At 55.4% G+C, this 57,671-nt stretch carries 49 protein-coding genes (2 of these 49 running past the window's edge); 20 read left to right on the forward strand and 29 right to left on the reverse strand.

The features are described 5' to 3' along the window. From TH25_RS09340 to TH25_RS09355, 4 genes are all read right to left on the reverse strand, one after another. A protein-coding gene (locus TH25_RS09340; protein WP_114088154.1) for a glycosyltransferase crosses the window boundary here: on the reverse strand, positions 1–1,012 show its 5' portion. 1,226 nt of this gene lie to the left of the window's left edge; the window shows 1,012 of its 2,238 coding nt (coding positions 1–1,012); it begins with the start codon at positions 1,010–1,012; the stop codon falls past the left edge of the window. Between the two features lie 76 nt (positions 1,013–1,088). Then, the gene (locus TH25_RS09345) at positions 1,089–1,937 is read right to left on the reverse strand and encodes a calcium-binding protein (RefSeq protein WP_114088155.1); all 849 of its coding nucleotides are present in this window, start codon (positions 1,935–1,937) and stop codon (positions 1,089–1,091) included. A 390-nt stretch (positions 1,938–2,327) separates the two neighbouring features. Beyond that, on the reverse strand, positions 2,328–3,710 hold the full coding sequence (locus TH25_RS09350; RefSeq protein ID WP_114088156.1) for an HlyD family type I secretion periplasmic adaptor subunit: 1,383 nt from the start codon (positions 3,708–3,710) through the stop codon (positions 2,328–2,330). Next, a complete protein-coding gene (locus TH25_RS09355; RefSeq protein WP_114088157.1) occupies positions 3,707–5,521 on the reverse strand; it encodes a type I secretion system permease/ATPase in 1,815 nt (604 codons plus the stop codon). Before TH25_RS09355 ends, TH25_RS09350 begins: the two co-directional genes overlap by 4 nt. A gap of 323 nt (positions 5,522–5,844) precedes the next feature. Here TH25_RS09355 and TH25_RS09360 point away from each other — a divergent pair, with 323 nt between their 5' ends. Together TH25_RS09360 and TH25_RS09365 are read left to right on the forward strand one after the other, a co-directional pair. Further along, a complete protein-coding gene (locus TH25_RS09360; protein WP_114088158.1) occupies positions 5,845–6,345 on the forward strand; it encodes a MarR family winged helix-turn-helix transcriptional regulator in 501 nt (166 codons plus the stop codon). Next, the gene (locus tag TH25_RS09365) at positions 6,342–7,547 is read left to right on the forward strand and encodes a glycosyltransferase family 4 protein (RefSeq protein ID WP_114088159.1); all 1,206 of its coding nucleotides are present in this window, start codon (positions 6,342–6,344) and stop codon (positions 7,545–7,547) included. The genes TH25_RS09360 and TH25_RS09365 overlap by 4 nt, the downstream gene beginning before the upstream one ends. Positions 7,548–7,564: 17 nt before the next feature. Here the strand turns inward: TH25_RS09365 and TH25_RS09370 are convergent, their stop codons facing one another. Further along, on the reverse strand, positions 7,565–8,074 hold the full coding sequence (locus tag TH25_RS09370) for a M67 family metallopeptidase (protein ID WP_147253004.1): 510 nt from the start codon (positions 8,072–8,074) through the stop codon (positions 7,565–7,567). A 30-nt stretch (positions 8,075–8,104) separates the two neighbouring features. Next, positions 8,105–8,506, reverse strand: a complete 402-nt coding sequence (locus TH25_RS09375; RefSeq protein ID WP_114088161.1) for a hypothetical protein — start codon at positions 8,504–8,506, stop codon at positions 8,105–8,107. A gap of 246 nt (positions 8,507–8,752) precedes the next feature. Here TH25_RS09375 and TH25_RS09380 point away from each other — a divergent pair, with 246 nt between their 5' ends. Both TH25_RS09380 and rpoH read left to right on the forward strand, forming a co-directional pair. Next, positions 8,753–9,751 carry an RluA family pseudouridine synthase gene (locus tag TH25_RS09380; protein WP_114088162.1) on the forward strand — a complete coding sequence of 333 codons (999 nt, stop codon included), beginning with the start codon at positions 8,753–8,755 and terminating at the stop codon, positions 9,749–9,751. Positions 9,752–9,860: 109 nt separating this feature from the next. Next, positions 9,861–10,718 (forward strand): RNA polymerase sigma factor RpoH, encoded by an 858-nt coding sequence (rpoH, locus tag TH25_RS09385; RefSeq protein WP_114088163.1) that lies wholly within the window; start codon positions 9,861–9,863, stop codon positions 10,716–10,718. A gap of 130 nt (positions 10,719–10,848) precedes the next feature. Here rpoH and TH25_RS09390 read toward each other — a convergent pair whose 3' ends face one another. The 7 genes from TH25_RS09390 to TH25_RS09420 form a co-directional block, all read right to left on the reverse strand. Continuing rightward, positions 10,849–11,343: a hypothetical protein gene (locus TH25_RS09390; RefSeq protein WP_181847515.1), complete on the reverse strand. Its 495-nt coding sequence runs from the start codon at positions 11,341–11,343 to the stop codon at positions 10,849–10,851. Between the two features lie 10 nt (positions 11,344–11,353). Further along, positions 11,354–13,480, reverse strand: coding sequence for a protein kinase family protein (locus TH25_RS09395; RefSeq protein WP_114088164.1), 2,127 nt, complete (start codon positions 13,478–13,480; stop codon positions 11,354–11,356). A 151-nt stretch (positions 13,481–13,631) separates the two neighbouring features. After that, the gene (locus TH25_RS09400; protein WP_114088165.1) at positions 13,632–14,927 is read right to left on the reverse strand and encodes an adenylosuccinate synthase; all 1,296 of its coding nucleotides are present in this window, start codon (positions 14,925–14,927) and stop codon (positions 13,632–13,634) included. Positions 14,928–14,975: 48 nt separating this feature from the next. After that, positions 14,976–16,142, reverse strand: coding sequence for an ATP phosphoribosyltransferase regulatory subunit (locus TH25_RS09405; protein WP_114088166.1), 1,167 nt, complete (start codon positions 16,140–16,142; stop codon positions 14,976–14,978). A gap of 155 nt (positions 16,143–16,297) precedes the next feature. Next, entirely contained in the window at positions 16,298–17,479 is a 1,182-nt protein-coding gene (locus tag TH25_RS09410) for a phosphoserine transaminase (RefSeq protein WP_220151373.1), read from the reverse strand. A 227-nt stretch (positions 17,480–17,706) separates the two neighbouring features. Further along, a complete protein-coding gene (locus TH25_RS09415) occupies positions 17,707–19,584 on the reverse strand; it encodes an SLC13 family permease (protein WP_114088167.1) in 1,878 nt (625 codons plus the stop codon). Positions 19,585–19,867: 283 nt separating this feature from the next. Then, positions 19,868–20,893, reverse strand: coding sequence for a LysR substrate-binding domain-containing protein (locus TH25_RS09420; RefSeq protein WP_114088168.1), 1,026 nt, complete (start codon positions 20,891–20,893; stop codon positions 19,868–19,870). Positions 20,894–21,024: 131 nt separating this feature from the next. On the opposite strand from TH25_RS09420, the gene TH25_RS09425 reads away from it, so the two are divergent. Next, complete coding sequence (locus TH25_RS09425) at positions 21,025–21,774, forward strand: SDR family NAD(P)-dependent oxidoreductase (protein ID WP_114088169.1); 750 nt, start codon at positions 21,025–21,027, stop codon at positions 21,772–21,774. Positions 21,775–21,905: 131 nt separating this feature from the next. After that, positions 21,906–22,589, forward strand: coding sequence for an SDR family NAD(P)-dependent oxidoreductase (locus TH25_RS09430; RefSeq protein ID WP_181847516.1), 684 nt, complete (start codon positions 21,906–21,908; stop codon positions 22,587–22,589). Positions 22,590–22,673: 84 nt separating this feature from the next. Here the strand turns inward: TH25_RS09430 and TH25_RS09435 are convergent, their stop codons facing one another. The 4 genes from TH25_RS09435 to TH25_RS09450 all read right to left on the reverse strand — a co-directional run bounded on the left by TH25_RS09435 (position 22,674) and on the right by TH25_RS09450 (position 26,349). After that, on the reverse strand, positions 22,674–23,489 hold the full coding sequence (locus TH25_RS09435; RefSeq protein WP_114088171.1) for a PhzF family phenazine biosynthesis protein: 816 nt from the start codon (positions 23,487–23,489) through the stop codon (positions 22,674–22,676). Between the two features lie 99 nt (positions 23,490–23,588). Further along, positions 23,589–24,971, reverse strand: a complete 1,383-nt coding sequence (locus tag TH25_RS09440; RefSeq protein WP_258549098.1) for a pyridoxal phosphate-dependent decarboxylase family protein — start codon at positions 24,969–24,971, stop codon at positions 23,589–23,591. Beyond that, positions 24,955–25,932 carry a threonine dehydratase gene (locus tag TH25_RS09445; RefSeq protein ID WP_114088173.1) on the reverse strand — a complete coding sequence of 326 codons (978 nt, stop codon included), beginning with the start codon at positions 25,930–25,932 and terminating at the stop codon, positions 24,955–24,957. Before TH25_RS09445 ends, TH25_RS09440 begins: the two co-directional genes overlap by 17 nt. 129 nt (positions 25,933–26,061) lie before the next feature. Beyond that, the gene (locus TH25_RS09450) at positions 26,062–26,349 is read right to left on the reverse strand and encodes a DUF1127 domain-containing protein (protein ID WP_114088174.1); all 288 of its coding nucleotides are present in this window, start codon (positions 26,347–26,349) and stop codon (positions 26,062–26,064) included. Between the two features lie 79 nt (positions 26,350–26,428). On the opposite strand from TH25_RS09450, the gene TH25_RS09455 reads away from it, so the two are divergent. Continuing rightward, entirely contained in the window at positions 26,429–27,988 is a 1,560-nt protein-coding gene (locus TH25_RS09455; protein WP_114088175.1) for an aminotransferase-like domain-containing protein, read from the forward strand. A gap of 137 nt (positions 27,989–28,125) precedes the next feature. Further along, complete coding sequence (locus TH25_RS09460; protein WP_147253005.1) at positions 28,126–28,455, forward strand: hypothetical protein; 330 nt, start codon at positions 28,126–28,128, stop codon at positions 28,453–28,455. Positions 28,456–28,506: 51 nt separating this feature from the next. On the opposite strand, the gene TH25_RS09465 is transcribed toward TH25_RS09460, so the two are convergent. After that, positions 28,507–29,469: a PaaX family transcriptional regulator gene (locus TH25_RS09465; RefSeq protein ID WP_114088177.1), complete on the reverse strand. Its 963-nt coding sequence runs from the start codon at positions 29,467–29,469 to the stop codon at positions 28,507–28,509. A gap of 259 nt (positions 29,470–29,728) precedes the next feature. Here TH25_RS09465 and TH25_RS09470 point away from each other — a divergent pair, with 259 nt between their 5' ends. Both TH25_RS09470 and TH25_RS09475 read left to right on the forward strand, forming a co-directional pair. Beyond that, positions 29,729–32,110: a Lon protease family protein gene (locus TH25_RS09470; protein ID WP_114088219.1), complete on the forward strand. Its 2,382-nt coding sequence runs from the start codon at positions 29,729–29,731 to the stop codon at positions 32,108–32,110. A 12-nt stretch (positions 32,111–32,122) separates the two neighbouring features. Continuing rightward, positions 32,123–33,190 (forward strand): SPOR domain-containing protein, encoded by a 1,068-nt coding sequence (locus TH25_RS09475; protein ID WP_114088178.1) that lies wholly within the window; start codon positions 32,123–32,125, stop codon positions 33,188–33,190. A gap of 29 nt (positions 33,191–33,219) precedes the next feature. On the opposite strand, the gene TH25_RS09480 is transcribed toward TH25_RS09475, so the two are convergent. Then, positions 33,220–33,543, reverse strand: coding sequence for a DUF5818 domain-containing protein (locus TH25_RS09480; RefSeq protein ID WP_114088179.1), 324 nt, complete (start codon positions 33,541–33,543; stop codon positions 33,220–33,222). Between the two features lie 156 nt (positions 33,544–33,699). On the opposite strand from TH25_RS09480, the gene TH25_RS09485 reads away from it, so the two are divergent. The 4 genes from TH25_RS09485 to TH25_RS09500 all read left to right on the forward strand — a co-directional run bounded on the left by TH25_RS09485 (position 33,700) and on the right by TH25_RS09500 (position 39,865). Beyond that, positions 33,700–34,395 carry a GGDEF domain-containing protein gene (locus TH25_RS09485; protein WP_114088180.1) on the forward strand — a complete coding sequence of 232 codons (696 nt, stop codon included), beginning with the start codon at positions 33,700–33,702 and terminating at the stop codon, positions 34,393–34,395. A 149-nt stretch (positions 34,396–34,544) separates the two neighbouring features. Then, on the forward strand, positions 34,545–36,518 hold the full coding sequence (locus tag TH25_RS09490) for an EAL domain-containing protein (RefSeq protein ID WP_258549099.1): 1,974 nt from the start codon (positions 34,545–34,547) through the stop codon (positions 36,516–36,518). Further along, on the forward strand, positions 36,515–38,497 hold the full coding sequence (locus TH25_RS09495) for a bifunctional diguanylate cyclase/phosphodiesterase (RefSeq protein ID WP_258549100.1): 1,983 nt from the start codon (positions 36,515–36,517) through the stop codon (positions 38,495–38,497). The genes TH25_RS09490 and TH25_RS09495 overlap by 4 nt, the downstream gene beginning before the upstream one ends. Before the next feature lie 12 nt (positions 38,498–38,509). After that, the gene (locus tag TH25_RS09500; protein WP_114088181.1) at positions 38,510–39,865 is read left to right on the forward strand and encodes a DUF2336 domain-containing protein; all 1,356 of its coding nucleotides are present in this window, start codon (positions 38,510–38,512) and stop codon (positions 39,863–39,865) included. Positions 39,866–39,889: 24 nt separating this feature from the next. Here TH25_RS09500 and TH25_RS09505 read toward each other — a convergent pair whose 3' ends face one another. Together TH25_RS09505 and TH25_RS09510 are read right to left on the reverse strand one after the other, a co-directional pair. Continuing rightward, complete coding sequence (locus TH25_RS09505; protein WP_114088182.1) at positions 39,890–40,381, reverse strand: GNAT family N-acetyltransferase; 492 nt, start codon at positions 40,379–40,381, stop codon at positions 39,890–39,892. Between the two features lie 19 nt (positions 40,382–40,400). Beyond that, a complete protein-coding gene (locus tag TH25_RS09510; protein ID WP_114088183.1) occupies positions 40,401–40,652 on the reverse strand; it encodes a sulfurtransferase TusA family protein in 252 nt (83 codons plus the stop codon). A gap of 138 nt (positions 40,653–40,790) precedes the next feature. Between TH25_RS09510 and TH25_RS09515 the strand changes: the two genes are divergently transcribed. The 3 genes from TH25_RS09515 (at position 40,791) to TH25_RS09525 (ending at position 43,251) form a co-directional block, all read left to right on the forward strand. After that, entirely contained in the window at positions 40,791–41,714 is a 924-nt protein-coding gene (locus TH25_RS09515; protein WP_114088184.1) for a sulfite exporter TauE/SafE family protein, read from the forward strand. Then, positions 41,714–42,538 (forward strand): TIGR02186 family protein, encoded by an 825-nt coding sequence (locus TH25_RS09520; RefSeq protein WP_258549101.1) that lies wholly within the window; start codon positions 41,714–41,716, stop codon positions 42,536–42,538. Before TH25_RS09515 ends, TH25_RS09520 begins: the two co-directional genes overlap by 1 nt. 212 nt (positions 42,539–42,750) lie before the next feature. Further along, positions 42,751–43,251 carry a universal stress protein gene (locus TH25_RS09525; RefSeq protein WP_114088185.1) on the forward strand — a complete coding sequence of 167 codons (501 nt, stop codon included), beginning with the start codon at positions 42,751–42,753 and terminating at the stop codon, positions 43,249–43,251. Positions 43,252–43,309: 58 nt separating this feature from the next. Here TH25_RS09525 and TH25_RS09530 read toward each other — a convergent pair whose 3' ends face one another. From TH25_RS09530 to TH25_RS09540, 3 genes are all read right to left on the reverse strand, one after another. Further along, the gene (locus TH25_RS09530) at positions 43,310–45,721 is read right to left on the reverse strand and encodes a tetratricopeptide repeat protein (RefSeq protein WP_114088223.1); all 2,412 of its coding nucleotides are present in this window, start codon (positions 45,719–45,721) and stop codon (positions 43,310–43,312) included. 120 nt (positions 45,722–45,841) lie between these two features. Continuing rightward, complete coding sequence (locus tag TH25_RS09535; RefSeq protein ID WP_114088186.1) at positions 45,842–46,771, reverse strand: type 2 periplasmic-binding domain-containing protein; 930 nt, start codon at positions 46,769–46,771, stop codon at positions 45,842–45,844. 215 nt (positions 46,772–46,986) lie between these two features. After that, positions 46,987–48,069, reverse strand: coding sequence for a saccharopine dehydrogenase family protein (locus TH25_RS09540; RefSeq protein WP_114088187.1), 1,083 nt, complete (start codon positions 48,067–48,069; stop codon positions 46,987–46,989). A 158-nt stretch (positions 48,070–48,227) separates the two neighbouring features. Between TH25_RS09540 and TH25_RS09545 the strand changes: the two genes are divergently transcribed. Together TH25_RS09545 and TH25_RS09550 are read left to right on the forward strand one after the other, a co-directional pair. Beyond that, positions 48,228–48,686, forward strand: coding sequence for an Lrp/AsnC family transcriptional regulator (locus tag TH25_RS09545; protein WP_114088188.1), 459 nt, complete (start codon positions 48,228–48,230; stop codon positions 48,684–48,686). A gap of 64 nt (positions 48,687–48,750) precedes the next feature. Continuing rightward, a complete protein-coding gene (locus tag TH25_RS09550) occupies positions 48,751–50,598 on the forward strand; it encodes an adenylate/guanylate cyclase domain-containing protein (protein ID WP_114088189.1) in 1,848 nt (615 codons plus the stop codon). Between the two features lie 138 nt (positions 50,599–50,736). On the opposite strand, the gene ykgO is transcribed toward TH25_RS09550, so the two are convergent. Together ykgO and TH25_RS09560 are read right to left on the reverse strand one after the other, a co-directional pair. Continuing rightward, positions 50,737–50,862: a type B 50S ribosomal protein L36 gene (gene ykgO / locus TH25_RS09555; protein WP_007090004.1), complete on the reverse strand. Its 126-nt coding sequence runs from the start codon at positions 50,860–50,862 to the stop codon at positions 50,737–50,739. A gap of 123 nt (positions 50,863–50,985) precedes the next feature. Further along, positions 50,986–51,966: a methyltransferase domain-containing protein gene (locus TH25_RS09560; protein ID WP_258549102.1), complete on the reverse strand. Its 981-nt coding sequence runs from the start codon at positions 51,964–51,966 to the stop codon at positions 50,986–50,988. 285 nt (positions 51,967–52,251) lie between these two features. Here TH25_RS09560 and TH25_RS09565 point away from each other — a divergent pair, with 285 nt between their 5' ends. Further along, positions 52,252–53,646, forward strand: coding sequence for a DnaJ domain-containing protein (locus tag TH25_RS09565; RefSeq protein WP_258549103.1), 1,395 nt, complete (start codon positions 52,252–52,254; stop codon positions 53,644–53,646). A 48-nt stretch (positions 53,647–53,694) separates the two neighbouring features. Here the strand turns inward: TH25_RS09565 and TH25_RS09570 are convergent, their stop codons facing one another. The 3 genes from TH25_RS09570 to TH25_RS09580 all read right to left on the reverse strand — a co-directional run. Next, entirely contained in the window at positions 53,695–55,152 is a 1,458-nt protein-coding gene (locus TH25_RS09570; RefSeq protein WP_114088190.1) for an aminoacyl-histidine dipeptidase, read from the reverse strand. 290 nt (positions 55,153–55,442) lie between these two features. Beyond that, a complete protein-coding gene (locus TH25_RS09575) occupies positions 55,443–57,134 on the reverse strand; it encodes a sensor domain-containing diguanylate cyclase (RefSeq protein WP_114088191.1) in 1,692 nt (563 codons plus the stop codon). 382 nt (positions 57,135–57,516) lie between these two features. After that, positions 57,517–57,671, reverse strand: partial view of a DUF3775 domain-containing protein gene (locus tag TH25_RS09580; RefSeq protein WP_114088192.1) — the 3' portion only. Its footprint extends 292 nt past the window's final position; only the last 155 of its 447 coding nucleotides appear in the window; its start codon lies off the right edge, out of view; it ends in the stop codon at positions 57,517–57,519.

A 57,671-nucleotide genomic window follows, 5' to 3' on the forward strand; every position in this document is an offset into this window, starting at 1 on the left:
CCACCCCGCCCACCATTTCAACCGGGTCACGGTACCAGCCCCCAATCAGGGTGCCGCGTGCCGTGGTCACGGCAAGGTCAACCTCGCCCGATGGCAGGCCACCACCACCGGTTACGCGCTGTGCGGAAAGCGGACAGCGCAACTGAAATTCAAGGGCGGCCTTGCGCGATGTGGCATCACCGCGCGCCAGGGCATCAATGGCATATTCGCGCAAATCGGCGTCGGCTTTGCCCTGTGCCAGCCACCAGCGCGACAAGGAAGGCAAATTTGCCTTGCCTTCAAGATGACGAATGGCAAGCGCACGGCTGCCGGTAATCACCAGATAGGCCCCGGCGTCCAGACCATTGCGATCGGCGATAAAAAATGTCTGTTTCGCCCCGTTCGGGGTTTCGCGGCCATGATGGGCCGTTTGCGGCAAACGCCAAAACCCGGTTGGCGACACCACATAGGTGGCTTCAATCCCGCCAAAGGCGATGGGCAGTGTGGTTGCGATCAGCATTTGCTGTTCGCTTAAACGGGCAACCGGCTGGGCACGCTGCGGGTCTTCGACAATCCGCGCCACCAAGCGGTTCAAAACCTGATTATAGCTGCGGCTGCGCCGCATGCGAAACATGCTGGCCCAGGCACCAAGCATGGCTGAAAGCAGGGACAAGCGCCCCGCTGGCGTCACATCATCCAGCAGCACATAGGCATCAATGGGGTCAAACTGCCCGTCGGGGTCAATGGTAATTTCTTCCTGCCGGCCCAGTGTGCCGGTCTCGGCCACCAGGGTAAGCGGGGTATCTTTGGGTTGGGGAATGACGCGTAAAAGCCGGGTTCCACCGCCCCCCAGCGGCAAACGCAAGGTTGCCTGCGGCGAAATTTTCTGCCCGTCACGTGCTTCGAGTTTGGGAACAGTCCACAAACGGGTCGGCAGGTTCCAGACCAGAATCAGCGTATCGGGGGTCAGTCGGCAGACCTCCGGCATATCGCCGGATAACGGACTGTCATCAGACGTGGCAAGTTCAAGCATTTGGGGCCTGTACCCTTACAAATGAAACGAAGGAAATGGGATGCCCGCAGCAGGGGCTGCGAACATCCCGGTCTCGTTACTGAACGTTGAAGAAGTGGTCCGGGTGATCCTGGACATCCTGTGCATCAACATTGTTAAGGGTGATGGAATCACCATTACCAAGGTCAATAACCGTGTTGGCACCATCCTGGGTTGCCCGCGCGGCAACATCATCGGCCGAGGAAATATCGGTGTCGTTAATGCCCTTGGAAATCGAGAGCATGTCTTCACCCACCTGGAAGTCGAGGACAACATCATTGCCACCCCCGCCAGAGAAGACAAAGTTATCCTGACCGGCACCGCCGACAAGAACATCGTCGCCAGCACCACCGTCGATGACATCGTTACCGGAACCGCCCATCATCAGGTCGTTACCGGCACCGCCATTCATCACATCATCGCCGGACCCGCCGAGCATGACGTCATTACCGTCACCCCCCTGCATCAGGTCATCGCCAGAACCACCCAGCATGATGTCGTCACCGGCACCGCCATACATAATGTCACTGCCAGAACCGCCCTGCATCAGATCGTTGCCATCGCCACCATCAAGCAGGTCATTGCCCTGACCACCTGTCAGCAGGTCGTCGCCAGCACCACCGAAAAGCTGGTCATCGCCATGTCCGCCAAACAGCATGTCATTGCCGCTATCGCCCAGCAATTGATCATCGCCCGACCCGCCAAACAAAAGATCGCGGCCGGCACCGCCAAGCAACACATCGTCGCCCGACCCGCCAAACAGGTGATCATCGCCTTCTTCGCCAAACAGAACATCATTCTGCCCGTGTCCGAACAGGGTATCGTCACCGCCGCGACCAAAAATCACATCGCTAAAGCGTGACCCGAGAAGCGTATCATCATATGCACCGCCTTCGAGAGTTGCCATCATATCCTCCTTGTTGTCCCATTTCGGGTTTCGGTGTGACTAGAGGCTGGCCGTTCCCTCAGGCTTATGCACGCCCGGAAACCGGCCACACACAAACCCTATATTCTTTTGCTTTCTTATAGGAAGTTATTATCAAGGTATTATTGTGGCGACATTATGTAGAGAGTAAATTTTTACATATTTTTACTTATATTCTTGTTTTTATTATTACGTTATATTTGATCTATATTTGATTTAAAATTTAAACCATTGCCAAACAAAAAAAGACCAGCCTTTGAAGGGCCGGTCTTCTTTGTTGGCTCAACAGCCAAAAAATCGCGTTATTACAGTTAGTTGAGGACATTTGGCAGGAATTCGCCCCTGCCCTAACCTGCACTTTGACAGCCTTGATCAATCCTCGCGGAAAGCGCGATCCATACTTTCAACAATCGGATCGAGCAGATAATCGATCGCGGTACGCGGTGTATTGAGCACCAGAATGTCGGCGGGCATCCCGGCCCGCAATTTGACATCGGGATGTTTGGCCAGTTCATTGGGGTCAATTTTGGCCCGTACAACATAATAGGATGAATCACGTTTCTCATCGACGGTCTGATCGGCATCGATATAACTGATCTTGGCCTTGATCGGAGCCAGACGGCGCTGGTTATAGGCCGTCAACCGTACTTGGGCATCGGCCCCCATATGCACCGCATCAATGTCGCGACGGTTAATCATCGCCTCAATTTCAAGCGGCTCCTGGTCCGGCACCACGTCCATAATCGGCTGGGCCGGGCTAATGACGCCACCGGGCGTTCTGATCTGGATATTACTGACAATACCATCCTGGGGGGATCGAATTTCCAGGCGGTTCAACACGTCATTTTTTGCCGTAATACGCTGATTGACATCATTTAACGCCAACTGGGTTTCCTGAATGGATTTGGCAATGTCGCTTTGCCATTCCATTTCAATGGATGCCAGTTCAATTTCGGCCCCGGCCTTTTGCTGTTCGGCGGCGGCGCGCTGGGCCTTGAACTCGCCCGCATCCCCAACCAGATCGCTCCAGTTATTTTCAATTTCCACAAGCTGGGTTCGCGTCGCATACCCCTTGGAGGCCAATTCACGCACGCCATCAAGCTGCTCTTTCACCAGTTTTTGCTGGTGGTCACGGGCCTTGATCTGGGAATCAAGCGCATCCGCCTCGGCGGAAAACTGCCTGATCTGCTTTTCCTGGGCGTCCCGCTTGGCGGTGTAAACCTCGTGGCGCTTGTCAAACAGGCGTTTTTCATCGTTCAGAATGTCGGCAACATAGGCTTCCTTTGACGACAACAGGGTATCGGGAAAGGTAATCACCTTATCGCCCTTCTGCTCGGCCCGCAGGCGGGCCAGCTTGGCTTGCAAGCCATATTTTTCACCGCGCAATTGCTCCAGCTCCGACTGGGTGCGCGTACCATCCAGCAAGGCCAGGGGCTGACCTGCACGCACATGTTCACCTTCATCGACCAGCAGCTTTTTTAGAATACCGCCTTCAAGATGATTAACCGTTTTCTTGCGCGAATCGACAATCACCGACCCCGATGCCACCGCCGCACTATCCAGCCGGGCATTAAAACCCCACAGCAAAAAGCCGCCAAATCCCACCAGGATAACCAGGGCACCCGTCATGATTGGCTTGCGCAGGCTTTGCTTGGAGGCCGCCCGTTCCTCGGCCAGGACTTCATGCCACACTGGTTGCGGGGCGTCGGGATTAATCACATCTCCGCGCTCGTCCAGATTGATGACACGGTTCATGCCGCACCTCCATTTTCCAGCTTGCCGCCATTGGCGACATATTTGCGATTAGAATCCGGCAGGGATTTCACATCTGTGCCCGGGTCGCTCAGGGCCTGGACCACGTCGGTCCGTTCGCCAAACTGTTTGACCCGACCTTCCTGCAGCACCAGCAATTTATGGGCATAGCGCATGATGGACTGGCGATGCGCAATCAGCACCACCATGGCCCCGTTTTCCGATGCCGCCCGAATGGCCCGGATCAGGGAGGCTTCACCTTCGGCATCCAGGTTGGCATTGGGTTCGTCAAGAACCAGCAAACGCGGCCAGCCATACAGGGCACGGGCCAGCGCAATGCGCTGTTTTTGCCCGCCCGACAGCGTATAACGGCCCGAGCCAATGGGCGTGTCATAACCCAGCGGCAAACGACCGATCATTTCATGGACACCCGCCGCACGGGCGGCATCAATCACCTTGCGCGGGTCGGCATCGCGCATACGGCCAATATTTTCACGAATGGTGCCATTTAACAGCGACACCGACTGGGGCAAATACCCCACCATGTCGCCAAACGACCCGCGTTCCCACAAATAGGTGCTGTGCCCATCCAGATAAACCCCGCCTGCCGTGGGTTTGGCCGCCCCGATCAGAACACGCGACAGCGTGGATTTCCCGGCCGCCGACGGGCCAATAATACCCAGAATTTCACCAGGATTGATGTCAAAGGAAATGCCCTTGAGAACCGGCACATTATTACCGGAAACCGCATAAACAAGGTTATCGACCACAAGCGGGCCTTCGCAACGCGGCGTTGGCGCCACCTCGCGTTCGGACTGGCGCTGTTCAAGAATGTCACGAATACGCCGCCACGCCGACAGGGCATTAACCCAACCCCGCCAGTCGCGGGTGACATTGTCAAACGGCAACAGCAAGCGCCCCATAATCACGGTACCGCCAATCATGGCCCCGGGCGATGTTTCACCCTTGATCACCAGGGCCGCCCCCATTGCCAGCACGCCAACCTGCAAACCATAACGCAGCGACCGGGTAAGGGAATACATGCCCTTGCCGCGTGCATTGGAAATATCAAGCAATTCGGTGGTGTGATGCTGGGCTGCACGCCAGCGCATGGCAAGGGCGGGCATCATGCCCATGCCTTCAATCGCTTCGGCATGGGGAATGGCCGAGCCAATATCGGCGATATTGCGCAAATTGGCATCACTGGCTTCCTTGGTAATCCGGCGCGATAAAAGATCGCCCAGCAAACTCAGGCCAATGAGCATGATCACGCCAATCACCCCCGCAAGGCCATAAAACGGATGCAGGGCAAACATCACACCCAGGAAAATCGGCGACCACAGGGCTTCTAGCGGCGCACCAATGGTATTGCCATTGATAAAGGTCCGAAGATCGGCCAGATCGCGCAAAACCTGGGTTCCCGGCGTCGATCCTTTCTCCATCGAAACACTCATGGCTGCGGCAATCGCAGGCAAGTTAAGACGCCGCAACAATGACTTTGCCATTTCCTGAAAAGTCATGGCGCGAATGAAATCCAGAATGCCATATAAAATAATGGCCCCCACCGCGATGATCAGCAAAAGCTTCAGGGTATCGATACTTTGACTGTTGATCACCCGGTCATGGACCTGCAACATAAACAGCGGCACGGTCAGTTGCAGGACATTGATAAACCCGCTGACGATCCCGGCCCAGGTCAGGCCACGGACGAACGTAAAACGGGCTTCGCGGATCAATGTGGGCGCATCAAGAGCGGGCCGTGTTTCCCGCCGCGCCGTCATCGTGCTTTTCGCACTTTTTGACCGAAATTGCATCCAATCTCATCCAATTTGCAAAAAGTCATAGTTTTTCCGCAATCTGCTCACATAGTTGCGAAATCATGATGCAATAAAATAAATCGAAATATGTCGATCTAATGTTCATGATGGGACAATGTAAAAACACAAATAAAAGAAGTATACCGAGTAAAGGAACTTGGAAATTACTTCAAAATTCTGAGCAAACTACAGGAAGGATTGGACAGATTGAAAATAGTTACAAAACAACGTCCTGTTATCTTCCTTAATTCTCTGGTCGCTATCGGTGCAAGCTGCATAACGGCCACTAAATCTTGGGACCAGATAACGGATCGAATGCCATGACCGTCACTCACCTTGAACTTGCAAACACTGTTGAACGAATCTATCGGCGATTTGCCGACCTTTTGCGCGTCGATCTGATCCGGCTGGGCAATGATGACATCAGTCCGGCCCAGGTGGCATTACTGTTTAATATCGGCGATGACGAACTCTCGGTTCGTGATTTGCTCGATCGGGGGCACTATATGGGCTCGAATGCGTCCTATAACCTCAAGCAGCTTGTGGAATCGGGCTATATTGAACGTCAGGTTATGGCCCGGGACCGACGTTCGGCCCGCATAAAACTGACCGAAAAAGGCCATGCCCTGTGCGATGCGTTGCGTGAGTTCCACGAGGAATATCACGAAGCCCTTGCCAATGGACGCGACGGCGAGGCAGAACTTGAAAATGCCCTGCACACCCTGCGTCGTCTGGAGGAATTCTGGACGCAAACCCTGCGATATGGGGGTGTTCCCGCATCCGCACCGATGATGGGCAACGAGGCACGCAATCGCCGATGAAAATTGTCTTTGTCCATCGTCGTGGGCCGGGACAATTTGTACATCTTGCCTGTCACCTGGCCAATGCCGGGTGGCAGGTATCGTTTCTGTGTGAAGGCATGAATGTCAGGTTGCCGGGCATTCGTGTCCTTACACACCGTTCGCCCGATGCCCTGCCCGCCCATGCCAGGCCGGCAAGCCCACCGGATTTGCACACCGAAATCGGCCATCAGGCAGCCGATACACTGGCAACCCTGATCGCCAAAGAAGGCAAACCCGACATCGTCTTTGGCCATATTGGCTGGGGCAGCATGATGTTTGCCCGCGATGTTCTGCCCGACAGGCCACTTTTGGGCTATTGCGAACATTTTTATCATGCAACTGGTCGCGATGTCGGCTTTGACCCGCAGGAACGGGTCTCGCTCAACCAGCGTAAACTGCTGCGCCTGCGCAATAGCAGCCAGCTTTTGACGCTGGAACAAATCGATGCTGGCATCAGCCCGACACAGTGGCAAAAATCCGCCTATCCCAAATTGTTGCGCGGCAAAATTGGCGTATGCCACGATGGTATCGACATGCAGCGATGCAAACCCGATGCAAATGTGAAATTCGCCCTGCCCGATGGGCGCGTGATTGACCGCAACACCCCGGTCATCACCTATGTGGCGCGCGACCTCGAACCTTATCGCGGGTTTCCCCAATTCATGCGAGCGGCGGCCAAAGTGGCCCGGTCCCATCCCGATGCCCTGTTTCTGGTGGCTGGCGGTGACGGGGTCAGCTATGGCGTGCCCGCCCCCGATGGCCGCCCGTGGCGCGAAATCATGATGGAGGAAACCGGCATCGACCCGTCACGCATTGTGTTTCTCGGGCAAATCCCGCATGAACAACTGGTTGCCCTGTTTCAAATCAGCCGGGCGCATGTCTATCTGACATTTCCCTTTGTTCTGTCCTGGTCGGTATTGGAAGCAATGGCGTGCGGCGCACTTGTGATTGGCTCGCGCACCGGCCCGGTGGAGGAAGTCATTTATCATGGCAAAAACGGCCTGCTGACCGATTTTTGGGACAGCGATGCCCTGGCCCACCAGATAGGCGATGTTCTGGATCATCCGCAGCGTTATGTTGCCTTGCGCCAGGCCGCCCGGCATATGGTAGCCAAACGATACGAGTTGGGGCACTGCCTTGCCCGCCAGACCGGCGCACTGGAACGCCTGGCGGCAGGTTAGCAGGAGTTGTCTCTGCCTCACACAACCCTGCACTGACAGGGCCGGAAACCACGCGGCCCTGCATCGCGATCATGCAGGGGGATACGCCGATACAGGGCCCAGTCCTTTACCCCTTCGGGCGTACTTCCGGCAATCAGCCATAAAAACCCGGCCTGCTCTGCCCGTTCAAGGTCGGTGCGCGATGGCAGGATGTTGCCGTTGGGATGCGAATGATAACAGCCGATAATCTCCTCGCCGCGATCCCGCACTGCGCGGTGGGTACGCAACAGCAACCCTGGATCAATTTCAAATGTCATGGCCGGGTCATCGGCGACATTACCCGAAACAACAATCCGCGAAATATTCATTTCACAGACTGTTTCATCGCTGTCCAGGCCGCCATCTGGCGCGTTTGTGCGGCCAATCAACAATCCGCAGCATTCCATCGGCCAGCTTTGCGCCGCATGATCCAGGATTTCATCAAGCACCTGTTGTGAAATGACGACCCGATCCACCATCATCACGATCACCACACCCTGCCAAATCACTTCACGGTTTTATACGAAAAGCCGCTGTGCTCAGTTTGGCTTCATCAGCAAAATCTGGCCCAGTACACTTTTGTCGATCATGGAAACAACCACGATGCGCGCGCCCTTTGGCCCGGTAAGATGCAAAAAGGCCCGATCACCATCAATCCGGAAGGACAGCAGCGTTTCATCCGCCGCCAGATCGACATTAATGGTGCCAAAAGGCGCATCAAGCGGATCTTCAATTTCATCATTATTGTCGTTTGCCGGGGCGGTATCGGTGTTGCCCGCGCCATCCGAAATCGGGGCCTGTGGTTCCAGACTGACGGTCTGGGTTGTTGAATTGCCTGCCTGTCGGGTGGCCTTGTCACGCTGCAAACCATAAACCACCAGCACAATGCCAATCAGAATCAACACCGCCATGACGGCCACAAGTATTTTTATAACGCGCATATTCGTCCTGCACCCCAAAGCAAAGCAACAACCTGCACCATACAGAAAGACTGTTCTTCAACCAAGGCATTCCCCGTATGATGTCCTGAATAAACACATATCACCCCGCAATGTTGGGCAATTGCAAATAACTGTTTTTTCGCTATGTTGCGCCAGCTCGACTGGCAAGCCTGTTGCAAGCTGCTAACATATTGCGCTTGTGGTTCTGCCACGCCTCCCGACCCTTAGTGATGAAATTGTTCTGCCATGTCCGATGCGACCCTTGATGAAGACAATCTGGTTTATGTCACCCGGTCCGAAGATGCCGGGGAACGTCTGGACCGGGTCCTGGCCCGCGCATGGCCGCAGGAATCACGCTCGCGGTTAAAAGCCCTGATCACCGACGGACATCTGACAATTGACGGTACCGTCAAAGACAGTGTGTCGGTCAAGGTGCGGGCCGGGCAAACCATGCTTCTGGAAATCCCGCCCGCCGAACCGGCGATCCCCGAAGCCGAAACCATTGCGCTTGATGTTTTATATGAAGATGACGACCTGCTGGTGATCAACAAACCGGCGGGCATGGTGGTGCACCCGGCAGCCGGCAATGAAAGCGGCACGCTGGTAAACGCCCTTTTGGCCCATTGCGGTGACAGTCTTTCGGGTATTGGCGGGGTTAAGCGCCCCGGCATTGTCCATCGCCTGGACAAGGACACCAGCGGGGCAATGGTGGTTGCCAAAAACGATATGGCACACCGCGCCCTTTCCCGGCTATTTGCCGAGGACAAGGAAAATATCGAGCGCACCTATGTTGCGATTGTGTGGGGCGTTCCCTCTCCGGCCGAGGGCAAAATCGCGGGAAATATCGGTCGCAGCCCGCGAAACCGCAAGAAAATGGCCGTTCTCACCACCGGGGGAAAACCAGCCCTTACCTACTATAAGGTGATAGAGAATCGGCCCGACTCCTTGGCATCTGTCGTCAAATGCAGGCTTGCAACGGGGCGTACACACCAAATACGGGTACACATGGCCCATATCGGGCACTCACTTGTATGTGATCCAGTTTACAGTAAATCTCGTCCGGTTAGGCACCTCTCCCCGTCCTCCCAGGCCGTTCTCGCCAATTTCGGGAAACAGGCGTTACATGCGCAAACCCTTGGTTTTGCTCACCCCAGGACAGGGGAATTCATCAGTTTCAAGGCCCCCCTTCCAGACGATCTCATAGCTATATATATGGCACTAAACCTATCCTTAAGTTTCATATGACGTATACTTTTCTCTTAAATTTATATTGACGCCTCCTAATACCTCTGTATACCTTGTCATCAGTGCTTGGGGTTCACGCACGATTTAATGATCGCATTGGGAGGCACCAATGAAACAAGGTAATGCAGCAGAATTGTCGATCTCGCCGGATGGTTTGACGGGCTACTTACAGCGTATCCGTCGCTACCCGATGTTGGCACCAGAGATCGAAACCGCCCTTGCGGAACGCTACCGGGATCACGAGGACGATAAGGCGGCAGAAAAACTGATCACCAGTCATCTGCGTCTGGTTGCAAAAATCGCGATGTCGTATCGTGGTTATGGCCTCCCGATCAACGAACTGATTTCCGAAGGCAATATCGGCCTTCTCCAGGCTGTCAAACGCTTTGACCCGGACAAGGGCTTTCGCCTGGCAACTTATGCCATGTGGTGGATCCGTGCCGCCATTCAGGAATATATCCTGCATTCCTGGTCGCTGGTAAAAATCGGCACGACGGCCTCACAGAAAAAGCTGTTCTTTAACCTGCGCAAACTGAAAAACCAGATGCAGGCCATTGAAGAAGGCGACATGACCCGCGAACAGGTCGAGGCCATTGCCGAGAAACTGAACGTGTCGGAAGACGATGTTGTCATGATGAACCGCCGCCTCTCCGGCCCGGATCACTCGCTGAATGCGGCAGTCCGGGTAGACGGCGAAGGCGAATGGCTGGACTGGCTTGAAAGCGACGAAGAAGACCAGGAAACCCGGATGGGACGCCGCCAGGAATTTGTTCAGCGCATGTCGATGCTCAAATCCGCGATGTCGGGCTTGAATGACCGTGAACGTGACATCCTGACACAGCGTCGCCTGTACGAAACGCCGGTGACACTTGAAAACCTGAGCATGACTTACGGCATTTCGCGCGAACGGATCCGCCAAATCGAAGTTCGCGCCTTTGAAAAAATCTGCCAGAAGATGCAGGGGTAACAGCATTCCAGCATGGCGGGCAGAAAGAACCCTGCAGTTTTGCCCGCGCGGAAGAACGGCCATTGGCCGTTCTTGCTGTTTATATGCGACCTGCTGCAAACGGCACCTGCCCTTTGCAAAACATCACGGTTTAGCGATGACCTTTTTCAATTTCGGAAATCAGGTTTTCGCCCCAGATCTTGACCAGTTCGCGCTGTTGTTCGCGAAGCTCCACTGTTCGCCGCTGGGCTGTCAGATTTAGTACATTGGCCACAATAGGCGGCATCGCCAGGTACATCAGCCATCCCAGCCCGGCCGCACCATACATGATCACCATCGTCATCGGATCAAGCAGTTGCTGGGTGGCAATCGACACACTTTGCCCGCCCTCATGCCAAAGCTCCATCACATAGGGGGCCACCCCGGAAAAATTCAGCCCGAAAACACACCGCGCAAGATAGCGCCCCTGATGGCGATCAAAGAAAAAGGCCAGCACGGACGGAAGCAAACCAACCACCAGTGTAATGAAGGTTGGCAAAGCAACCATAAACAGCAAAACGCCCATCACCAGAATGGCAAAGAACGATAGTCCGCCAGACTTTTTCGATTTCGCGCCTTTTGCTGCCTTGTCCTTGTTTTTTGCCATTACCTGCCCCTTACCACACCGTCATCATAAACAGGGCCGATACCGTCAGAAGCGCAATCATCGTCGAGGCAAATGATGCCACCTGGCGACCGATCTGCTCGGCCAGGATCATGCGGGCCGGGCCCGATGTTTCCAGATCAAAGACCTCGCTATCGGCGGCAGAATATTCTTCGACAGCGGAAATGAATTCGTCCTGATCCTTGCGCCGTTCCTTTTCATCATTGATCAGATTATAAAGCTCAACCAGATTGCCGCGTTTTGCCAGCTTGGGAATTTCCCGTTCCACCTTTTCACGCCGTTCGCGGCTATGAAAAACCTTTGTCGCCGGTTCCATCAAACGCGCCACCCACAGGCCAAGATGGGGCAGGCTGTCAGGTCCGTGACGCCATTGCACCAGGGCCAAAAGGCTGATGATCGACCGGCTGAATTCCACCTCATCCCCCGGATTTTGCAGCGCGGTTAATTGCGGTTCGGTATCATCCTGCAAGCGCACGGCAATAAAGGCGGCGATATGCCGGTCAACCGGCCAACTGCTGTGCGGGGTGACAGATGCCACCTTTTCCAGGGCCGGCAAAAGCTGGGCGATGTGAATGACATATTCATTTTCGACAAGCGGGCTGAGGCAATGCTGGTTTTTGACCAGCGCATACAGGCAGCGTTCATAACCATATCCCATGCTTTGCTGCTGCATGTAATAGCGCAGACCTTTGTAAACCTGCTGCTGGGACTGGATTTCAGGGCGAAAGCCGCTAATGCGCGAGAACCAGAAGGTCGGCAAATCACGCACCACGACTTCGGAAAAGGCCTGTGCCCCCTTGCCATGCTGCACATCATAAGACAGCATCGGCCCCAATCCGTCGAGCATCGCCGAAAAGCCCTTGTGCCGTACCGGCCCGTTGGGATCCAGAATGGCAATACCCCGCGATACCAGCACGTCTTCGGCGGTCCGTTTATCGCTGCCCGACCACGCCATTTGTCGCATGGCCTCGGACATGGCCTTGGACCGGTCGGCATCATTCATGCCACGGCGCAACCACACCTCGACCACACCATCGCGCAGGGGGGCAAGCGATGCCGCCCAATTATTAAAAATACCGTTGGCAAGGCCGCGCGCGGTATAATAATCGCGCCCGCCAATATTTTGCGCCCGGGCGGCCCGGCGTTCGGTATTGCCCTGCACCGGCTTGACCCGGCGGCCATCGAGCCAGTTATTCAGCTCTGTCAGGCCCCAGCGTTCCTCGTAATCATCACATAACATGCCCCGGATGGGTTCGATCAGGGTCAGGGGAAGTTTTTCCTGCGCGGCAAGTGTCTGAAACGAGCCCCGCGCCAGTTTCATATCGACAATTTCCTTGTCGGAAAACTTTGATAGCGGCGTATGACCAATCCCCAGGGCGGCAATGGTAATGCCCAGGGCATACATGTCATCCGACAGCGCCCCTGCCCCGCGCCCGGCAGGTTCGGCAAGCATCCGGTCAATCGGTTCATAAACAATGGGCTGGGCAAACCCCGCCGGACAGGACGCACAGTCCCCGGCAATAACGCTGGCGCGTTTTTCATCAGCGAAGAAAAGATTATCCGCCCGGATATTGCGATGGGCGAGATTTTTGTCTGATAAAACCGTTAAAATATTGATCAGCGGCACAATCACCGTCGATGGCAGATCATGCTCGTCAATAACGGCTTTTTTGCCCCCATCGGTAAAAACCTTGCTGCCACCCGGCTTGGCGTAAAAACAGACAATCGTGCTGCGATCAAGTGGCGGCCAATAAACAATATCGTAATCCAGCAGGTCCAATTGCCCACCGATACGAATCCCCGAAAGCACGCGCAACAGTTCCGATCGGGTAGGCAATGTCGGATCAGCGACAAGTGCAAAAATGGCGCCGTCATCCCGCTTGATGCCTTCGGCAACAAAGGCCTGTGACGGACCACTATCAAATTCAGGCAGCCTCAGATCGGGAAAAACCCGAAAATTGCCAACATCAACATGCCTGCCACCGCCGGTTCTGGGCGGCGGCGCATCTGACGACGGTGCTTTCTGGTCTGCCTGACCACGTCCCGCTTCATCATCTTCCAGGTCCATATCCGCCCCGGATGACGTATCGTCGGGCTGCATCTTTGCGTTATCAGCCATCGGACCCGCAATTTAAAAGTTCTTGAACACTTTAAACGATACTTCCCTTAACCGTTGCGGGCAAGACGTTATCGCCGAACGCGAAGAACCAGCCCCATACAAAAACCGCCCGGCAATGCGGGCGGTTTTCGCATCAATATCCGATGACGACTCAGGCACTGAACGGGTCGTGAACCAAAATGGTATCATCGCGTTCCGGGCTGGTGGACAACAACGCCACCGGGGCCTCGATCAACTCTTCGATCCGGCGGACATATTTGATCGCACTGGCAGGTAAATCGGCCCAGCTACGCGCGCCCATCGTGGTTTCCGACCAGCCGGGAATGGTTTCATAAACCGGTTTGGCCTTTGCTTGCAGGCGCTGATTGGCGGGCAGGTAATCGTAAATTTCGCCGTCAATGTCATAACCGGTGCAGATTTTGATTTCATCAAAACCGTCCAGCACATCAAGCTTGGTCAGCGCAATGCCGTGAATGCCATTGACCTTGACCGACTGGCGGACAAGGGCGGCATCAAACCAGCCACAACGCCGTTTGCGCCCCGTCACCACGCCAAATTCATGGCCGCGTTCGCCCAGGCGTTCGCCATCGGCATCAAACAGCTCTGACGGAAACGGTCCTTCGCCAACGCGGGTGGTGTATGCCTTGGTAATGCCCAGAACATAACCAACGCCCGACGGGCCAATACCCGAACCACCGGCAGCCGACCCCGAAATGGTGTTCGACGAAGTGACAAACGGGTACGTGCCGTGGTCAATATCAAGCATGGTGCCCTGCGCACCTTCAAACAGGATACGCTTGCCCGCTTCCTTGATCTGGTTAAGCGATTTCCAGACGGTATCGGAAAACGGCAGAATCTTGGGCGCGATTTCCTTAAGCTGTTCCAGCAATTCTGCCCCGTCCACTTCCGGCTGGCCCAGCCCACGCAAAAGCGCATTATGATGCGTCAAAAGGTTTTCCACCTTGGCGGCCAGCAATTCTTCATCCGCCAGATCACCAACACGAATGGCCCGGCGCCCCACACGGTCCTCATAAGCCGGGCCAATACCCCGGCCGGTGGTGCCGATTTTGTTATTGCCGGTTGCAGCAGCCTCGCGCGCCTTGTCCAGATTGCCATGCAAAGGCAGGATCAGGCAGGCATTTTCAGCAATACGCAGGTTTTCCGGCGTGATGGTCACACCCTGTTCCTGCAGGCGCGAAATTTCGGCCAGCAATGCCCACGGGTCAACCACAACGCCATTGCCAATGACTGACAATTTCCTGTCGCGCACAATACCCGATGGCAACAGGCTCAGTTTATAAACCTTGCCATCAATGACCAGCGTATGACCGGCATTGTGACCACCCTGAAAGCGAACGACAACATCGGCACGTTCCGAAAGCCAGTCAACGATCTTGCCTTTACCTTCGTCCCCCCACTGGGAACCGATCACGGCAACATTGGTCATCGCAAAACTCCTTGAGCGATAAAACACGGCCTTTTCTTGCGAAAAAGCCTACGCGTCCAGCGGTTCGACCCGCCCATCCAGATAAATAAAATCACAGCCCATCCGTGCCGCTTCCTTGCGGGCGGCATCGGCTGTTTTGGCTTCGGCCGCCCCTTCCAGGGCGGCAATGGTCACATGGCCTTCGCGGCGCAATTTGCGCGCCTCGTGCTGGGCCACCCCCAGCGGCAGGTAAACCCGCGGCGTTGCCGCCGGGCTTTCAAGCCCCCGCAACACCGTATCCATAAACAATGACATGCCCGTGGCAACTTCGCCACCGGCCCCTCCGGCCCGATAACGGCCACCACGGCCCAGTTCACCGCGCACATGCTTGCCAAAAATGGTAAAGCTGACACCCGTCTGATACCGGAAACCCGACATTTCCACCGGGTCCACCGTTAAGGCGGCATCCAGATCGGATGCCAAAATACGTTCGGCCACCTCGACCAGGCGATGCAAATCCTCCGATGCCCCCAGTGGCAGCTCCAGCCGTTTAAGGCGCGGCAAAGCGGTCGCTGCCGGGCCGGCGGCCTCCAGCAGAGTCACAAGCACATCCGTTACCGGGCCGTCTGCCGCCTTGATCGCGGCCACATCACGGCGCTCCAGCGCCTCGGTCAGTTTTTCGCGGTCATCCGGGGCAACGGAAAAGGCTTCAAACAGGCGCGATGGCAATGTTGGCAGGTTCAAATCAACCGACACATCGGGCAAGCCCACATTATCCAGCGCCTCAAGGGCCAGCAAAACAATTTCAGTATCCGCCGCCGCACTGGAAACACCAATCAGTTCCGCACCAACCTGGGCAAACTGGCGTTCGGGGCGCAATTGTGTGCCCTGAATGCGCAACACATCGCCGGAATAAGCCAGACGCAACGGGCGCGGATCATCCTTCAGGCGGGTCGCCGCAATACGCCCCACCTGCGGGGTCATATCCGAACGCACCCCCATCATGCGACGGGACACCGGGTCCATCAAACGAAAGGTTTGTTTGGCAAGTTCGGGGGATGCCCCTTCAAGCAGGCTTTCTTCAAATTCAACCAGCGGCGTTTTTACGCGGTCATAGCCAGCCAGGGCGAAACTCGCCATCAGCTTTTCGCGGATTTCCGCTTCCTGTGCAGCAACCACCGGCAGGACATCCTGCAAACCGGCGGGGAGAAGGGCTTTCCTGGCGAGTTCGGTCATATGTTCAGACTTTCCGGACTGTGCGTGCAAATTCGGGCAAGGTTTAAGGTTCGCATGCGTCCTGCCCTGTGCATCCGGTAGCGGTTACTACCGCGTTGTGGCGCACAGGGCAACGGAAAAACCGAAAAACGCAAATATTATCGCAATCCCCAAAGTCAGCCTTCGGTTATTTCGGCCTTGGCAACCCCGTAGGCCCAATCAAGCCACGGCAGCAAGGCACTGATATCGCTAGATTCTACGGTTGCACCGCCCCAAATCCGCAAACCGGGAGGGGCATCGCGGTAGCCGTTAATATCATAAGCCACGTTTTCGCTTTCCAGCAGTTTGGAAATACGTTTTGGCAAGGCAACCTGCACTTTTTCATCCTGTGCCAGCGCCCACGGATCAACAATTTTAATGCACATCGAGGTATTCGATGCCGTTTCCCGCTTTTCGGCCAAATCTGCCGCCCATGTGCTTTTGGCAAGCCATTCATCAAGCAAACGGCGATTTTCGCGAGTACGGGAGAGCAAACCGGCAAGACCACCGATTTCTTCGGCCCATTTCAGGGCATCAATTGCATCTTCGACCACCAGCATCGACGGCGTATTGATGGTTTCCCCCCGAAAAATACCATCAATCAGCTTGCCGCCTTTCGTCATGCGGAAAATTTTTGGCAACGGCCAGGCCGGAACATGGCTTTCAAGGCGTTCAACAGCACGCGGGCTCAGGATAATGACGCCGTGGCCGCCCTCGCCGCCCAGCACTTTTTGCCAGCTATAGGTAATGACATCAAGCTTGTGCCACGGCAGTTCCATCGCGAAAATGGCCGAGGTCGCATCGCAAAAGGTAAGGCCCTTGCGGTCATCGGCGATCCAGTCACCATTGGGAACCCGCACACCCGACGTCGTGCCATTCCAGGTAAAGACCACATCGCGGTCACAATCAACCTGGCTCAGGTCCGGCAATTTGCCGTAATCGGCTTCAAATACACGCACATCATCCAGCTTCAATTGCTTGAGGACATCCGTTACCCAGGTCGAGCCAAAGGTTTCCCAGGCCAGCATATCCACACCGCGCGCGCCCAGCATCGACCACAGCGCCATTTCAACCGCGCCGGTATCGGATGCGGGAACCACACCGACCAAATATCCGTCCGGCAGGTTTAAAAGATCATGTGTGCGATCAATTGCCTCTGCCAGCCGGGCCTTGCCCAGCGGAGATCGATGCGAACGCCCCAAAACCGCGGTCTCCAGTTTATCTGCGGACCAACCCGGGCGTTTTTTACACGGGCCCGACGAAAAATTGGCACTTGCAGGACGGTTGGCAGGTTTTGGAAAATCGGCAATATCGACCATAAGGCTGTTCCTGATCAGACAGAAAAACACCGCAGAACCGCGAGAAATCCGGCACATATTTGCGGCACATGGATAAGCAAAGCGCGATCCTATTGCCTTGGCGCTAAAAGTCAAACGCGTTCGGCGCAAGGGTTATTGCCGATTTGGGTATGCCCGCCCCGACACAACGAAAAAGCCGGTCGCAACATCGCAAACCGGCTTTTACTTTGGCTTTCATGAAAAACAAATCAGAAAGACAGGCCGTAATACCAGGGTGCAAACAGGCTGAACACGATCCATAACAACAGGATCAGCGGCGTGCCCGATTTAAGAAAGTCGACAAAGCGGTAATGCCCGGGCCCCATCACCAGAAGGTTGGTCTGATACCCGACCGGGGACGCAAAAGAACAGTTTGCCGCCATTACCACCGCAACGGCAAAAACATGCGGCGGCACACCAAGCTGCTGGGCCATGCCAATTCCAATGGGCGTAAACAGCACCGCACAGGCATTGTTCGACAACACATTGGTAAAGCCCGCGACCATCAGGAAAAACACCGACAAAATAACCGGTGCCGGTGCCCCATGCAGCGCGGAAAGCAGGACTTCCGCAACATAGGATGCCCCCCCCGTGGCCTGCAACGCGGTTCCCAGTGCCAGGGCGGCGGCCACCAGCAAAACGATTTTCCGGTCAATCGCGCGGGCTGCCTGGCGCATATTCAGCGCGCCCGAGGCAATCATGAGCCCCGCTCCGATGAAACTGGAAATCATGATCGGTACGACACCGGTCGCGGCAAGCGCAATGACGCCCAAAAAGATAAAGGCCGCCCGACGGGCATGAAACGGACGCGGCAACGCACGGGTGGACCATTCCAGCAACACAACATCGCGAATGGTCCGCAGCGCCTCCACATCCTCGGACCGGCCCTGAACCAGCAGCACATCACCGGCTTCCAGCCGGATTTCCGTCATCTGTGTGCGAATCATGCGCGAGCGGCGCTGAATGCCCAGCACAAGACACTTGTATTGATAGCGAAAACCGATCTGTTCCAGGTTAAAGCCAATCAGGCGTGACCCGGGCGGCAGCATCACCTCGGCCAGAAGCTGGCTGGACTTGGTTTCCGTATTGCCATTGCCCGGTTCTTCATGAACGGCCGCCGCCTCGGCATGAAGCAGCCCCGGGTCCTTTTGCAGCGCCTCGGTCAGGGCCTTGCGGGTGGCGGCAACCACCAGCACGTCACCGGGCTGTATTTCCATCTGTTCATCAAACGGCGGCAAATCGGCATGTTCACGCCGCACGATCATCTGGATTGTGACATTGGGCAGGTTTTTAAAAAAACCCGCAACCGGCTTGGTCCCGATCATTTTCGATGCCGGGCCAACCGTGATTTGGGCAATAAACTGTTTGCCACTGCCGTCAGGTTTGGTCAAACGGCTGCTCATGGAGGCCAGGGCCGGCAACAAACGCGGCGCAACCAGCAGCACATAGACGAAACCGGACAATGCCAGCACACCGCCCACCACCGTAAATTCAAAAAATTCCAGTGGCTCCATCCCCAGTTCGATCAGCGAACTGGACACCAAAAGGTTGGTAGACGACCCGATCAGCGTTGTCATGCCGCCCAGAATTGCGGCAAAGGACAGCGGAATCATCAGGGAACTGGGTGAACGTTGAATACGATCCGCCAGCGCCTGAATGATGGGAATAAAGATCACCACCACCGGCGTATTGTTCAGAAATGCCGACAGCAGCATGACGACAAACAGGCCAACAAATATCGCCAGCGAGGCATTTTTGCCCCCATGTTCCGTAATCAGCCCGGCGATGTAACTGACCCCGCCGGTCAGAACCAGCGCCTGCCCCACCACCAGCAGCGAAAGAACGGTCAGCAGCGCCGGGTTGGCAAAGCCCGACATGATGGTGTCGGGCCCCAAAATATTATCGCCATCGGCATTATTAAGCGGGAAAATATTAAAAAACAGCAGCAGAACGGCAATGATCGCCATTGACGTCATTTCAAGCGAGATGCGTTCCCAGCCGTAAAGCACGAGTGAACCCGCGACCAGCGCAAGCACAACCCACATCTGCAACGGTGTCGCACTACTGGCGACGACATTGTCTAGCACGTTGAATTTCCCCTGTCGCAAATCGCCTTATTACAACCCGAAACACGGGCCGTCCCCCGTCTTGCCGGGGGAATCTCATTTCTTAAATCACCCATACTTAGCCGAAAGCACCGCCATGCGGTCAATAAAAATCGCGCGACGATGATGTGGCAAATGACAAAAAAACACACCTGCTTTGCCAGCCGACAAAGGGCCCAACAATGACCGCAATCATTATCGCACCCTTTATGGAACGCTTAGGGTTACATGGATTTTGCGTTTTGTCTGCCTGCCATTTCAGGGGTTAGGCACTAACCGGTTGTTCAGGTTCGGCGGCAAAAGCACCCGCGATCACGCTCTTTTCCGCTGCCCCCTCTCCGCAAATATAATGCGGGCACAACCGTTCCAGGGCTTCATCACATTCCCACAGGGTGCGTTCACGCGCCCGTTCGGTTAAATGATCGATCAGGGCCCGCACGGCTGGTGGCAGGCCACGCCGCGCCTTGAACAGAATATGCACAATACCGCCAACCGCCCGCCATTCGGGCAGAACCTGCACCAAACGGCCCGCCTGAATGGCGTGATGGGTGCTGAAACGCGGCAACAGGGCAATGCCCTGCCCGCGCAGGGCGCACTGGCGAATCATCGATATATCGCTGGTCGCCAGACGCGGCGTAACATCAAGCATGCGCGTATCATCATTAGGGCCCACAAGCTGCCAGCGAATAGTGTCTGTATCCTCGCCCTTGATGCTCAGCGTCGGAAAGCGGTTGATGTCGTCCACGGTAAAATTGGGTCCCAGCTTTTTTATCAGCGCCGGGCTGGCAACCATCACCGCGTCGGCAAGCCCCAGGGTTTTAACAATCAATGTCGCGTCGGTATCCAACGAATCACGCACCCGAAACGCCACATCCACGCGGTCCTCGATCAAATCAACCCGGCGGTTGGTCGCCATAACCCGCAACTGCACCTTGGGATATTTTTCGCTAAAATCGGCCAGCACTTCGGCCAGTGCCGTTTCCAGCATCGCCGGGGGCACACTGATGCGCACAATCCCCTGCTCCACCCCTTTGGCCTCGGCCACAATGGCTTCGGCCTCTTCGGCTTCGCTTAAAATATTGGCACAGCGATCATAAAACGCCTGGCCCAGTTCCGTCACCCGGAAACGACGGCTGGATCGCTCAATCAGTTTGACACCCAGCCGGTCTTCAAGTTGTGCTACGCGCCGACTCAATTTTGACTTTGGCTGGTTCAGCGCGCGGCCAGCCGGAGCAAAACCGCCATGCGACACCACCTGCGCAAAGTAAAACAGATCATTCAAGTCCTGCATGACTGACCTCATTGTTCCATATACTGAACGCAGAGTGATACAAAAAGGGACTACTGTCCACGTCTTACAAAATCTAAATTTCGTTTCACCATCGATAAGTCGGTCTTTTTTGAAATTCAGCCGGAGCCACCATGACGAAACTTCTAAGCGGCAAAGTCGCCCTGATCACCGGGGGTGCTTTCGGGATTGGTGCCGCAACCGCGCGCATGCTTGCCGAACAGGGCGCAAACATTGCGATTGGCTATGTTTGCGACCGACAGGCCGCAAAGGAAATGATCGCGGAACTCCAGGCCCTGAAGGTCGAGGCGAAATCGTTTGAGGCCGATCCGGCCGATACCCTTCAGGTCAATGCGATGGTGCAAACCGCCGTGGCACATTTTGGCAGACTCGACATTCTGGTCAATGCCGCCTCCATTGCCGTCTGCGGCCAGGTGGACAATCCCGATGCCGACATGCAGGGCCTCAAACGCCAGCAGGCTGTCAATTTTTGCGCAACCGCCTCGACCATTCGTACCGCCGCACCATTGATGCGCGATGGCGGGCGCATCATTACGCTGGGCTCCTGTCTCAGTGCCCTTGCCGGTAGCTGCGGCCTGGCCGATTTTACCGCCACCCAGGCCGCAATGGTGGGCTTTACCAAGGGGGCCGCGCGCGACCTTGGTCCGCGCAATATCACGGTCAATGTCGTGCAGTCCGGTTTTGTTAATGACGAATTGCTCGACCCGCTGGCAAAATACCCCACCCCCTATAAAACCGCCGTGCCCCTGGGCCGCCCGGCCCTTCCCGAAGAGGTCGCCGCCGCCATTGCCTTTCTCGCCAGCCCGGCGGCATCCTATATTACGGGTACGGTTCTGAATGTGGATGGCGGCTACAGCGCCTGAAATCAGAATGCCCAAAGCCCAAATATCGTTCCAATTAATGAACGCTTGGTCGTGACATTGGGGTCTATGCCGACGCACCGGACGTTTCTATGGTTTATTCATATGATAAAAACCGCTTCTGGAGAACGGTCATGAATAACCCGATATATAACAAACCACTGACAGGCAAAATTGCTGTTGTCACCGACGGGCATTATGGAATCGGGGCATTAAGCGCCCAAACCCTGGCCGATCAGGGGGCCAACGTGATTATCAGCCATCCGGCAAATGCCTGGAATGCCGCCGGTATTGTCACCGGGCTGGAAGCCCGCGGGGTCAATGCCCGGGCCTATGCCATCAATTGCGACCACATTTCGGGTATCAAGGCCCTTGTCGCACAGGTCATCAAGGATTTTGGCCAGGTTGACATTCTTGTCACCAACACGGTCTCGTTTGTTTTGCAAGATGACGAACGCCTCTATAGCAAAGCCGCCATCGACGCGATTTCCCCGGTTATCCGTAATGGCGGACGCATCATCACCATTGGCAATATCGATCAAATATACCCTGCCAAGGCAGTCAGCACTGACAACACATCCTTATCGCTGAACGACCTGATCACCGATCGGGCAAAATCACTTTATCCGCGGCATGTGACGGTCAACCGCCTGCAATCGAACTTTCGGGATCGCCGCAATTTGGCGACCTCTTTCGAGAATAGCACGCTCATTGGCGAGCTTACCCGTGGCCTGTCCTTTCTGGCCGGGCCGGAGGCCGATTTCATCACCGGCACCACATTTAATTTTGACAGCCCCCATGCCCGTCATGCCGCATAACACACAACACCCCGCCAATAGCAAATATTGACGGGGTGTTTGACACACATTCACGACAGGACCACAGGCCATAAACCCACATAACTACGGCAGATAAATCTCGCCTTTCATATACAGTACCGCCCGGCCCTTCAGGTGCACGCGTTCGCCCTCAACCGTGCACTCAATAAAACCGCCCCGCGCCGATGCCTGATAGCCTATAAGGCTTGCCTTCCCGGTTTTACCCGCCCAATACGGTGCCACCACACAGTGCATATAACCTGTTACCGGGTCTTCATTAATACCAAGGGCCGGTAAAAAATACCGCGATACCATGTCGCAATCATCACTGTCCGAGGGGGCCGTTACAATCACCCCGCGATCAGCCAAAGCGCCAAGCGCCGACATATCGGGTTTCATATCGCGCACGGTTTTGTCGCTTTCGTAAACCAGCACATAATCGGTATCACGACTGACAACCTTGAACACCTCTTGCGGTTTCTCCTGCGACAACGCGGCAAGGATTGCGTCCGAGGCAGTGCCAGGCACAATGGGCTGCACCGGAAAATTGAGCACAATCGCCTCGCCATCACGCCGCGCGGTTAAAATGCCGCTTTTGCTTTGCAGGCGAATTTCATCCCCCGCAAACCCAAGCTGGTTAAAAATGGTAAAGGCACTGGCAAGTGTGGCATGACCACATAGTGGCACCTCGACGGTTGGCGTGAACCAGCGGATATGAAAATCGGCATCGCCATTTTCAACCGGAACAAAAAATGCCGTTTCCGACAAATTATTTTCCAGCGCAATCAATTGCATGGTTTCATCTGGCAACCATTGTTCCAGTGGCACCACCGCCGCCGGATTCCCGGCAAACAAATGGCTGGTAAAGGCATCAAGCTGATAAATTGGCAATGTTGTCATATTGCGCCTCACATTTTTCTAAGCCCGAATAAATGGGTTGTTTTTCCGGCCGCCAAAGCAATTTACATCTGTTCCGCGCCGGTTTTATCAAAACACGGATCACAAAACACTCTCGATCGCAGCCTTGATAATCTCAAGGTCATGATCCCGGGTGCGCCAGTTGCTGAATGCCGCACGAAAACCAAAACGGCCATTATAAATGGTCGGCGTCAGAAAGACTTTGCCAGTGGCATTAATGCGGTCCAACAGCGCACGATTGGCGTCATCATTCCCGCGACCACAAAACATCACCACATTCAGTTGCGGATCGCGCAACAACACCAGCCCGGCATGATCCGCCACCCAATGGGCCAGATCACGCGCCTGGTCACAGTTGCGCCGGATAATATCGGCAAAACCCGCCCGGCCATAAGCCTTGATCGCCATCCATAATGGCAGCGCGCGGAACCTGCGGGAATTTTCGACACCGCGATTGATGTAACTGTTTCCTTCAGCCTGTGTCTCAAGATAAGGCGCAAAGGCACGGAAACACTTTTCCAGAACGGAAATTTGCCGGGTCAGGAAAATGCCGCAATCATAGGGAACGTTCAGCCATTTATGCCCATCCGAGGTAATGGAATCCGCCCGTTCGATCCCCGCCAGCAAATGTGCCCGGCGTTCATCAAGGGCGGCAAACAGGCCAAAGGCCGCATCCACATGCAACCACGCCCCATAGGCGGCACATATATCGGCAATGGCCACCAGGTCATCAAAATCTGTCGCATTCACGGTCCCGGCACTGGCGATCACCATTTTTGCCTTCGAGGTGCTGCTTTCAAGTTTAGCCGCGAGGTCGCCAACGTGCATGGCCTCGGTGCCCGGTTCGGTGGCAACGCGGATAATGTTATTGCGCCCAACCCCGGCAACCGACAAATCCTTGATCATGCTGGCATGCGGGGTTGCGGAAAAAACTTCAAACGATGGCAGGGCAATGGCCCCGTCCGCATCAACATCGACACCAACCTGTTCACCGCACCATTGCCGGGCGGCCACAACGCCAAGAAGGTTTGATGCCGTGGCACCCGTGGTCAGAACACCATCAAACCGGCCGCGCGGCATACCGGCCAAATCGCAAATCCAGTTCAGAACCAGTTGTTCAACTGCGGCGGCAACGGTACCGTCCGGCCCGGTGGCGTTCTGGTCAATGGCACTGGCGATCCAGTCACCCGCAATCGAAGCAGGTGTTGCACCACCGGTAACAAATCCCAGATAACGCGGCCCTGTCGAGGTGGCAACGAAGGGGAGGATCTCGGTTTTCAGGGCATCAAGGGCCGCAACGGCACCATCACCGCGCGCCGGCAGTGGGGCTGCCGGATCAAAGGCGCTGGTATCAGCGCACACAACCATTGCATCGTCACCCGCCAGAAGATAATCGCGGGCGATATCCCCCGTCAGGGCAAAGATGTCACCAATTTCATCAAGGTCATCAAATTTCCGGTTCATTACGGTTACTTCCCAACAGAATTTCGGCATACATATCGCGGTCTATATTGGCACCGCTTAAAATAACGGCATTTTTCCTGCCAATGGCGCGCGCACGGTCGGCAATCACCCCGGCCAGGGCTGCGGCCCCTGCCCCTTCGGCCACATTATGGGTGGCACTGAAATAAAGCCGCATCGCCTGCATGATGTCATCATCGCTAACGGCAATAATATCAGCCGCCCCCTTTTTGATGATCTCAAACGAAGCCGGGTCCGGTTTGCGACAGGCAACGCCGTCGGCAAAGGTTTTGGCCGTGGCGGTTTCGTGTATTTCACCCCTTAAAAAGGACTGCTGCAGCGCATCGGCCCCTTTTGCCACCACACCAATAATTTCGGTTTTAAGGCCCAGGGCATCGCGCGCGGTAATCAGGCTGCAAATGCCCGACCCCATGCCAACGGGCACATAAACACGGTCCAGATTATCGACATCGCCAAACAGTTCCATCGCATAAGACGCTACACCGCGCACCAGTTCCGGGTGGAATGGCGGCACCATAATCAGGTCATCCTCAACCGCCTGTTGCCGGGCAAAATCGGCGGCATCCTGAAAATCGTCGCCCTGTTCGATAACATCAGCCCCGAGCGCACGCATCGCGGCGTTTTTCTCGCGCGAATTGCCATGCGGCACAATAATGGTCGCCCGCAACCCAAAAACACTGGCAGCAAACGCCAGGCTTTGGCCGTGATTGCCGCGTGTGGCACTGATGATGCCATTAACGACCTGCATCGATCGGGACAGGGACCGACAAAAGGTTAATCCGCCCCGCAGCTTGAAGGCGCCAAGCCGGGTGTGGTTTTCGTGCTTTACATAAATCGAAAGCCCGGTGGCACGTTCGATCAGGGGCCAACGTATGGTCGGGGTGGGTGCGACATATTCATGCACAAAATCGGCTGCTTCGCCAAGCTCGCGTGCTGTGAACATATTGTACCCTTTCTGTGATAATGTAACCCTGCACCCGTCCCGGACGGCGCGCTGCAAACAAACAATATTGTCCCCTTAATAGGGGGCGACCGGAACACGAGAGAGCAGAGTGTCCCGGTCGCAACGCGGTTAAAAACCGCGCGGGGGCGTATCCATATTTACCGGTGCGGAAACATAATGCTCCACATCAACCCGGCGCAGGCCTACATCGCGCAGCAACCTGTCATCAAGATGACGTATACTGTTGCGATCACGCGATTTCTTCTGCGCGGAGACCAGGAGTGAAAACAGACGGAAAACCGCTGTCTGCACAAAACCCTGGCGGGTTGCATTCGCATCCCCTGCGCTCTGGCCATGCTGCATATCAGCGTTTGCGAGAGTCGCAGGAAACCGGATTGTATCGTTACAATTCGTCATGTTTTCCTCCTGCTTCCAAATTGTATCGATTTCCTTTTGTCATTGACATTGTATCCATGTCAAACTAAACATTGTCACCATGACAATATGGATCCCCGACATCTCATCCGGAAGCGGCCCGGTTTACCGCCGTATCGCGCACGCCATTGGCGATGCTGTTGAAAAAGGGCAGTTACAGGCGGGGGACCGCCTGCCGACTCATCGAGACCTGGCCTATCATCTGGGTGTGACGGTAGGCACCGTCACGCGCGCCTATCGCGAGGCGGAGCGCCTCGGCCTTGCCATTGGGGAAGTGGGGCGGGGAACCTATGTCAGCGTACCGATGGATATTAATACGCCGCTTCTGCTGCCCGGCCATCCCGTGACCTTTGATGCAGACACAAAACAGCCTGAAACGAACGACATCGCCAGCATCCCCAGGCAGCAAATGACAAATGGTTCTGCGACATCGGCGGTAAACACCACACCGGTCAATTTCGGCACAGCGTATGTTTCCTTTACCAGCCAGCGTGAACCCCGCCATTATTATCCGGAACAGATCGAAGACGGGCCGATCAATTTTCGCATGAACTGCCCGCTTCCCCCCCGGGAAAGCCATATCAACCAGGTCTTGATCGATATTGCCCAAAGCGGCCCGATTGAAAGCCTGATCACCTATAAAACCGAATATGGCATGCCCCATCATCGCCAGGCCCTGGCGACAATGGCCGGGCGTTTTGGCCTGGATGACAACCCGGACCGTGTATTGCCAACCGCAGGCGTGCAACATGCCATGACCGTTGCCCTGATGACATTTATCCGTCCTGGCGACCTTGTTTTGTGCGAGGAACTGACCTACCCCAACCTTCGCAGCCTGGCGGCCATGATGCAGTTTCGCCTACGCGGCATTGCAATGGACGAAGAAGGCATTCTGCCCGACGTACTGGACAATTTGTGCCGGACACAATCCCCCCGCGTGATTTACCTGATGCCGACTTTGCACAACCCGCTTTGCAGCACCATGAGCCACGAACGCCGCATCGCGATTGCCGAAATACTGCGCAAACATAACCTGATTTTGATCGAAGATGGCATTTATGGTTTCCTCGATACCGCAGCCCCGCCACCGCTATCGTGTTTTGTGCCCGAACGGGCGGTATACCTGAACGGCATTTCAAAAAGTGTCGGTGGCGGCCTGCGCATCGGCTTCATTCACGCGCCGATCCAGTATATTGCCAAACTTGCCAGCGGCATTCGCACCACCTGCATGATGACGCCAGGCATTGGCCTGGAACTGGCGACACGCCTGATCAATGATGGTACGGTCGAACGATATGAAAACTGGCACCGCGAAGAGGCATCGCGCCGCCTGGGCATTATTCTTGGCAGCCTCAAAGGCTATGACGTGCGGTTTCACCCCACCAACTATCACATCTGGCTTGCCTTGCCCGACCATATCGAAACCAGCGAACTGGTTATGAATGCCGCCAATTCCGGCGTTATGCTGACAGCGGCACAACAATTTGCCGTTGGCGTCCCGCCGCGTGGATTGCGCCTGGCATTTGGCGCCGAACGCTCGACCGAACGCATTCATCACGGTGTGAATACGATTTTGCGGTTATTGCAAACCAGCGAATTCAGTGATGCCCATGTGATGTAATACACGTCGCACAACCACTTTTTATCAATTAAAAAGTGTACAATTAAAAAAATACCCGCAAATATTGCATTTCCCCTTTCAATGATGGAGAGATATGCGCGTTAACAAGCATAGCTATCATGATTGGGGCATATAAAATGCAAACAAACAGCGAAGACAGGGTTGCCGGTTATCCGACAACAGCAACAACTAAAACGCAACACGACGCCGATAACCATTGGCTGGAAAATCTGATAAAGGCGCTGGCCGCGCTTTTTCTTCTGGCATGCCTCGTCATGACGATTGCTGTTTGGCCACGTCACATGCCCTATGGGATGGGCGGGCAATACGGTGTCATGATGTATTTGCCCAGCCTGATGTTTGCCGTCGGTGGCCTGGTGCAATGGGCCTTTCTGATGGCAATTGCCTATGTCTTGCAATATTTGCGCAATATCGAACGCAACACGGCACAGGCCAAGGCAATCTGATCACCCGTTAAATACAGCGAAAGCGGCATATGACACATGCCGCTTTCAAATTTATGCGCCGGTTTCCGGCCCGCCCAGCCGGTCAAAAAACCAGGATGCCGGTTCGCCATATCCTGGCGAAGAATGAACGCTTTGGGAAAAAATCCGGGTCATAAACGGCTCGGACAGGGGCACCAATTGCCAATAAAGCCGCCTTATGACCGACTTGGCATGGCGACCGGCCCAATCCTCTGGCAATAATTCAGCCGGAAGGCCAGGATCACGCAGCACCACCTGTTTGAAACCGTGCATCAACACCATGCGCAAGGAAAAGGCAAGTTCCGGCGAACACAGGCGCGCCAGATCCAGTGACAATAACGGCTCGAACAAGGCCAGTTTTTGCAAGTATTGCTGCTGCAGCCCGGCCAGGTCCCAGGTTACAGCCACCATATCACGCAAGGATGCTGATTCTGCAATATCCTGGGTTTCCGCCCGAAGCGAAATTGCGAAAGGCGCCAGTCCGGTTTCGGTCAGGATTTGTCGCGTCAGGTCAATATTGATCCCCGGATGGACAAACACATTGCCCGCTACCGCACCAAACCCCCGCCAGGCCAGCAACCGGGCCACATTGCGGCGTTGCTCTGCCGTGGTGGCATGGTTATCAAAAACAATCTGCGTCCATTTACCATCCCATTGATCAACCGGGGCGGTATAAAACTGCCGACATCCAGGGTCGATCAGCCGCCAGCCTTCTTCTGTAACGCGATACAGCGCCTGGCGACCGATCCTGCTGGGTGCCAGCCAGCCATCACGCGACATGCGAAAAACGGCGGTCCGCAAGACACGTTCACTCACTCCGACGGGTGATAACAGCGCAATCAGATCGGCCAGCAAAACGGAATCGCCCCGCGGGCGCAAAACATCGCACAAAAAGGTGATAACAACCGTACGACTGCTTAAATCCAGCGCGGATCGTATATGTTCAAACTGTTGAAATGCCGGGTTTGATTTACGGTTCTTCACATGATCTTGCATAAAACCCAACCTGTAAGCGCCCCTGTCGTTTGCCCCGGTCGCGTCGCGCCAAATGGCCCGATTTCATGATACGGGTTTATCATTTTTCAACAATATCCGTATCATGAAATCGTCGATTTTCACGCGAAAAACAGTCGTGACCAAAATTCGCACAGGCAATGCTTGACCATCACACATGCTTGCTTCCAAAATCATTTTGCACCTGCGTTCTTTCATTCGGATCGGCGCGGGTTTCCGGGGCCCTTACAAAAGAGCGAACATGCCGATTTCCCGCCTTGATGCCGACGATTGCAGTTTTCCGCATTTCCGTATTCGCAGTCCGCAAAAGGACACAACACCCGAAATATTTGATTTCACGTCACATTTCCGCGCTGCAGAGGCCCTGAAATTTGGCCTCTCCATGTCGGAACCGGGCTTTAACGTCTTTGTGCTGGGCCTGGACCGTGCCGGTCGCATGACCGCAACACTGGATTATCTGAAAAAGGCAATGGCGGACCGCCCGGCCCCGCCCGACTGGGTTTATCTCAACAATTTTTCGCGCAGCAACCGCCCGCGCCCCTACAGCCTGGAACCCGGCACGGGCCGCAAGCTGGCCGATGCGATGGAAACCCTGATTTCGCATCTGCGCGAGGCCTTTGCCTCCGCCTTTAACGCCCCGGCACATCTAACGGAAACCCAGGCCCAAACCGAAGATGCCCGCCACCAAGTGCGCGACAAATTCGAGGCATTGCGCAATTTTGCCCGCGAACGCGGCCTGGATGTGCAGGAAAACGAAAAAGGCGTGATGATTGTTGCCATCGATGACGAGGGCGAACCCGTTGCGATGGATAAACTGCCCAAGGACCGACGCGATACCGCCGATGCCGTATTCGAGGAAGTCGCCGAGGAAGCCCGTAAAACCCTGATGGCAACCCGCGACCTCGAAGACCAGATTGGCGAAACCCTGGATGGTTTGCGCCGGTCTGCCGCCAGCGTGGTGTTAAAACCCCGTATCGAAAAACTGCGCGAACAATTTACCGCCCCGGGCCTGAAAGCATGGTTCGACGCCCTGGAAGCCGATATTCTCGATAATATCGATGCCTTTGAGGAACCCGATGACCAGCCATCAATTGACCCGGGCGATGGCAAAATGCCCGAAACGGTCGAGGATCGTTATGCCGTCAATTTGCTGATTGACCATGCCCGCGATAAACATCCCGATGTGGTGCTTGAACCCTCGCCCAATTACGACAATCTGTTCGGGCAAATCCAGTATCGGCCAATGGCCGGTGGCATGCACCCGCATTTCTCGCTGATCACGCCGGGGGCCCTGCACCGCGCCAATGGCGGTGTGCTGGTGCTGCGCGCCGAATCGCTTGTCGAACATGAGGAAAGCTGGAGCTACCTTAAGGCCGCCCTGCGCGACGGGGAAATCCGTATTGAAGAACGCCAGAAGGCAGGCCCACCCACGGCAGGTGCACCAGAACCCCGCGCCATTCCGCTGGATGTCAAAATTGTCATCGTTGGGGCGCCCAAATACTATTACACCTTCTTTTCGCTTGATGTGGATTTCCGCAACCATTTCCGCGTCAAGGCCGATATTGACCCGGACATGCCCGCCGTTGCCGCCAATGTCAAAACCTATACCGGACTTTTGACCCAATCGGTACAGGACCGTGTCGGTATTTCCATTGACACGGGGGCCATTCGCCAGCTTTTGGGCCAGGCATCGCGCTGGGCCGGGGAACGCGACAAACTTTCCGCCCAGATCGAAAGGGTCGAAGATGTCGCCATCGAAGCCGGTGCACTGGCCAAAACAGCCGGACGCACAACCATTCGTGCTGCCGATGTCAAACGCGCGATCGAGGAACGCCGCCACCGCAACAGCCGCCTGGAAGACCGATCCCACGAACGTGTTCAGCGCCGCGAAGTCCTGATTGACAGTTTTGGCAGCGTGATTGGCCAGGTCAATGCGCTGACCGTGCTGGATTATGGCGACCATGCCTTTGGTCTGCCTGCCCGTGTCACGGCCCGCAGCTATGTTGGCAATTTGGGTGTTCTCAATATCGAACGCATGGTGGATCTTTCCGGCCCGCTTCAGCAAAAATCGGTGATGACGATTGAGGGCTTTCTGAAATCGCGTTTCGCCCAGGAATTCCCGCTTTCTTTTGCCTGTTCTGTCACCTTCGAGCAAAATTACGGCGGCATCGAGGGGGATTCGGCCTCTCTGGCCGAACTCTGCGCCATCATTTCCGCCATCGCCCATGTGCCGATCAAACAGAATATCGGCGTCACCGGCTCCATGAACCAGTTTGGCGAAGCCCAGGTTGTGGGGGGAATTTCCCATAAAATCGAAGGCTTTTACCGCATTTGCGCCGATCAGGGTTTTACCGGCGACCAGGGTGTGATCGTGCCTGCCGCCAATGCGGAAAATATCATTCTGCGTGACGAGGTGGTCCAGGCAATCCGCCAGGGTAAATTCAATATCTGGACCATCGACAATATCAGCGATGCCATCGAAATCCTCACCGGCAAACCCTGTGGCGACCATGCCGATGGCGAGTACCCCAAGGACAGTGTGTTTGGGCTGGCACTGGAACGTTTACGCCGCAACGATGTATTGTTGCGCGAACGCCATGCTTACCCCGGCTGGTCGGAATAGCCCGGAATAGTCATGTCTGCTGCAATTACCTCCGCCCTCAAACCGGTTCCTGCCCCTGATCCTTCCAATTATCAGGGGCAGCCCCGCAAGCGCGTGCCATCTTTGGCCTCTGTGGCAATCATCTTCGGGGCGGTTCTGCTGGCGGCATCCGGTACGGCAAAGGCGCAAAATGCCGATCTGAACAGCAATGCCGATACGGTTGGCGGCATAGATGCCATCCCGACTGATCTACCCGGCAGTGCCCGCACAATCACCGGGCAACCTGCCGCACCTTCCGGGCCGCTGGATTTGCTGGAACTGGCAAAACAGCGCCGGCAAGCCTATCAGGCGCGCGCAGATATGCCGGACTCGCAAGCACAGGATTTTCCGCTTTCAAGCCAATATCGACACAGCGCGGGCAACAGGCAGGGAAAAGCAGGCACAAGACGCGTCGCGCCAAACCCCGATGTTATTCAAGCCTCGATTATGACATCCGAAACCGGAGCCTCGGAAACCAGCCCGGCCTGGACAAAAACACAACCGGTACAAAGCCAGCCACAAGCAAAACCACAGGGCAGCCTTGCCACCCCGGCAACAACGCCTGCACCTGGCATACGCCGAACCGGCAACCCGCTATTTGCTGCGCCCAAACCGGCCCCCAACGGGGCAACAACAAATTCCCTGCCCGATGCAGAAACAACCGGGGCTGACGCACCTGCCCCTGTTCCCACACAAACACAGCAACAACCCTCCCCTGCTCCTGCACCTGTGAAGGCCGCGCAACAACGCTCCATTGTCCCGCCTCCGTCCCCCGCAGGTACCGGTGCCGGTGCTCCGGCACTTTCAGCTAACGGAAATTATGCGGTTCAGCTCGGGGCATTTCGGTCGGCCATCGGGGCGGAAACCTATTGGGCGAGTTTTGCCATACGCTATCCGCAACTGGCAGAAACCTATCATCACTATCTGGGCACAGTGGATGTTGCAGGCAAAGGACAGCTTCACCGCCTGCGCATGGGCGGTTTTGCAAGCCTGGCGGCAGCCAAGGAAAAATGCCGCCAGCTTCAGGCCGACGGCATTGATTGTATTGGTTTATCCAAATAATACGCCCCATCGCGTATCATCCGTTTCCATCATTGCGTCTGTGTCTGTTTTGCCGGAGACAGCAAAGTAATTTTATCAACAATCAGGGTTGTCGCCTCGCGGCAGGTGGTCATCAGGGCGCTATGCCCCGTAACACGCACCAGATCGCCCGGACGAAATGACGTCGCCTTGTTGGCAAGTGCGTAAAGTGTGCCGTCAGTCGCGCGGAACGTCACACATTCCTGGCCCTGATCGGTGATTTCACCAGAAGTGGTGATGGTTTCGCGATCAAAGGTGCCACACGCTGCCAAAAAAAGAACCAGCGCCGAAGCACCCAGAATTTTTGTATATGTACGACCCAACCTGAAATTCATATGCACGTCTCCTTGACGTATTTTTCATCTAAAAGCCGCGATTAAAGATTTTCTTAAGACTCTTGTAACCGGCAACCTGATATTGATCACTTCTGATCGCATTATCTACCTGTTTCGCCGCCCCGTGTCATTGCAAGAAACGAGCGATGGATCAACATGAAGGATTTGGACCTTCCGCTTCTGCAATCGCTGATCAAAGCGGGACAAACGCGCCCGATGCCCGTTTCTGCCGACAATGCCGGGCTGGCTGACGAGCTTGTAACGCTTGTCACCCACATCCGTTCCCTGAAAGAACAGTTGGAACAATCCGAAAACAGGGTTCGCCAGCTTGAAAACATTGCCGAAACGGATGAACTGACCGGCCTTTTGAACCGGCGCGGATTTACCCGGCACTTAACCCACAACATCCAACACAATATTCTGCCCCTGGCACGGCTTTGTCTTGTCATTGCAGATCTGGACGGATTTAAACACACCAACGATCAATACGGGCACGCTGCGGGCGACACGGTTTTGTGCCATTTTGCCAGGCTGATCAAAAAACACCTGCCCCAAACCGGATTCGCCGCCCGCCTGGGGGGTGATGAATTTGCCATTGCCATATGGTCATCCGGCCCGGACGACACTGGACACTTCATACAAAAAATCAGCTTGTCGCTTACCAACAACCCGGTTTTGTGGCAACAGACCCACATTTACATTCAGGCCAGTTTTGGCATGGCAAAAGGCTGCGAACACGCCAGCCTGAAAGAGCTTTTGCACCATGCCGACCTTGAGATGTATCGGGAAAAACATCATCGCAGAAATTCAAAACCCGCAAACACCGGTGGTTTCCTGCCCCAAACCGGCTAAAACAGAACCACAAAATCCCTGCACAACCGGTATTTTTTCCGCTTTTTCTTCATTAAAGTCGAAATAGGCGCTATTTATACTATAGGCGATGTTCCATCGCACGGCGTACCCCTGTGCAACACTCACAAGAATAGCGTGGCAACTCCTGAATGACAGATCATTTCTCGGCAGAATTTGGCGAAACGGATCGCGACCTTCTGGCTGCAATGGCGTTTTGCTGGGCCGACATGCTGCTGGAAGTGGACGAAAACGGCCATGTCATTTTTGCTGCCGGTGCCATCAAAAGCCTGCTGGGCTGCACCCCGGAACGGCTGGTGGGCGAAGCGCTGGAACATCTTGTCGCACCGGCAGAACGTCCGCTACTGCGCGCCTACCTGCATGGTGATACCGGCGTAAAACGGCTCGAAGAGCTCGATATTAACCTTAAGGTGCCAGCAAATACAGATCCCGCCATACCGGGCACCCTGCCGGTATCCCTTAGCGGATATCTCATTTCGGACCCTGTTGCGCGCTATTTTCTGGCCATCCGCCATCGCCCGTCACGCCCGCGCGCCCGCCAGGGAATTGACCGCCTGATATTGCAGCAGGGTATTGCCGGGCGCACCCGTGCCTCGCGCAAAACAAACAAACCCGATAGTGACGAAAAAATTTCACCTGAAACGATCGCTTCGCGTTCGGCCACGGCCCGTCAGACAAAACCCGGCGACCCCGGTTATACGGACAATTCTGACAGCCATCACAAACACGCCATGATCGTCCTTGAAAACCTTGCCGCAGCGCGCAGTCGTGCCGAAACCAGAGCGGCAAACGAACTGGCGGCCATGATCCGCCAACGCCGGCGAACGGGTGATACCCATAATGACGTGCAAAATCCGGCGGGCATCCACGAACCCATGATCGAACTTGAACGTCGCATCGTTGCCTATGCCAGTGCGCTTCGCGGCAATGTCGGCGATCCGGCCTTCACCGCACGACACGCCAGTCAGGATGAACCTGAATATGATCGAAACACCTTTCCGATTGACGAAAACACACTGGCCGCCCTAAACGCCCTTGATACACTTGACGATACCGCCCTTTCTTCGTCCTTTGGCGCCCTTAATCCCGGCATTGGCACCGATAGCCCTGTGTTTGAAGGCCCCGATTACGAAGTCGCCCGGGCCGTTCATCATCAGCAAACCGTCGCAGGCGACATTTTTGCCACCAATCTGACCCGTGCGGTCGCCTATGCCCTTAACAGGCTGCATTCCAGGCGGGATCATCCGGGCGATGTCAGTGCCGAAAAACTGTCTGCCAGCCTGCCCGGACTGATCCAGGAAACCATGAAATCGGTACGTGCCTTTCGCGAAATCGTCAAAAACGGATCTTTTGGCATCGCGCTGCAGCCGATTGTCGGCCTTGCCGATGAGAAAATTCATCATTACGAGGCCCTTGCCCGTTTTACCGGCACCGAAGATACCCTGGCCATTGATCAAATCATCCATTTCGCCGAAGGGACGGGACTGATTACCGAATTTGACCTGGCGATGTGCCGCAAGGTTCTGGAATACATGTCATCGGGTTCCTGCCCGACCGGCATTCAAATTGCGATCAATCTGTCAGGGCATTCTCTTGAACAGGCCGGTTTTGATCTTTCCCTTTTGCAGGTTCTGGACGATTTCGCCATCTCCCCCGCCCTGGTTTATTTTGAAGTCACCGAAACCGCCCGCATCACCAATTTGTCGCAGGTGAACCAGACCCTTCAAAAACTGCGGCTGCGGGGCCATATGGTATGCTTGGATGATTTTGGAGCCGGGGCCGCGAATTTTGAATATCTTAGCGCGCTGGATGTCGATGTGATCAAATTTGATGGCCGCGCCATGCAAACAGCCCTTGCCACCCCCAAGGGCCGGGCTTTTTTAAAGGCAACAGCTTTGTTGTGCCGGGATCTGAAAATCCGCACCATTGCCGAAATGATCGACGACGTGCATACCTTCACCACCCTTCGTGAACTGGGAATCGATTTCGGACAGGGGTATCATTTCGGCTATCCGGAAAATATCGGCCCCATGCCCGAAAAACACGGTACTGAGGCTGGTTCTGACGCAATACATGCCGCTTCGCCCGCAGGAGACCGCCGATGATCTCGCGCCTGATTGACCGCATCAAAAAGTCACCAAACGACAAGGTCGCTGTCACCCGCGATAAAGCCAATATCGATGCCGAACTGGCCGATGCCGCACACGCAATCGGGCAGAACCCGTCCGAGACCGGTGCAAAATCAACCCCATCTGGCACATCAGTGCAAAACGGCAATAACAGCCAGAACACGTTGTCATCGATGGCAGAAGATGACGATGACCCGCACACCCGTCAAAGCAACCTTGGTCAGCGCCGCGAGGCCGCGATTAGCGGCACGCTCAATCATACCGATGCCAGCGATGTGGACCAAAGCGCGTTTCGCTTTGAGCTCAACCCCACAACAATGGCCCAGGCCGAAGCCCCGGTCATGGTCATGCGTGCCGATGGCACCCCGCTTTTTGCCAATAAAAACGCAATGGGCTTTGCCGATGGCATCCGTGAAGGGCTGTTTCCCGAAATTAACACGCTGATCGCCCACGCGCTGGAAACACCAGGCGGCGTTGTCCAGCTTCTGACCTTCGAGGTGCAGCGCGGCACGGCGACACTGGAACTGACCGCCCTGCCGATGCACGATGACCTGATTTTGCTGTTGCCGCGCGACGTTTCGATGGATCGCAATCTGCGTGAAGCCCTGATTGATTCGCGCCAGCGCTATCGCGACATTGTCGAGGTTTCATCGGCTTTTGCCTGGGAAACCGATGAAAGCGGAAAGTTTGTTTTTGTCTCGCCGCGCGGGGCAATGGATTATCAGGCCAAGGCCCTGTTGGGGCGCCTGCCGGTCGAATTCATGATTGAAAAAACCGACCAGGACGCCGAACAGGTGTTTCGCACCACCCGGGCCGTGCGCGACGTGCCGATATGGTTTTACCGGGCCAACGGCAGCAGCGCCTGCCTGTCGGTATCGGCTACCCCCATTATCAATCGTGCAGGGCAATGGTGCGGCGCACGCGGCCTGGCCCACGATATTACCGAACAGCGCCAGCACGAAACCGAAATTGCCAATGCGCGAAACCGTGACCGGCTGATTACCTATATCGTGCGCGCCATGCGCGATGAAATCGACCCGACCGAGGTATTGCGCAATGCCGCCACCGCAAGCTCCCGGGCACTTGCCTGTACGGCCTGTATCATTTTCCGGTCCGATTGCGATACCGAACACGGCGACATGAAAGATGTCGCCAGTACTGGTGAGGATATTCACAAAAAGGTTGCCGCCGAAATCCTGAGCCAGCTCCCGGCCGATACCGATAATCAGGAAACCGTGCAGGGCGATTACTGGATCAAGATTCGCCGGTGTCACTATCACCACCGGATCAACGGTGCCGTCGCCTTTTTGTTTGAGCGCGGAGACCCCCTGCCCAACGAAGGCGAACGCGCCATCATGGATGACGTGGCCGACCAGATCGGCATCGCCATCGAACAGGCCGATAATCACGACCGTATCGTTACATTGTCGCGGACCGACGGCATGACCGGCCTTTTGAACCGCCGGGCATTTTTTGACGAACTCAAACGGCGGTATGACCGGCTGTTAAAGCAGCCCGCCCCGGCGGCCCTGATGTATGTCGATATGGACAATTTCAAGCTGGTCAACGATATTCACGGGCACCAGCGCGGTGACGAAGCCATTTTGACTTTAAGCCGCATGTTGCAGGACAATACCCGGCCCGGTGATCTGGTGGCACGGTTGGGCGGGGACGAATTTGTTCTCTGGCTGGATAGGACCGACCGTTCCGCTGCCGAAAACCGCGCCAAAGACCTGATCGCAGCAAGCAGCAGCCTGCGGCAATTTTCAGGCCGCGAAGACCGGCCCCTGGGCATTTCACTGGGCATTGCCGTCCATGAAACCCATGAAACCGAAGCCATTGACGATCTGGTGCAACGTGCCGACGACACGATGTATCAGGTCAAAAAACACGGCAAGGGCAGCTACGCCATTGCCGAACCCGTCGGCCAGCATGCGCCGGCAAGAACAGACTAGGGAGCCTACCCGATGAAGGGTTTTTTGCAGCGTGTTTTCACGCGGCGCAAGGAAACGCCAATTTCGTATGAAGAAGCCAAGGACATGGCCGCCAGCCCCGCAGCAAATGTGCGCGGCACCCTTGCCCAGCGCCACGATACGCGCCCCGAAATCCTTTATTTTCTGGCCAGTGATGCCGACGCATCGGTACGCCGCCACGTTGCCGAAAACGAGGCCACACCGGTTCAGGCCGACCTGCTGTTAACCGATGACAAGGATGACGATGTTCGCGGCACACTGGCACAAAAAATTGCCAATCTTGCCGATGGCCTGACAGAAAACGAAACCGACAAACTCCGGCGCATGACCTATCAGGCGCTGGAAAAACTGGCGCGCGACCAGGCCATTCAGGTCCGTCAGGTCATTGCCGAAACCCTGAAAGAATTTGTTCACGCCCCCCAGCCGATTATCGCCAAACTGGCCCGCGACACCGAAACTGTCGTGTGCGGGCCGGTATTGCAATATTCCCCGGTCCTGAACGAAATGGACCTGCTGGAAATTATCGAAACCAATAATACGTCCGGCGCCCTGAGCTTTGTTTCCCAGCGCCGCAACCTGAGCGAGCGACTGTCCGATGCCATTGCCGCATCAACCGATAACGACGCCATTTCCCATCTTCTGGGCAACCGTTCCGCGCAGATCCGCGAAGAAACCCTTGATCAGCTTATTGATCGCGCACCCGATATTGAACAATGGCATGAACCCCTGGTCAAAAGACCCGGTCTTGGCGGGTCCGCTGCGGGCAAACTGGCACGCTTTGTCGCCCAAAACCTGATTTCGGTTCTGGAACGGCGCAAAGACCTGAAAGAAGACCAGCTTGCCCTGGTGCGCAAAGTTGTCGAACGACGGATCGAAGCCGGTGACTTTGCCGAACCTCCCGCCAAAGACGAAAAATCAACGGGCAAAAAGGCAACGGACAAAAAGGGTGCCGAACCGGATGAAGACCAGTCTGGCATGACCCAGGACGAAGCCTTTCAAATGGCGACCGACCTGCACGCCAAGGGCAAACTGACCGACGCCCGCATTGCCACCGCCATGACGGAAAATGACATCAAATTTGCCCGTGCCGCCCTTGCCGTTCGCGCCGGAATCCCGCCCGAAGCCGTGACAAAGGTCCTTAATACGCATTCGGCCAAAGGCGTTGTATCATTGGCCTGGAAGGCCGGGCTGCCTGCCGATCTTGCCGTTAAAATACAGGTCAAGCTGGGCCATGTCCCGCCGGGACAGGCCCTTAACCCGCGTTCGGGCAATAGCTATCCCCTTAGCGAGGATGACATGCTCTGGCAGCTTGAATTTTTCACCGGCATGGCGACCGTCGGGCTCCGTTAATCACGTGCCCGGCCCTGAAAATCTTCAGGCTGCAATTTTCGATGCCGGGCGCCGCATGGAAATATGGGGGATGCCGTCCTCGTCAAACGGTACTCCTTCCTGGACAAAACCAAGAGATCCATAAAACTTTTCCAGGTGATGCTGGGCATTCAGAAAAATGCCAAGCCCGGCAAACTGTTCATCACAGGCCAGGATCGACTGTTTCATAATCTCCCGGCCAACCCCCTGCCCGCGCAATTCTGCCGATGTAACAACACGGCCAATGGCCGGGTCATTCCCCTGCTGGCTGTGCTGGGGGTCAATCCCGGCGGGGACAATACGGGTCGCCGCCACCACCTTGTCATTTATCATGCCCAGCACATGTACGGAGAGCGGGTCCAGACCATCAATTTCCGGGAATATACAATTCTGTTCGATGATAAAAATCTGCTGGCGCAGCATCAAAAGGTCATGCAACTGATGCAGCGACATGTCATCAAACGTCCCGCACCACCAGGTAATATCCTGTGAATTCATTGTTTCTTGTCCTGTTCCGTTATTTCTGGCGATGTTCGATGTGGTAGACAAAAACATCCCCTTCGACAACCGACGACAGCAGAATGTTACCTGTCATGTCACAAAACGCCTTCATATCCGCAACCGATCCCGGGTCGGTTGCCATAACCTTGATGACGCCCCCTTGCGGAACATCGCGCAACGCCTTTTTGGTTTTTAAAACCGGCATCGGGCACATCAGCCCGCGCGCATCAAGAACCAGCGCAAAAGGTTCACCGGCCGAAGATGTCATGGCTTTTCCTTCAACTTTATAATCTGCACATCAATCACGACAAATGACGTCATCGATGATTTGGCGATTGTTGCATTTGCACAATATGTTAGACTGACCACAAATAATCAATCAAACGCTCACGCCTGTGCTGCCGCAATGCAAATCTATCTGCCTATTGCCGAGATGTCGGTAAATGTTCTGCTTATTCTGGGTCTCGGCGGCGGTGTCGGATTTGTGTCCGGACTGTTCGGCGTGGGGGGTGGTTTTTTAATCACACCACTTTTGATCTTTTTTGGCATTCCGCCTGCGGTTTCGGTGGCAACGGCTGCCAATCAGATCGTCGCCTCCTCGCTTTCCGGGGTGATTGTGCATTGGCGACGCGGCAATGTGGATGTCAAAATGGGGCTGGTCCTGCTGGTGGGCGGCCTTGTTGGCTCGTCCTCCGGTGTCGGCGTTTTTGCCTGGCTGCGCTCTCTGGGGCAAATCGATCTGGTCATTTCGCTCTGTTATGTCGTTTTTCTCGGCACCATCGGCGGCATGATGATGATCGAGGCCTCGCGCGCCATTTTTCGTACCCGGCGCAAGGGCGGTGCGGTAAGACGCACCAAAAAGCACCAGCATGGCTTTTTTCACCGCCTGCCCCTCAAAGTCCGGTTTTATCGTTCCGGGCTTTATGTCAGTGCGCTTCTGCCGCTTCTGGTTGGTTTTTTTGTCGGTCTGCTGACGGCATTGATGGGGGTTGGTGGCGGTTTTGTCATGGTTCCGGCCATGATTTATATCCTCGGCATGCCCACCAGTGTCGTGATCGGCACCTCGCTGTTTCAAATCATTTTTGTCTCGGCCAACGTCACCATCCTGCAATCCATTCAGACCCATACGGTGGATATTGCCCTGGCCTTGCTGCTGGTGGCCGGGGCGGTTGTCGGCGCACAATTTGGCGCGCGTTTTGGCGCGCGCATCAAGGCAGAATATCTGCGCGCCGGGCTGGCGGCGCTGGTGCTGGCCGTGTGTATCAAACTTGCCCTTGATCTTGTCATTACCCCCAACGATCTTTTCTCTGTCGCGCCGGGGAACCTGTAATGATGAAGACCCGCCAAATGCCCGGTTCGTCGTTTTTCAATATTGCGACCAACCGGGAAACCATCCCCGATACCGCCCGCCTGCCTTTTTTGCTGGCCTGCCTGCTGATCTTTGCCTGGGTCGCATGGCACGTCAAACCGGCCAAGGCCGACCCGCTGGTGGTGGATCTGTCAAATCATCTGGTGGCAATCAGCACCGGTTTTACCGGTACGGATGTCCTGTTGTTTGGCGCGATTGAAAACAAGGGAGACGTGGTCATCACGGTCCGCGGGCCGGAACGCGACATGGTGGTGCGCCGCAAGGAACGCAAACTGGGCATTTGGGTCAACAGCCAAAGTGCATATTTGCGCAATGTGCCGACCTATTATGCCACGGCGGCAAGCCGCCCCATCGAACTGATTGCCAATGACAGGCTGTTTGCCTCCTATCATATCGGGCTGGAAAACCAGAATTTTGTCACCACGATGGAAGGCGATGATACCGACGACAGCCTGTATCGCGATGCCCTGCTGCGCAACATGGAATATGTCGGGCTGTATAATGACAAACCCTCGAAAATCAGCTTCCTGTCAAACCAGCTCTTTCGCACCGACATTCATTTCCCGGCCAACACACCCACCGGCACCTATGTGATCGATGTTTACCTGATCCGCGATGGCCGGATTGTCAGCATCAAAAGCACCCCGCTTGTGGTGTCAAAAACCGGTGTCAGCGCGGAAGTGTATGATTTTGCCCATCGTTATTCGGCCCTGTATGGCATTATTGCCGTCATTATTGCCGGTTTTGCCGGCTGGCTTGCCAGCGTTATTTTCCGCAAGAACTAACACATTGTTGGGCGCAGCACAGGTTGCAAAACACCCGTCATGATTGCGTAAATCGCAATTTTTGCAGGTCGCCATGCAGCATTGCGTGCAAAAATGGCTTGGATATAGGCCGTCAGATGCGGCACAATTTAAAAAACACACATCACATGACAGCTCGCACGGGCACCCGTGCCGCATAACGGCTGTATCAATCTTTACAGGGCAGGAACCACATGAACACCAACAATGATGACCGGGAACTGCTGAGTTCAAACAACCGAACATTTCTGGTGGTCGTCGATGACAGCGACGAAATGACCAAGGCCCTGCGCTATGCCTGCCGCCGTGCGCAACATACAGGGGGCCGGGTTGCATTGCTCAGTGTGATCGAACCCGCCGAATTCCAGCACTGGATGGCAGTTGGCGACCTGATGCAGGAAGAAGCCCGCGAAAACGCCGAAAACCGGATTAACGAACTGGCCGGATATGTTCATGAACAAACCGGTTTCATGCCGCTTTTGTTCATTCGCGAGGGCCGCATCAAGGACGAACTTCTGTCGGTACTCGAAGAAGAACAGATTTCCATTCTGGTGCTGGCCGCCAGTGCCAATAACGAAGGCCCCGGCCCCTTAATTACGGCCCTGACCAAAAGCGACGTAGTGGGCCAGTTGCGCCTGCCGCTTACCATCGTGCCAGCGGCCCTGTCGGACGCCGATATAGACGCCCTTAGCTGATCCACTGTTCGATCTGACTGACAATCCGGCGTATTGTAAAACGGCCTGATGACAAAAGTCAGGCCGTTTGCTGTTCCAGAAAATCCATATAGGCATTAAAGGATTCCCGCTGCCCAAACAGCACATGTGACCGGGAGCGAATGGCCTGGGCAATTACCGAACGGCGGCGTTTGTCGGTTGCCAGTGTCAGGGCGGTTTCAACATAATCGGCCGAATTATAGGCCACACAGTCAAAAACCGAGATTTGCCGATAACAGGTATGGCTGCGCCGGGTGCGGGCCTCCTTGCCCGGCAATGTCACCAGCGGTACGCCCAGCCCCAAACAGTCAAAACCCAGCATCGCATCATTCCAGGCAGGGCTTTCCAGCACCACATCCACCGCGCCCAAAAGCGACAGCATCTCTGCCCGGTTGCGCACATTGACAAACCGCATCCGCCCCGCAACATCGCCATGACTGATGGCAAATCGCCGCCCCCATGCCGCGTCCCAGGCATCCCGCGCCGGAGCAATCAATAACAGTTCCGCCGTTTCATCCAGACGCAGAATTTCGGCAATCAGCGGGTCAAAATCCGCACTGAGCACGTCAAGCGGCTGCGGGCACAAATAACTGTTGCGGTCTTCATCGATGCGCCATTGGCGTTGCAAATCGCGGGTGGTATTTTCGGGCACATTGGGGGCTTCGCCATTCACAAACAGGCCCGGCAGGCGCACCAGTGTTTCACTATATCGGCTTTCCCCGCCTGCGGCTTCCCAGTCATCGGCAACAAAATGATAATCGATGTTTGAAAGCCCGGTTGTCGCCGCAATCCCGCCCCCGGCCACCTGCAACGGGGCCAGCCGCCAGCTTGCCAGCAACATGGTATAGGCATCGGCCTGGGCATCGACATAATGCAGCACATCAAATTCAAGGCCGGTAATCACGCGCGCGGAATGTTTCGGATCCAGCGGCAGGCGCACCACCAGATCGGCATTGGCATCGATGCGCGATGTTATATCATCCTCGCCCAAAGGCGGGCGCACCACGGTAATATCAAACCGGTCCCGGTCCAGGGCAGCGACAAAACCGGCAATCCAGCGGCCAATGCCGTTATTGCACATATTGGCCGATACAATGCCCAGCCGCACCTTGCGCCCCTTGGTCGAGGTCACATCCCCGAGCGACGGCACATCGGCATCGGCGGCAAGCTGCTCCCAATAGCGGCCAACGGCGCGCAACTGGTCATCCCCCTGGGGGCGAAGGGCTGCCCGCCACACCGGCGGGAACCGGGTTAATGTCACCGGGTCTATCCGGCCAGGAACCGGTACCGCGCCATGTTCATCGCCCGATAAAATGGCATCTTCGACAATATCGCGAACGACTTCATCGTTCTGGGCGTTAATATCGACCGGAACTGGCGAAAATAGAAGCCGCCGCGCCGTACGAAACAGGGTTGCATCCTCACCATTGCGAATTTTGCGATCAATGGTCTTTTGCAAAACCTCGTGCGCCATTTCGGCATCGGTCTGCTCGGACAATTCAACAGCCAGGCGGAAAACCGCATCATCGCCGCCCCCGGCACCAATGGCTGCACCAAACCGCTCAACGGCCTCGTTATGACGGCCTGAAAGGCTTAATCCCTCGCCCATCATCAGCAACAATTCCGGGTCTTCGGGGTAACGGCGCACTAGCGGTTCAAGGGCGGCAATGGCTTCGGTGCCCTGCCCGGTACGCAAATTCAGCAAGGCCAGAGTACGGCGGGCAATTTCGGCATCGGGGTCCAGGGCCAGAACCTGGCGCAAACAATGCAGCGCCCCGGCAAACTGCCCCAGGCGAAACAGTGCCTCGCCATAGGCGGTCAGGGCCTTTTTATGGCCTGGCGACAGGCGCAAGGCCCGCATCAGGGCATCACTGGCCGCAACCGTGCGCCCCTGATCAAGCAAAATCTGCCCCAGCAACACCAGCGCCATCACGATGTCATCGCGCAAAGACAGGGCGTGGCGGCATTCGGCCTCCGCCTGTGTCAAATCGCCGCAATCGCGCAGGCAGGCAGCATAATTGGCGTGGATATCGGCACTGTCGGGCGCAAGCGCCAACGCGGTTTCATAATTTTCCCGCGCATGGTCAAGGTCTCCAAGGTCGCGATAGGTATTGGCAAGGTTACAATAAAGGGCCGCCGAGTCCGGGCACAGGCGAATCGCCCGCTTGAACGCGCCAATGGCATCGCGATTTTTCCCGGCAGCCTTCAGGGCGCGGGCATGGTCATGCTGGATCTCGGCATTGCTGGCATCGGCAATTGCGGCACGGCCCATGCGTTCGGCGGCAATGTCAAACCGCCCCTGCTTTAACGCCACCAAACCGGCCAGATGCATGGGTTCAACCGCCTGCGGATAGGCAAGCGTCAACATGCGGCAGGCATCCTCGGCCTCCGCGAAATGACCGGCCTCGAACAAATCAAGGGCCGAATAAAACATCTCACCCAGGTCAGACAACGAATTTTCAACCATGCGATCAGAACGTATTTCGATATTCATGCGCGAACAATAACGACCAAGCGTTAACAAACCACGCAAATCAGGCAGGCACAATCAAACAGATGGTTGCAGGGCAGATCAACGATGATCTTTGCGCAGCTCAAGAATACCGTTTTGTGAAATACCAGCCTCAGCCGCGTTTAAAACTTTCCAGTTTTCCGTGGCGGGATTAATCAACCCGCCCTGCCGCAAACATTGCGCCAGCACCCCGTTTTCACGCAAAACCCTTAAACCACGATTCACCGCCGCTATAATTTCACTGGCCCGCGCATCCCTGGTCGATACCATAAAACGCTGCGATGCAGGCAAGGCCATCTTTACCCCCGGCACAGGCAGCAGCTTTTGCCCGTCCAGTTCGCGCATCATGCCGGGCTGCGGTGAAAATTCCAGCAGGGTAAAATCGACGCGGCCCTCACCAATCAGATGATACATCTGTGTTGTTGTACTGGCCGAAAAGACATAGGCCGGATTAATATTTTGCAATATCAACCAGTCCAGTCGCCAATTGGGGTTGGTTGTGGCCGTTAAATTGCGAAGGTCATCCAAACTACGAACATTTCGCAGCAATGCATTATCCACCCGCCCATAAATCCCCTTAAACAGTTCGCCAGACCGTATAAAGGCGTCGCTTTTCAAAACCCGGTCATTATGATCCATGTTGAAATCCCAGTCGGCCTTTATCGTCGCCAAACCGGTTTCGACCATAACCCTGCTGCGGGCGGAATTGGGCGATGCAATACCGATAACCCTGATATCCATGCCACCCGCTTTCAGGGCCTCGCGCAAGATCACATAATTGGTCAGTGAATTATTGCCATTATTGGGGCTTTTGCAGCCATCACAAAATCCGCCTGGATGCGGATCACGATAACATTGCTGAACATCACCAAGATCAATCGCGCGCACCGGCATAATCAGCGGGGCATCGGCCAGCGCATCATCGGCCCTGCCCCATACAAGCAACGCCAGTGCAACCGCAAGAATTTTACCACGGCCAGTGTTTAGCATCTGCAACACCGCATTTCCTCTCCCCTGAACCTGACGGCCGAATCAGAATTATATTTATTCATTTAGTATATGCGATACTGCACTTTTGCAGGGGATGGAAAATAACGCCGCCTGAAAAATTACAAAAACGAGCCTGCGTCAGGCAGACCCGTTTCCATTTCCCAAAAATGCCCTGTTCCCGGTTTTGAAAATACCGGACGAAATATCAGGAACCGTCAGGACTCATGCCGGTAATAGCGGCCAAACCGGTTGTCCAGAAAATCCTGCAGGGCAACCTGTTCCTGCTGAATATATCCCTTGCCCGGCAAGGTGCCGGTCAGAACCATATCCATCACCGCACACAGACCAGCCGACGTGGTGACCTGAATCGCCGACCAATCCCGCGGGCCGATGCGGGTGCCGTGCACCTTGCGAATGAAGTTTTCTTCACACAAATAACCATCGCGCTCGCCCACGGCATCGGCGAAAATCACGATCACGTCCTGGCTGGTGACCGGCAGTGACTTTTCAAAAATATCCTTCATCAGTTCAGGCCGCTGGCCCAGGGCCAAATCCTCGATCAGGATTTTCAGAATTTCCTGATGGCCGGGATAGCGCACGGTTTTATAATCCAGGCTGTCTACCTTGCCTTCCAGCATGTCACACAGCGCACCCACGCCGCCCGATGTATTGAAGGCTTCATATTCCGTGCCATCAATGGTGAAACGTTCATATCCTTCAAGCGGCAGCACCTCAATGCGTTTGCCCTTATGGATCGCTTCACACGGGTTCAAATATTCATTGATCAAACCATCGGTTGACCAGGTCAGGTTATATTTCAAACGGTTGGTCGGGTTTTGCGGCAGGGCACCCACCCGCAGGCGCAGGCTACGCACCTTGTCAAACCGTTTAAACAGGTCATGCGCGGCAATGGAAATAAAGCCCGGTGCCAAACCACATTGCGGCACAAAGGCCCCATCGGCACCCTTGGAGATTTCGCGAATGGCGCGGGTGGTTTCAACATCCTCGGTCACGTCAAAATAGGAGGCCCCTATATCGCGTGCAACACGGGCAATCGCGACATTCAAATAAAACGGGCAAGTGGAAAGAATGGCATCATGGCCGCGCGCCACATCGCGCAGGGCGGCCTCGTCGGTCACATCGACCGTCACCAGGGTGGCGGCATTGTCCGGTGCGCATACTTCCAGCATCTTGCCGTTGGAATCGGCCAGTGTCACCGCATAATCACCACTTTCACGGAGCATAACCGAAACAATACGCCCAATTTTGCCCGCACCCAGAACAAGTACTTTTTTCATTGCCATCTCCCGATAAAATATGCCGCCTGATACAGCGGTCATGGATTGTGGGTTTGAATAATTTCAATCTTTCAATGCTCTGCCTCTGGACTGCCGGAAACAACCCGGCAATACTGTGGAAACGTCACAATTAACCATCATTTTCATGGGTATTTCCGTTGAAACGACAGCTAGATGACATTGACCGTCGCCTGATTGCCCGCCTGCAACAGGATGCCCGCCTGCCCACCGCCGCCCTGGCCCGTGATGTGGGCCTGTCGCGCAGTGCCGTGCAGGAGCGCCTCGAAAGATTGCAAAAAAGCCAGGTTATCCGGGGTTATTCGGTTATTTTGGGCGACGGGGCAAGTCCGCGCCTGTTGGCCGAGGTCATGATCCAGGTTGAACCGCAAAAATCCGCCGGTGTGGTGGCGGCCCTGCAAAAAATTACCGGCTGCATCCGCTGCCTGGCGATTTCCGGGGAATTTGACCTGATCGCCGAAATTTGCGCCGACACCCCCGAAGAACTGGACGCGCTTCTGGACCGTATCGGTACGCTGGCGGGAATCAAGCGCACATCAAGCTCGATCATTCTTTCAACAAAGTTTGATCGCCGCCCGTCCCCCCAACCATTTTCCTAGAATTTCCAGGTCACTGGACTTACTCTAACAATTCCCATCCCGTATCTGCCAGGGCCAGTCAGACTTGAAAACCAAACGGCGCTATTCTGTTCTCACCGTACTGCTTGCCAGCTTTCTTACAACCAGTATTGGCGGTGTTGGTGTTGCCCTGTATTTGGGGCTGGGCGCAGCCTATGAAAATACCCGCAATCTGTGGGTTCTGGTGGCGGACAATGAACTGGTTTCATTGCAGCGCGCCATGAGCGAACGCATGGACAATGTGGGCGCACGGGCCAACTGGGTTGCACAACAGGTATCGCAAGGTCGCCTGGACCCCGATTTCAATCTGGGCTGGGACAATACGATGCGCGCCCTTGCTGCTGATCAGATGGATGTGATGGCCTATGGCCTGATCAATGGCGAACGGGAATTTATCGGATACAACCCGGCCGATATGTCGGAAATCCGCCATACCCTTTCTGCCGACAACATGATGATATCCGAAATTTCGCAATTGCGCGGCCCGAGCAACAACCGCACCAGCTTTCCCCGCTGGGATCCGTTTTTCAAACAACCCGTCATTGCCGACTGGATCCCCCTGTTTCGCGACGGCCATTATCTGGGCATTTTTGTCCAATATCTGTCCCTGTCCAACCTGTCGCACAGCCTGGTGCGCGGGCGCGAAAATGCGCCGGGCGTACCCTTTATCCTCGTGGCGGGGAACCGGGTTCTGGCCCACCCCATGCTGCAAAGCTGGGGCAATCATGTTGCCAACGCACTGGTCCATGACAGCCGCGAAATACAGCGCAGCCCAATTCCCCTGCCCCGCACGGTTGATATTGGTGATCCGGTTCTGGCCAATCTCGGGCAATCGGAAAAGCTTGATTATCCTGCCTATAACAAGGGCACCACCACCAGCAATGTCCAGCTTTCCGGGTTAAATCTGAACGGGAAATACTCCGTCATCGTCACCCGGCAAATTGATGACACGCCTTTTTCACCCCTGATCATGGGTCTTCATTTTGAAGAAAGCCTGTTTGATGCCGAATTTGACCGCCTGGTTCTGACGGCGATTCTGGGTGGCGTCGTTCTGCTGCTCTCCATCATTCTCGCCGTCGTCGTGTCACGCCATTTCACCCGGCCGATCCGCCGTTTTGCCACCGCCGCGCGCAGCCTGGAATCGGGCCATCTCGATGTGATCCCCAGCCTGGCGGGCAGTCGTATTCGCGAATATGACGATGCCGCACGGTCCTTTAACCACATGATCATGGCCCTGCGCGACCGTGAACGCATCAGCAGCCTGTTTGGCAAATTCCTGCCGCCGTCCATTGCCAGGGAACTACTGGCATCGGGCACCGATTCCGGTGTATTGCCGCCCCAGCAACGCGATGCAACCGTGTTGTTTGTTGATATTGTCGGCTTTACCACCCTGTGCGAGCAACTGGACCCCGCCCGCATCGTTGCCATGCTCAATGCCTATTTTGATACCGTTACCGACATCATCGAACAGCATGGCGGTATTATTACCCAGTTTCAGGGCGATGCGGTATTGGCGGTTTACAATGCCTTTGATGATTTAAATCATCACGCCGATGCCGCCCTTGATACCGCCATCGACATTCAGAAGGCTGTTCAAAGCCGCCAGTTTGACGGGCAAACAATATCGTGCCGCTGCGGCATCAATACCGGGCGCATGATTGCGGGCAATGTTGGTGCAACCGACCGGCTGTCCTTTACCGTGCACGGCGATGCGGTCAACAGTGCCTCGCGGCTTGAAGCCGAAAACAAGCACTTTGGCACCAAAATCCTGCTCAGCGACAGCACACGCAACAGTCTGGCAAACCCGGCCCGCGTGACCATCGCCGGGGATGTCCTGTTGCGCGGTCGCAGCCAGTCCACCGCCGTTTATACCGTTCCCAACGCGCCTGACTGACAAGCACCGCACATCCGTCACTGGTACGACAATGGCAGGCTGATGCCTGATGCCTCCCCAACACACCCAAAACACAAAACGCCACCATCACAAGGATAGTGGCGTTTTGTAAAACCTGGTTTCAGGTCCGAAAGGGAATTAACCCTGACGTGCCTTGAAACGGGGGTTCTTTTTATTAATGACATATACGCGGCCACGGCGGCGCACGATACGGCAGCCTTTTTCCCGCAGCTTCGCGGATTTCAACGAGTTCCGGATCTTCATAACAGTAAACCTTAGAAACTTGGCCCTATTGGGAGCCGGGAAAATAGAAGTCGCCCCAGTCCCTGTCAACACTTAAAACGCAATAATTTTACCTTTTAGCGTTAACCAGGCGGTGTCAATGCGTTAGTCGTGCGTTGCGTAGAACCGATAATAGGCCAGTTCACCATTTTCAAGCATTTTTACCCGGTTCATCCACATTTCCATGTCTTCTTCGAGAAAAGCGATGAAATCGGGGTCCAAACCACTGGTTTGAAGCTCGCTGACCAGTGTCATCCAGGCGGTTTTGATTTGATGGACATGCAATTCGGTCTCGTCTTTGGCAATTCGGATGTCAAATCGCAGCTTGCCAAGAATCTCTTTATAGCGGTCCGCCGTCCACGGATAGGGCTTTTCCTCTTCGGTTGCCATCCATTTTCGATAATTTTCCGAGGATTCGCTGGCTTTTCCCGTTACCACATAATCGGTAATCAGCAACTGCCCCTGTTCACGCAGCGATTCGGTCAGCTTCAACAGGAAGGTATCCTTCTTGTTGACCGTAAACATCTCGCCAAACGAATAGACAACGTTGAAATATTTTTTGCGAAAATCCGGTGCCAGCGGGTCATATTGCTGAACCGGCACCTTTTTTTGCGCCCCGGCCGCAACCGAACGCTCCATGCCCAACAGGGCCAGTTCCCCGTCACGCTCCATTGCCGTGACCCACACCCCGAATTTATCGGCGAGAATACGGGCCGTTGCCCCGATACGCGCGCCAATTTCAATGCAGCTCATGGTCTCGTCAAGGGCCAGGGGCTTTGCCAGTTCCAGGGCATATTCATGTCCGCCCGGTTTCATGATGCCACGATCAAACAGCTTGCCATACAGCTTCAGGCGTTCTGGCGGCCACCGACCGGCCTCGTCATCCAGGTCCAGTTCGCCCTCATCCTCGGGGACCGGGCGCGACGCCAGCACCAGCATCCGTTGAAGCCAGCGGCGATAATCGTTTAATTGCTGTTCAAACAGATAATATTCCGCCGGATCGTCATATCCCTCCCAGCGGGCGCGCAACCGTTTGCGAAACGGCACCGAAATCGCCTCGGCGGCAAGGGTGCCATCAGGCGACATCTGATCTTCCATATATGGATTGGTATCCGATGATTTTCGTTGCCAGAACTTCAACTTCAATGAAACCGCCCATATGCGTTTATCTGTTGGCGTGCAAACCTGCCGGTTATCATCCCCGATCCCTGCCACAAGGTAAAGAATGAAACATTTTCCATTTATATATAACGGCGATGACGCATCTGCCACCGGCGCGTATCGGGAAATCACAAACAAATGTGGCGCAAACCGCCCTAATATTTCACAATGTGGCAGCCAACCGGGCAAAGTTGCCTGACAGGCCAATTTATGGCGGGATATTCCGCTGGCCTGACCGACCAAAGAGATGCCAAAAACCGCATGAGTCACGACCCCCTATCCATCTATTATCGCCAGCTTGGGATCAAGCCGGGGGCCAGCGAAAAAGAAATCAAGCTGGCTTATCGAAAACTGGCCTTTGAATACCACCCGGACCGCAATGCGGACCCGGATGCGGAAGAACGCTTCAAGGACGTGACCGAGGCCTATGAAATTCTGGCCGGGATTCGCAAACGGCCTGCCGGCCGCTCTGCCAATAGTGAGAAAACCGCCGCCAGGCCCGGCAACAACGCCCAAAGCGGCAATGCACATGCGGGTGGACAAAATACCGGCAATGCCGGACGTCAGGGCTTTGCCGGTGCGGGCCGCAAACAGCGCCCGGAAAGCCGCGAGGAACGTTACGCCCGGGCCAGTTCGGCCTATCAGCAGCATCAGGAAAAAACCGGCCAGCGTGACCCAAAGGTCAATCCCGGTGCACGGCGGCACCATAAGTCGTCCCAGCGCGCTGGCGATATTAACGGCTATGCCCGCTGTGCCGTCACCGATGTCATTTCGGCCCAGCCCCGCCATATCGAATTTACCGTGATACACGGCTTTTTAAACTCCATCCGCCGCGATACCGTCAGCGCGGTTCTCTCGCCCAAGGGTGCTCGGCGCATGGCCCTGCGGGCAAGTTTGCGCACCTGGCTAAGCGGTTTTTGGGGCTGGCGCAGCATTCTTCCGGCCTGGCGGGCGATCATTTCCAATATGCGCGGCGGTGTCTTTCCACCCGAAGCCAATGCGCAATTGCTGTTTAACCAGGCTACCGCCTTTGAACGCAGCGGCAACAAGCCGCTTGCGCGTGCGGTCTTGCTTCAGGCATCGGATTTTATTGGCAATAACCGCTCCGCCCTGGCCGAACAGATCCGGGCCAATATGCGCAGGCTTGATACCGGCGAACCCGCCCGCCGGGTGCGCGACGAATGGAAACATGTCGCCATGTTTGATGCGCTTTTGCATCTTAGTCCGATATTTGTGATTATTTTCTGCCTGCTGCTGGCTTTTGGTCCGGCGCACGGCTATTTCACCACCGATTTCCCCCGCCAGGTTGAAACCGGCATTGCCACGGTGCGCGAAAAAATCGAGGATCTGATCACGCCGAAAAGTGACCCCTATTATGTGGATCAGCCGTTTTTGAACCTTCGTACCGGGGCGGGGATCAATTTTCCCATCATGCGCCCGTTGTCACGGTTTGAAACCGTTTTTCTGCGCGGCGAAAATAAAAATTTCTGGATTCGCGTTGAAACCGAACTGGGCGAAGAAGGCTATGTCAATTCTGACGCCCTGACACCCGGCGATGGCAGTGCCGCGCGTGATGAATGGTGCAAAACAAATAAATGCGACTGACCTGTCACGACCAGTCGCATTTTTAAAACCCTTAATTCCTAACCAGATTTATTTGGCCGGGATCGCCTTCAAAGCCGCGCGCAAATAATCCCAAAAACGCGCGACCGAGGGGATATGGGCGCATTCATCCGGGCTGTGCGCCCGTTTGATGGTCGGTCCAAACGAAATCATGTCCCAGTTGGGATATTTCGACCCCAGAACACCGCATTCCAGCCCGGCATGGATCACCTTTACTTCGGCCTCCTTGCCAAACAGGTCGCGATGCACCGCCTGCATCATGTCCAGAACTTCGCTGTCCATATTGGGTTTCCAGCCCGGATAGGCATCGCCCCAGGTGACGGTTGCGCCAATATTTTCAAATACGGCCGTTGCAATGTCACGGGTGGCATCCCGCGCACTGGAAATGGAACTGCGGGCCGAAAGTGTTACCTTCGCCTGCCCGTCCGCCACCGAAACAATCGCCAGATTGATCGACGTTTCGACCACACCGGGGACACTGGTGCTCATGGCCTGCACCCCATTGGGGGCGCCCAGAATGGCATTGTTAAAGGTCACACTGTCAGCCGGGGTCATCGCCGTTTCCGGCAATTCGGTTTCGCTGGCAGCAATGGCGAAATTCGGCTCCAGATCGGCATATTCGCCAATAATGGCATCGCGGAATTCGCCCACGGCCTGATCAAACGCACCAATATGCGCCACCGGCAAAACGATGGTGGCAAAAGATTCCCGCGGGATGGCATTGCGCGCCGTCCCGGCCTCAATCGACACAATCCGGGCCTCCAGATCGCGCAATAACGGGCGGAGCAACCGCGCCATCAGTTTGTTGGCATTGCCCAGGCCCAGAATAATATCAATGCCGGAATGCCCGCCCTTAAGACCGGTCAGGGCAATCTTGCGTGCCACCATATCATCCGATACCCCGTCGGACTGATATTGCCAGCGCGCCACCAAATCGCCACCGCCCGCACAACCGACATAAAGTTCATATTCATCTTCGGTATCAAGGTTCAGCAGGATTTCACCCTGAAGGCGCCCCGGCTCCAGATTCATCGCACCGGTCAGGCCGCGTTCTTCATCCACCGTGAACAGCAATTCCAGCGGGCCATGTTCAACCGATTTATCGCACATAACCCCCAGCATGGCCGCCGCACCAATGCCGTTATCAGCCCCAAGCGTGGTGTTATCGGCCGTTACCCATTCACCGTCGACATAGGCATTAATGGGGTCGGTATCGAAATTGTGGGTCGAACCGCTATTGGCCTGCGTCACCATATCAACATGGGACTGCAAAACCGTCATTTTACGGTCTTCATAACCAGGCGTTGCCGGCACCGTCACCACCAGGTTGCTGCCGCTGTCACGAAAATGGCTGCACCCCTGTTCATCGGCCAGCTTTTCAATCATCTGCAACACGGCCTCTTCCTTGGTCGAAGGCCGGGGTATGTCGCACAATTTCTGAAAATTTGCCCAAATTGCCGTTGGTTCAAGATGGCTGATATTGCCCACGGTGGCGCTCTCCTGTCTGGATTAACACATGATCTCAAAACCGGTCTTCCGGGAATGGCCTTTGCGCCGTTATCATGACATCATGTCGCCTGCCAGAGGAAACCGGCATCACCATGATCCATGCCGGGGAAGCCCAAAAACACATCCCAAAGCAGCCCTGAAATCGTCCTGTCTTCTGATTATCGCACTTTGGCCGGAAATTCCACCGTCACATCAGGGTTTTCGCGCAGAAGCCCACATCGCGCAAATACCCGGGCCGCTGGCCCCGGGATTTGCCAGATACCAGCAAATCAATCTTTATCCTGGGTCTCGTCCGGGCTGGCTGCTTCAGGCAGGATAACGGCGGCTGGTACCGTCGGATCGGCATAGACGATACAGTTACGGCCATTCTGCTTTGCCTGATACAGGGCGCGGTCCGCCACCAGCAGCGCCGTTGACAAATCCACCTCGCCATTCTGATCGCCAACTTCTCCCCCAACAGTCACACCGACGCTGGCCGTAATACGCACCGCACCGGCATTCCCGTCGTCATCTTGCAGGCGGATATCGCCAATCATATCGGCAAGACGTTTTGCAATTGTTTGTGTGATTTTCCCCGTCGCCGATGGCAGCAAAACGGCAAATTCTTCGCCCCCCAGCCGAACAACCAGATCATCATCGCGCAATGCCCCGCGCAATACAGCCGCAACCTCCTGCAACAGCCGGTCGCCACAGGCATGACCAAAGCGGTCGTTAATATGCTTGAAATAATCAAGATCGAGCGTCGCGATCCCGTAATGCCATTTTTTATTGCGCAACCGGCGAATATCGCGCAGCCGGTTGACGGCACCTTCAAATCCACGCCGGTTCAAAACCTCGGTCAGCGGGTCGGTCGAGGCCAGAACGGCAAGCTGCTTTTCCACTTCCTTGTGATCGGTCACATCCAGTGCCGAAACCATCATCCCCCCGCCATCAAGGCGATTGATGCGAATGTCGGTCAATCGCCCGGACGGGGAGACAACACCGTTCCGATCGGCATGGTCATGACCGGTTGCCACCATCTCGCGATAAACAAGCCGCAAACCGGACACATCAAATTCGGGGGTCGCAGCCGGATAAACACCGGGATTTTGGGCAAACAGGCGGGCAAATTCACGGTTGAAATGCAAAACATGCAAATCTTCGTCAAACATGGCAACCGCCGTTGGCACCATGCGAATAACTTCGGCAACCGCATTTTGCAAACTGTTGCGACTGCGCACCAACATATTGTTCATGCGCACTTCTTCGCGCACGTCATGGGCCGTTGTCAAAATGGCGGGTTTGCCATCATGCCATAAAATGCGTTCGTCGGTCAGATCACACCAGACTTCGCTGCCATCGTCCAAATGCTTGCATTCACGCCGACGGCTGCCATCAAAAACCCCCTGCAATATTTTCTCGCTGGTTGCCGATGTGACATCGCGCGACGTCGCCTCGACAAATCGCAAAAGGTCGGGTGTTTTCATGAAATCGCTGGCATTTTCCGCGCCCATCAGGCGGGCATAGGCATCATTGACATAAAGGGCGCACATATCCCGATGCACCGCAACACCAATGAAGGACCGGCCCAGCATGTGGTCCACCTGCATCGCCGTGCTGCCATTTTCAATAACCTGGGCTGTGGTCATCAGGGCACGGCTGTCTTCCCAGTCGATGGTTTCATCACTGATTTCAAGCCAGACGGGAACACCGTCGCGACGCAAATTGTAAACTTTCTTCCAGCCGTGAAAACCGCTGGCATTCATGAATTTCTGATAAAGCCGCAGGGCTTCGCGGTGAAAAGCAGGCGGGATATACGGCAACAGTTCCGGGTCTGTCATGAAATCGGCTGCATCGCGGCATCCCATCATGCGGGCATAGGCATCATTGACATACAACGCCACCAAATCCCGATGGATCACAACACCAACCGATGATTGCCCATACAAACGGTCAATCTCTCTTTTCTCAAAACGCGCCAATCCAGTCCCCCGACCACAAGCCGTTCCCGACAATATCCGTTACACTGACTGCAACCTACAGCGCCACCTCATGATACATTGCACATCACATTTCAAAAACGACGGGTACAAGCAGCGGTCAGACCTGCAAACTCCTTTGCAAAGGCCATTTTATCGGCACACGCCAGAATTATCCAGATTCCAGACAGGCCACAAACCGGATAAAACACAAATAACATCAGATTTTTTAAATATGCGCAATCAGGATCAAGGAGAACAGCCCAGACAAACAATCAAAAATAGAAAACTGACTGTCTTATACGGAAAATTGGCAATCAGGATCACTGCGGGCCAAAACCGCGTTCCGGCCCGTCAGGAAACATCATCAAGAAGACGTCAGCGATCACAGATGCATCGCTTCAATATCACTTAGTGAAATATCAAAGGCCGACAAACCTTCCTCGATATATTCACCCAGCATCGGGATCCCGGTTAAATATTCGGCGGTATGGTTGGTATGGCCTTCTTCCGCCTCGCTTAACGCTTCCTGCCATTGGT

It is taken from the genome of Thalassospira profundimaris (assembly GCF_003326755.1).
Classification (GTDB): Bacteria; Pseudomonadota; Alphaproteobacteria; order Rhodospirillales; family Thalassospiraceae; genus Thalassospira; species Thalassospira profundimaris_B.

Excerpts from the sequence above, each read along its gene's own strand:
- TH25_RS09450 (WP_114088174.1), bottom strand. The coding sequence starts at position 26,349 with ATGACGAATTGTAACGATACAATCCGGTTTCCTGCGACTCTCGCAAAC.
- TH25_RS09560 (WP_258549102.1), bottom strand. The coding sequence starts at position 51,966 with ATGTCGCCTGATGGCACCCTTGCCGCCGAGGCGATTTCGGTGCCGTTT.
- TH25_RS09470 (WP_114088219.1), top strand. The coding sequence starts at position 29,729 with ATGCCGATTTCCCGCCTTGATGCCGACGATTGCAGTTTTCCGCATTTC.
- TH25_RS09475 (WP_114088178.1), top strand. The coding sequence starts at position 32,123 with ATGTCTGCTGCAATTACCTCCGCCCTCAAACCGGTTCCTGCCCCTGAT.
- TH25_RS09430 (WP_181847516.1), top strand. The coding sequence starts at position 21,906 with ATGAATAACCCGATATATAACAAACCACTGACAGGCAAAATTGCTGTT.
- TH25_RS09425 (WP_114088169.1), top strand. The coding sequence starts at position 21,025 with ATGACGAAACTTCTAAGCGGCAAAGTCGCCCTGATCACCGGGGGTGCT.
- TH25_RS09410 (WP_220151373.1), bottom strand. The coding sequence starts at position 17,479 with ATGGTCGATATTGCCGATTTTCCAAAACCTGCCAACCGTCCTGCAAGT.
- TH25_RS09455 (WP_114088175.1), top strand. The coding sequence starts at position 26,429 with ATGACAATATGGATCCCCGACATCTCATCCGGAAGCGGCCCGGTTTAC.
- TH25_RS09490 (WP_258549099.1), top strand. The coding sequence starts at position 34,545 with ATGACAGATCATTTCTCGGCAGAATTTGGCGAAACGGATCGCGACCTT.
- TH25_RS09465 (WP_114088177.1), bottom strand. The coding sequence starts at position 29,469 with ATGCAAGATCATGTGAAGAACCGTAAATCAAACCCGGCATTTCAACAG.
- TH25_RS09520 (WP_258549101.1), top strand. The coding sequence starts at position 41,714 with ATGATGAAGACCCGCCAAATGCCCGGTTCGTCGTTTTTCAATATTGCG.
- TH25_RS09440 (WP_258549098.1), bottom strand. The coding sequence starts at position 24,971 with ATGAACCGGAAATTTGATGACCTTGATGAAATTGGTGACATCTTTGCC.
- TH25_RS09420 (WP_114088168.1), bottom strand. The coding sequence starts at position 20,893 with ATGCAGGACTTGAATGATCTGTTTTACTTTGCGCAGGTGGTGTCGCAT.
- TH25_RS09365 (WP_114088159.1), top strand. The coding sequence starts at position 6,342 with ATGAAAATTGTCTTTGTCCATCGTCGTGGGCCGGGACAATTTGTACAT.
- TH25_RS09525 (WP_114088185.1), top strand. The coding sequence starts at position 42,751 with ATGAACACCAACAATGATGACCGGGAACTGCTGAGTTCAAACAACCGA.
- TH25_RS09435 (WP_114088171.1), bottom strand. The coding sequence starts at position 23,489 with ATGACAACATTGCCAATTTATCAGCTTGATGCCTTTACCAGCCATTTG.
- TH25_RS09445 (WP_114088173.1), bottom strand. The coding sequence starts at position 25,932 with ATGTTCACAGCACGCGAGCTTGGCGAAGCAGCCGATTTTGTGCATGAA.
- TH25_RS09380 (WP_114088162.1), top strand. The coding sequence starts at position 8,753 with ATGTCCGATGCGACCCTTGATGAAGACAATCTGGTTTATGTCACCCGG.
- TH25_RS09360 (WP_114088158.1), top strand. The coding sequence starts at position 5,845 with ATGACCGTCACTCACCTTGAACTTGCAAACACTGTTGAACGAATCTAT.
- TH25_RS09565 (WP_258549103.1), top strand. The coding sequence starts at position 52,252 with ATGGCGGGATATTCCGCTGGCCTGACCGACCAAAGAGATGCCAAAAAC.
- TH25_RS09480 (WP_114088179.1), bottom strand. The coding sequence starts at position 33,543 with ATGAATTTCAGGTTGGGTCGTACATATACAAAAATTCTGGGTGCTTCG.
- TH25_RS09510 (WP_114088183.1), bottom strand. The coding sequence starts at position 40,652 with ATGACATCTTCGGCCGGTGAACCTTTTGCGCTGGTTCTTGATGCGCGC.
- TH25_RS09405 (WP_114088166.1), bottom strand. The coding sequence starts at position 16,142 with ATGACCGAACTCGCCAGGAAAGCCCTTCTCCCCGCCGGTTTGCAGGAT.
- TH25_RS09390 (WP_181847515.1), bottom strand. The coding sequence starts at position 11,343 with ATGGCAAAAAACAAGGACAAGGCAGCAAAAGGCGCGAAATCGAAAAAG.
- TH25_RS09495 (WP_258549100.1), top strand. The coding sequence starts at position 36,515 with ATGATCTCGCGCCTGATTGACCGCATCAAAAAGTCACCAAACGACAAG.
- TH25_RS09460 (WP_147253005.1), top strand. The coding sequence starts at position 28,126 with ATGCAAACAAACAGCGAAGACAGGGTTGCCGGTTATCCGACAACAGCA.
- TH25_RS09500 (WP_114088181.1), top strand. The coding sequence starts at position 38,510 with ATGAAGGGTTTTTTGCAGCGTGTTTTCACGCGGCGCAAGGAAACGCCA.
- TH25_RS09535 (WP_114088186.1), bottom strand. The coding sequence starts at position 46,771 with ATGCTAAACACTGGCCGTGGTAAAATTCTTGCGGTTGCACTGGCGTTG.
- TH25_RS09485 (WP_114088180.1), top strand. The coding sequence starts at position 33,700 with ATGAAGGATTTGGACCTTCCGCTTCTGCAATCGCTGATCAAAGCGGGA.
- TH25_RS09350 (WP_114088156.1), bottom strand. The coding sequence starts at position 3,710 with ATGAACCGTGTCATCAATCTGGACGAGCGCGGAGATGTGATTAATCCC.
- TH25_RS09355 (WP_114088157.1), bottom strand. The coding sequence starts at position 5,521 with ATGCAATTTCGGTCAAAAAGTGCGAAAAGCACGATGACGGCGCGGCGG.
- ykgO (WP_007090004.1), bottom strand. The coding sequence starts at position 50,862 with ATGAAGATCCGGAACTCGTTGAAATCCGCGAAGCTGCGGGAAAAAGGC.
- TH25_RS09345 (WP_114088155.1), bottom strand. The coding sequence starts at position 1,937 with ATGGCAACTCTCGAAGGCGGTGCATATGATGATACGCTTCTCGGGTCA.
- TH25_RS09395 (WP_114088164.1), bottom strand. The coding sequence starts at position 13,480 with ATGGCTGATAACGCAAAGATGCAGCCCGACGATACGTCATCCGGGGCG.
- TH25_RS09375 (WP_114088161.1), bottom strand. The coding sequence starts at position 8,506 with ATGCGCGTTATAAAAATACTTGTGGCCGTCATGGCGGTGTTGATTCTG.
- TH25_RS09515 (WP_114088184.1), top strand. The coding sequence starts at position 40,791 with ATGCAAATCTATCTGCCTATTGCCGAGATGTCGGTAAATGTTCTGCTT.
- TH25_RS09540 (WP_114088187.1), bottom strand. The coding sequence starts at position 48,069 with ATGAAAAAAGTACTTGTTCTGGGTGCGGGCAAAATTGGGCGTATTGTT.
- rpoH (WP_114088163.1), top strand. The coding sequence starts at position 9,861 with ATGAAACAAGGTAATGCAGCAGAATTGTCGATCTCGCCGGATGGTTTG.
- TH25_RS09505 (WP_114088182.1), bottom strand. The coding sequence starts at position 40,381 with ATGAATTCACAGGATATTACCTGGTGGTGCGGGACGTTTGATGACATG.
- TH25_RS09400 (WP_114088165.1), bottom strand. The coding sequence starts at position 14,927 with ATGACCAATGTTGCCGTGATCGGTTCCCAGTGGGGGGACGAAGGTAAA.